This is a genomic window from Ensifer sp. Root127 (assembly GCF_001425225.1).
GTDB lineage: Bacteria > Pseudomonadota > Alphaproteobacteria > Rhizobiales > Rhizobiaceae > Ensifer > Ensifer canadensis.
The window spans coordinates 342,909-398,859 of sequence record NZ_LMDX01000001.1 but is presented as its reverse complement, the minus strand read 5'-3'; the positions used below and the strand labels follow the sequence as shown (position 1 = coordinate 398,859).

Here is a 55,951-nt window from a genome sequence, read left to right as displayed (position 1 = left end):
ATTGGTCTTCCCGCTCGGTCGCCATGCGGTCGTTGACGTCGATCTCGAAATCGCCATCGACAAGTTCACTGCCAAAAACGGAGAGCGTGGCGCCGTTATCGTTGGCATGAAAGCTGACACCGTCGCCATTGTCGGCTTCACCTTGCACTTCGAAGCCCGGCGGAATGTCGAGAATATAGCCGAAGCGGGGATTGGCGTAGGCGTGCCAGTCATTGTCTGCCGCGGCCGGGCAAGCAGCCGAGAACAGAAGAACGAATGCAGCCAGAATGCGACGCATGCGGACCTCCTTCCGGCTTGCTTCGACGGTTTCACTATCAATAGCACATCCGTGCACGAACAGCTGTTTCTATTGGAACAGCGCTGAGCTTGCGAATGCTTCCGTCTGTTTGCGTCAATCCTCGGTAAACGTCATCGCGTGACCATTGAGACAGTAGCGCAGACCGGTCGGCGGCGGGCCGTCGGGAAAGACGTGTCCGAGATGGGCATCGCAGTCGGCGCAGCGGATTTCTGTGCGCACCATGAAGTGCGAACGGTCCTCGATCTCGCGGATCGCCTCGTCGTCGATCGCCGCGAAATAGCTCGGCCAGCCGCAACCGGAATCGAACTTGGTATCGGAGCGGAACAGCGCCCGGCCGCAGCAGACGCATTCATAGGTGCCCGCCTTCTTGTTGGCGAGGAACGGGCCGGTGAAAGGGCGCTCGGTGCCGTGCTCGCGGGTGATGCGGTACTGTTCGGGCGACAACTGCGCGCGCCACTCCGCTTCGCTCTTGATCACTTTCGCCGCCCTTGCGTCTCTCATCGAAGATCTCCCTGTGATTTTCGCGACTATATAGGATCGGCGGTGACGCGCCGCAAATCACGCTCGCGTGCCGATATGGGTGCGCATCGGCGCCAACGAGGCTGCAGCCTATCTCGACAGCCTCGTCGTGTGACCGCGACCGTCAGTTTGGCCGATCAGCGTGCCTTCGCGCCGCAATCGCAACGGATTGATCGTGGACTGGCCGGGCGCCGTTTTCAATCGCCGCCGACGGCCGGCGGCACCTCGGGAATATCTCGTCGGATCACGGTTGGGCCGGCACCGTGAACACGTTTGCTGTCGTTGTAGAATGCGATGAACTCGGGCGCTGGTAGGGCCTTGGAATAGAGCCAGCCCTGGCCGTATTGCACGCCGCGCGCGAGCAGATAGTCCGCCTGCTCCTGTCGTTCGATGCCTTCGGCGACGATGTAGAGGTTCAGCGATTTGGCGATGTCGATGATGTGCGGAGTAACGGCGCTGGTCGCCGAGACGAGACCCACCGTATCGATAAACGACTTGTCGATCTTCAATGCGTCGAGCGGCAGGTCCTGGATATATTGCAGGCTGGAATAGCCGGTGCCGAAATCGTCGATCGCTACCGAATGGCCGAGCCGACGGGCTTCCTCGATCGTTGCGCGGGCGGATTTCACGTCCATGAAACCGCGTTCGGTCGCCTCGAGCCAGATCTGCTCGGTGAGGACGCCGGAGTTTGCAAGCGCCGCCTGGATAACCGGCAGGACGCGCCCGGACTTGATGTCGTCGGCCGACAGATTGATGGCGATGTGTAGCGAGCGGTCGGCGACAAGGACCGGCCCGAGATCCTTGATAACCCCGCCGATGACCTGATCGGTAATGGCCTGGATCAGGCCGCTTTCCTCTGCGAGCGGGATAAAGGTATCGGGCCTGACCAGCGAACCGTCGGGTCTGCGCCAACGGACCAGCGCTTCCGCGCCGACGCAGATGCCGGTCTTCATCTCGATGAGCGGCTGGTAGTGCACGATGAATTCGCGGCGTTGCACGGCGATCGAGAGTTCGCCGAGCGGCGACAGACGCCGCCGCGACAGCCAGAAGACGAGGCCGACCATTAGCGCAGCGACGATCGCGCCGAGCGGCAGGAGCAGTAGCCGTTCGCGGCCGAGATCTTTCAGCAGCAACGCCCGTGACGATGTTGCAATGGCAATCCAGCCGGAGCCGGTCGCGGTGGCAAACAGATTGTCCGCATCGGTGCCGGTCTGCGTATGCTCGATCAGCCGCTTGATCAACGATGCATCCGGGTTGTTCAATTCGCTGACGAGGGTGCCGGTATCGCTGGCGATCGCAAGGCGCGTATCCGGGGTGGCGAGCACGTCGACGAGCCGAGCCGGATCGGTCAGCACGCTGTAGGATCGGTACCGGAATCCCAGCATCGCCCGACCGTTGCTGATCGTCGGATGAACCCGGGCCGACACGCCGATGCCGCTGGCTGTGGTGAAGTCGACTTGCCCGCGGCCGACGCTCGTTTCCGGCTTGCCCCAGGAGGAGCATTTGAGCGCATCGCCCTCGAAGTAACCGATATCCTCGACGGAGCGCGTGTTGACAACCAGAGCGCGCATCGCCGCGATATGTTGCTGGGAGCAGGGCGTGAAGCTGAATTGGTCGGCAGACTTGAGCGCGGATGTTGCTTCGCCGAACGCCGTATTGGTACGCATGATCGCATATTCGGCAAGGCGGCTGAGGCGGGTCTCCTCTCTGCTGGTGGCGACTGACCAGGAGAGATAGAACGCGGCGACGATCGGAAGGATGGCGCCCAGCGCCGCAAGTACACTGGTCACCGCCACAATGTGAGACCGTTCCAAGCCAGACCTCGCAGGTTCAAGAGAAACGCCGTGCAATTCGGTGCATCAGTCAATCAGCGATAACGAACGATCTACAGCGCCGCGCGTCTTGTTAGACGCGCAAAGGTCGCTGTAGCACTTTGAATTACAGCATGCCACGCCCGGCGGGAAGCATGAAATGGCGCTGAAGCCCCTGAAAATTCAAATGCTTGCCTATCTTCAACTTATCGAGGAAAGGGCGTTGGCCTTCGGTCGAAGTCGGCATCTGTGCCGCTGCGTATCTTATATCGGAGATACCATCCAATCGCGACGAATTACCAGATACAGCGCGTTTCATGCCATCGATACCACTGGATGTTGCTAACAACACTTTAATCGCATGCGCAGGCCGATCGGCGGCGATGACCGGTGTTGTGCGGACGTGTATGCCAAGGCGATGTCGCATCGGATGATTTTGCCTTGTCGGTCAAACGTGACCACCAATCTCACGAGAAAACTGGAGATTTTCCGGGCATTTGCCGGACTTAACAGCGCATAACGTCGATTTTACCCGATTTACCCTTGAGGCGCCTTTACCCTTCTTTTATGTCGGGTGTTCGTTCGTTCGTCGATCAATCAATCAAAGCGCAAAGGAGCTGGCCCGGACGATGGATGTTGCGGCCCTGACATTGCTGGCTCTTGCTCTCCCTTTCGTCGCGGCACTCGTCGCGCCGCTCCTGACCCGACTCCTTGGGCATAACGCGGCCTGGATCCTGGCGCTTTTTCCTGCCGCGATCGTCCTGCACTTCATGGGCTTTTGGCCGGAAGTCTCTCGTGGCGAAGTCGTCACCGGCGGCTATGAGTGGATTCCGTCGTTCAATGTCAGTTTCTCCTGGCTGATCGATGGCCTGTCCCTGACCTTCGTGCTTTTGATTGCCGGTATCGGCGCGTTGATCGTGCTCTATTCCGGGGGCTACCTGAAGGGCCACCCCCAGCAGGGGCGGTTCTTCTCGTTCATCCTGATGTTCATGGGATCGATGCTCGGGCTCGTCGTGTCCGACAGTTTCCTGATGCTCTTCGTTTTCTGGGAGCTGACCTCGATCACCTCGTTCCTGCTGATCGGCTTCGACCATTCGCGCGAAGCCGCCCGGCGCGCCGCCCTGCAGGCGTTGGTGGTCACCGGGGGAGGCGGGCTGTTTCTGCTCGCGGGCCTGTTGATCATCTGGAATGTCACCGGTGTCACCCAGCTTTCGTTGTTGACGTCTTTCGGTCCGGAGATGCGCGAGAGCCCGTTCTATCTCGCCGCGTTGCTGTTGGTGCTCGGTGGCGCCTTTACCAAGTCTGCCCAGTTTCCGTTCCATTTCTGGCTGCCCAACGCGATGGAAGCGCCGACACCCGTTTCGGCCTATCTGCATTCCGCAACGATGGTTAAGGCCGGTGTCTATCTGTTGATGCGCCTCAACCCGGTGCTCGGCGGAACGCCGGAATGGCAGATGCTGTTGCCGCTCTTCGGCGGCACCACGCTCATCATCGGCGCGGTTCTCGCTTGTCGCCAGACTGACCTGAAGCTGATGCTCGCCTACACCACCATGGCATCTCTCGGCCTGCTCGTGATGCTGACCGGTCTCGGTTTTCCGCATGCCATCGAGGCGGCGGCGCTCTATCTGGTGGCGCATTCGCTGTTCAAGGGCGCGCTGTTCATGGTCGCCGGCATTATCGACCACGAAACCGGCACGCGCGATGTCACAAAGCTCGGCGGACTGCGCTCCGCCATGCTGCTGACGTTCGTGATCGCACTTGCCGCAGCACTTTCCATGGGCGGCCTGCCGCCGTTTTTCGGTTTCCTCGCCAAGGAGGAGATCTACTACGCGCTGCCTAGTTTTGACCGGCGCGCGATGGTTTTCGCTTCACTTGCCATCCTCGGCAATGCGCTGATGTTTGCCGTCGCTTTCGCCGTCGCGCTCAAGCCCTTCATCGGCGCAAAGATCGAAACGCCGAAGTCGCCGCATGAGGCGCCGCTGCTTCTCTGGCTCGGGCCTGCACTCCTGGCTGCCAAGGGACTGTCGGCTGCCCTGTTGTCCAACCTCACCCACGAGCTTGTGTCGACACCGATGGCGACGGCGATTGCCGGCGAGCCCAGGCAGATCACGATCTCGGCGATCCCCGATATCGGCATGCCGCTGGTGTTGTCCTTTGCCACCATCGCTCTGGGCATTGTCTGCTATCTCAACCTCGCCCGCTTGCGTGCCTTCATCGCGACCATCCTGAGTGACATCGGCTGGGGGCCGGATCGCGGTTTCGATCAGTTCATGCGAAACCTCGTGCGCTTTTCCGTCGCGCTGACCCGCCGGCTGCAGTCAGGTCGCCTTGAAGTCTATATGACGGCGACCTTCGTGCTGGTGGCCGCCGTGCTCCTGGGCGCGCCGATCTACTATGGCGAATTGCCGCGCGCACCGTTCTTTGCGGGCGACGTGCCGCTGCATGAGCTCGCGATCATGGCGATCGCCGTCATCGGGCTCTTCGCTGTCGTTCTCGCCGCCGACCGGCTGACCGCGATCGTCTCGCTCGGCATTCAGGGCTTTGCAGTCGCCGTCATCTTCCTGCTTTACGGTGCGCCGGATCTCGCCTTTACCCAGTTCATGATCGAGACCCTTTCGGTCGTGGTGCTTGCGCTGGTGATGACGCGGTTGAGGCTCTCGCCCTCCGATCATCGGCCGCTCGGCCAGAGACTTCCTGATTTCACCATCGCGCTCGCCTGCGGCATCGGTTTCGGGCTTATGCTGCTGAAGGTGACCGGCGTGCCCTTCGATGCCTCGTTGACCGATTTCTTCAATCTCTATTCGAAGACGGTTGCGCATGGCGCCAATGTCGTCAACGTCATCATCGTCGATTTCCGCGGCACTGATACGCTCGGCGAGATTGCCGTCGTCATGGTGACGGGTCTCGCCATCCTGTCTCTCGTTCGCCTCAGGGCCGGCTCGCTGCGGCGCATCGCCGATAATGACCCGGACGCGGAGGACGGCGCATGAGATCGGTGATCTTCCGTGCCGTTGCGCCGTTTCTGACCAGCCTGATGGTGCTGTTTTCGATCTTCGTCCTGTTGCGCGGCCACAACGAGCCGGGTGGCGGCTTCATCGGCGGGCTGATCGCCGTGTCGGCGCTGGCGATCTACGGTATCGCCTGCGGCGTGGAGACGGTACGTCGCGCCATTTATTTCCATCCGATGGCGATTGCCGGCGCCGGCCTCTTCGCTGCCACCATCGCCGGCCTGATCTCGATGGCTGCGCGCGTGCCGTTCATGACCGGGCTTTGGATCTATCCTTCCTTGCTTGGCGTGGAGGTGCCGCTGTCGACGGTGATGCTGTTCGATGGTGGCGTCTATCTCGTCGTCGTCGGCGCCATCAGCTCGATCGCCCTGTCGCTCGAAGAGCGGGGAGGTGAATGATGGAGGCATGGTTCGCGCTGCTCGTCGGCATCTTCTTTACCGTTGCCATCTACCTGTTGCTGTCGAAATACATCATTCGCGTTCTTTTGGGCGTGGCGGTCCTCGGCAATGCCGTCAACCTTTTGATCTTCACCGGTGGCCGGTTGACGCGCGGCGTGCCGCCCGTCATTCCGGAGGGCGCCGATACGCTCGCAGGGCCGGCGGCGAATGCGCTGCCGCAGGCTCTCATCCTGACGGCGATCGTCATCTCCTTCTCTTTCTTTGCTTTCCTGCTGGTCCTGGCCTGGCGCGCCTACGAGGATCTTTCGACCGACAACACCGACGAGATGCGCGTCGCCGAGCCGGAAGAAGAGCCGGCTCCGCCGCTTGGATACTGACCGACCCATGGCCGTTTCGACTTCACCTCCCGCCGATCTCTCCGCTGCCCTCGTTCTCGAGCCGGTTGCGGCTGCCGACTGGCTGGTGATCCTTCCGGTTGCCTGGTGCCTGGCGATCGGCGCGCTGCTGGTCATGCTGCGCCGTCCGATCGGCCTGCACCCGTTCGTCGCGGTGGCCGGGCTTGCCGGTCTGGTGGTGATCGACGGGCTGCTGCTTCAACACGTGATCGCCAGCGGCCCGGTGACGATGGTCATGGGGCGCTGGCTGCCGCCTTTCGGGATAGCCTTTACCGTCGATCTGACCGGCGCGCTCTTTGCGCTTGCGGCCTCCATCGTCGCGCTTGCCGGCGGCATCTACTCGCTTGCCGATATCAACGACAGCGGCCGGCGATACGGCTTCTATCCCTTCCTGATGCTGTTGATGGCGGGCGTCTCCGGTGCATTTCTGACCGGCGACGTCTTCAATCTCTATGTCTGGTTCGAGGTGCTGCTGATCTCGTCCTTCGGCCTGATCGTGCTCGGCTCCGAGCGCGAGCAGATCGACGGCGCGGTGAAATACGGTTTCCTCAACCTCGTCGCGACGACGCTTTTCCTGATCACCACCGGTTATCTCTACGCAAGCTTCGGCACGCTCAACATGGCCGATATTGCCCGCAAGGCGGAGGGCCTGCGCGGCACCGCGCCGCTGATGACGCTGACGGCCTTGTTCCTTTTGGCCTTCGGCATGAAGGCTGCGGCATTCCCCGTCAATTTCTGGCTCCCGGCGTCCTATCATACGCCGCGTGTCGTCGTGTCCGCGCTCTTTGCTGGTCTGCTGACCAAGGTCGGGATCTACGCTCTGATCCGTGTGACGGTGATGCTGTTGCCGTTGGAACGGGAAGAACTCAGTTTCGTCATCGCGGCGGTCGGCGCCCTGACGATGCTGGTCGGTGTGTTCGGGGCGCTGGCGCAGTCGGATTTCCGTCGCATGCTCGGTTATCTCGTGATCTCCGGCATCGGCTCGATCCTCGCCGGCATCGCCGTTGGCGGGCCGGGTGGCATCGGCGGCGCGATCTTCTATGCGCTGCATTCGATGCTTGTGATGACGGCGCTTTACTTTGCTTCCGGCGTGGCAGCGAAACTCGGCGGCAGCTTCTCGTTGTCCTCGCTTGCCGGTCTTTACCGCCGCCATGTCGGTTTCGCTGCGATCAGCCTGATGCTTGCCTTTGCCGTGTCCGGCCTGCCGCCGTTCTCGGGCTTCTGGCCGAAGGTCATGCTGGTCAAGGCCGCACTCGACATTGGCGCCTGGTGGCTTGCCGCAGTGCTGCTCGTCACCGGTTTCCTCACGACGATCGCCACCGGTCGTTTCTTCCTGCTTGCCTATTGGCGGGACACGGCAGACGGGCAGGCGGCAACGGCCGAGACGCAGATCCCGGCCGCCATTCTTCTGCCGCTTGCGGCGCTGACGATGCTGACGCTCGCGATCGGCCTTTATCCCGAGCCGCTGCTTGCAACGATCCAGAATGCTGCCGCCGGGCTTTCGGAACCGTCGAGCTATCTGAACTCGGTCTTCCCGGGAGCCGCCCGATGATCAAGTTCCTTTGGATCAATCTGATCTTCACTGCGATCTGGGCTGCAATCAGCGGCAGTCTCAGCGTGCCGAACCTGTTGCTCGGCTTTGCAGTCGGCGCGCTATCCCTGTGGCTGATCCGGCGCGAATTGCAGCCTGTTGCCTATCCGGTTCGACCGCTGAAGATCCTGCTGCTGACCGCATTGTTCTTCAAAGAGCTGGCAGTCTCGGCGACCAAGGTCGCTCTCTTGGTCGTTCAGCCGAAAATGCGGCTGAAGCCGGGCATCTTCTCCTACCCGCTGACGATCAAGAGCGACTTCGAGATTGCGTTGCTTGCCAACCTGATCACGCTGACGCCCGGCACGCTTTCGGTCGACGTCTCCGAGGATCGCAAGACCCTCTATGTGCACGCGCTTGATTGTGCGGACCCCGGTGGCCTCAGGCGCGATCTTGCCAACGGCTTCGAGCGTCGGATCAAGGAGGCCTTCGAATGACGATGCCGGAGCAGATACTCAGCGGCGCCACCGTCTTCGCGCTCGCGCTCTTGTCACTGGCGCTGCTGGTGACCGTGTGGCGCATCATCCGCGGCCCAACACTGCCCGATCGGGTCCTGGGCCTCGATATGCTCGTGGCGATCGCCATAGGCCTGATTGCGGTCGTTGCCATCCGCACCGGCTTCAATCTCTATATCGATATCGCCATCGCCCTTGGACTGGTCGGCTTTCTCGCAACCGTCGCCTTTGCCCGCTTTGTTCTGGCGCGCGGTCTCTCGCCGGAGAAGGCGAGCCCGGAGCAGGCTGCGGCCGGTGCCGGAAAGCGAGGTCGGACGCCGCAGGCGAAAGTTGCCCGACGCAAACGCAAAGGGGGACGCTGATAGAACCGATGTTTGAGGCCATCATTACGCTTTCTGTTGCTGTCCTGCTTGTCGGCGGCGCCACCTTTTCCCTGCTGGCGGCAATCGGCATCGTGCGCTTTCCCGACCTCTACACCCGCATGCATGCGGCCTCCAAGGCGGGCACCGTCGGTTCGGGCCTGCTGCTTCTGGCCGCGGGACTGCACTCGCTCGACGTGGCAATATTGTTTCGGGCGCTGGCGGGCTTCTTCTTCTTCGTACTGACCGCTCCGATTTCTGCCCATCTCTTGGCAAAGGCTGCTCATCAGGCGGGTTACAGGCTGGCGAAACAGTCGGTCATAGATCAGCTTCCGCAAAAGGAAGAGCCGCGCCGGCATTGAACGGCAACGTTTCTGATTTTGTATTTCAGAACATTCCGATAGAGCGCCGCCGCGTCAGCAATTTCGAAATAAAGTTGCTAGCGGCGGGCAAATTTATGTTTGGAATTTTCGCTGATCAATGTTAATCGAGTAAATGTAAAGTGTCGTTGTGAAAAATACTTAGAGCTGAAATTCCAGCTTGAGTTGTGAATATTGGCTGTTGCTTTGAGAGGTTGGTTGTTCCAGCGACTCGGCAATAGGTTTCGTGATCAAAATTCCAACTCTTGATATTGCGGCAAGAATTTGTCCTTGCTGTACGATTGATGGTCTATCCCAAGGCAGCGAAGGCTTCCCGACGGCATTTGCACGTATTCCTCTCCCTGAAACATGTTTCGGGCTTGTGCTGTATTCCGATAGGAGAAAGAAATGACTGAAACAACGCTTGGCGCGAGCCATGAACTTCTGGTTGAGCTGACGGCTGAGATCGTGTCCGCTTACGTCAGCAACCATGTCGTTCCGGCTGCCGAGCTCTCCACGCTGATCGCCGACGTCCATTTGGCTCTCAACAACACGGCGGCACCTACGCCGGTCGTGGTCCCCGTTGAAAAACCGAAGCCGGCCGTATCGGTCCGCAAATCCGTGCAGGACGATCAGATCACCTGCCTGGAATGCGGCGGTACCTTCAAGTCGCTGAAGCGCCACCTGATGACGCATCACAGCCTGTCGCCGGAAGAATATCGCGAGAAGTGGGATCTGCCGACCGACTACCCGATGGTTGCTCCTGCCTATGCCGAAGCACGTTCGCGGCTCGCCAAGGAAATGGGTCTCGGCCAGCGTCGCAAGCGTCGCGGCAAGTAAGCTGACCTGCCGCCCATCGCCACGACCGCGCCCTGCGCCGGTCTGGTTCGAGGGGCGGAGCGTAACTGAACACACAAAGGCCGGGCTGTCGCCCGGCCTTTGTGTTTTTCAGCTTGGGAAAATGTGCCTATTCGCGACGCTACAGCGCCGCGCGTCTTATTAGACGCGCAAAGGTCGCTGTGGCACTTTGAATTGCTGCATGTTCTTATCCTTGAATCGGATACGATTTAAGGAAACATGCAGTAGGCTGTAGCTGCAACTGGACGCAAAAGGGGCGGGAAAGTGTGCAAAAAATTTCCTTATTCCCCTCCCGAGAAATGGATATATGAATTAATTCCTATTGAAGGGGTTTTCATATGTCCTTTATCGAAGCCGACGGCCGAAACGAATTTTCATCCGGGACGGTCCATCATCTCAAGACGGCCGCGTTGACGGCAGGGCAGGTTGCTGCAGTGAAGCGCGGGCAGGGCGGCGCGCGTGAGATGTCGACGCGGTTGACCTGCCGCCTCGTGCAAAATCTGACGGCCGAAGCGGTGCATCTTGCCGCAGACCGGATACCGCTTCTTCGTGATAGGAGACGCGCCAAATGCCATGTGCGCCAGATCGCCATGTATGTCTGCCATGTCGTCCTGCAAATATCGCAAGGCGATATCGCCAACGCTTTCGAGCGAGACCGGACGACCGTCCGGCATGCCTGCTCCGTCATCGAGGATCGACGGGATGCTGCCGATTTCGATGCGTTCATAGAGACGATCGAGCGCCTGGTGTCATCTGCGTTCACCGCACAAGCGGAGCGGGGTGAATAGCTGTTCGCCAGGCATTCGGCCGGTAGCGATTGGCCGGCACGGATCCTCAGGCATTGTCAGCGTCAAAATGGCTGCGTCGCGCAACGCTTGTGGTGCCGGGCGACGCTCACATTCGCGCAAGTTCGGCGATTGTGTGAATGCATGGGGACGGCCGCGATCTCAGGCGGCGAGGCGGGTCTCGGCTTCGTTCTTGATCCGCCGGATCATCGAGCGCAGGCCGTTCGCCCGTTGCGTCGACAGATGTTCGATCAGGCCGATCTTGCTGAAAGTAACGATGGCATCCAGCCTGGAAATCTCGGAGGCACGCTTGCCGGAATAGATCGTAAGCACAATGGCGACCAGTCCGCGCACGATGTGGGCGTCGGACTCGCCTTCGAAGAGCAATACCGGATCTTCCGGGTCGCCGGTCGCCTGGGTGGCGAGCCAGACCTGGCTGGCGCAGCCTTGCACCTTGTTCTCACTGGTGCGCTTGGCGTCCGGCATCTCGGGCAGGGCCTTGCCGAGTTCGATCACATAGCGGTAGCGATCCTCCCATTCGTCCAGGAAGGCGAAGTCGTCGATGATCTGGTCAAGCGTGGTCATGGTCCGGTCCGTTTGTCGACACCGTCAGGCGGCGCGCTTGTCCGCCCGAGGTCAGTGCCTCTGCTCCGATCCCCAGCAGTCCTTACGGTGCCGGGATCGTTGTGACCCTCATATAGGTGATGGTAGCACAGATGAGAACCGCGAATTGCCAACTCGGACGCATCAGAGTTCGATTCGGGCGAGGATCTACAGCGCCGCGCGTCTTATTAGACGCGCAAAGGTCGCTGTAGCACTTTGAATTGCTGCCTGTTGTTATCCTCAAATCGAATGGGATTTAAGGAAACATGCAGTAGCGCTAGATCGAAACGCTTGTAGGAATTGCGATGGCACCGGCAGCCGCGCCGACTGTTGAATCCAGAGATGCAATCGAGGTGGTGAGGGAGGCGCTTGCTTTCCTGGCGTCGTCCGCGTCGCTGCCAGCGCCCTCAGCGCGCAGATCCTGCTCCGCTTTCCTCAGCAATTGCTTGAGCTGTTCGGCAAGTGCCTTGAACTCTGCAACCGTCCTCGCATCGGAGTTTTCCTCCGAACTCCCGGAGCTGAATTCGCGGTAGGCGCGTTCGGCAAGGGACGATGGCTCTGTCTTGTCGGCGCTGTTGCCTTCTTCGCCGCCGGCATTCGCCATCTCGTCGGCATTCACTTCCATCGCCGCCGATGCAACCGTTGTTGCTGCGGATGCGGCACCGGCCGCCGTGTCGCCACCGGCCAGGCCGGACGAGCCGCCACCGGCGAATTGCTGTGCGGCCGCGCCAAGCTGCTGGGCCAACTGTTTTGCAAGCCTTGCAAGCGTCTCCGGGTCCGAGGCCCAGAACCGCAGCATCTGCATCTGCTCCTTCAACTCGTCCAATTTCTTCTTGGCAATGGCCTTGCGGTTGGCGGCGGTCTCATCGTCCGTACGCAAAAGATTCAGAAGGGAAGATCTGCTCTTTTGCTCCAGCGGCGCCACGTCGGTGCCCGCTTGCGATCCGGCCGCGGGGACACGCGTTGCGCTCGCATTTGAAAAGAACCCGTATATCTGCATCGGGGCAGTCTCCGCTGAATGTGCGGGGACCTAAACAGCCATGTCTTGTGCGGACCTGTTGCTGGACCGCCCCTCGGTTGCAAACCGAAAAAAGAAAACGCCGCGAGGGGATGGGATCCTCGCGGCGGCCGCAAGAAGGCGGCAAGTCAGGCAGTGTCAAAGGATGGCTCGGCGGCGGTCGCGCGGACCTGCTGCCACGGCAAGAAATGTTTACTTGGCGAGGGACGCCTTCGGGTCGAGGCGCTTTTCCGGAACCGGCGTACGCTTGAACACCGGAGCCGTCTCCGCAGCGGTCTGTTCGACCGGCGCCACCAGCGTGGCGGCAGCCTCGGTCGCCTGACCGACAGTGCCGGTCGTTACCTTGGCATCGGGCTTGATCGCATCGGTTTCGGCAAACTGGGTGTCAAGGAATTCATAGGCGATGCGGGCGCCTTCCCGGGCCCGATGGCCAAGTGCGACGAAGGTTTCAGCACCCTTCTCGCAGACCTCCGGCTTCTGGATGCAGATGGCGCTGATATACTGGAATGCCTCATTGGCGGCCGAGAAGGTATCGCCGAGCTCGACCTTCGGTCCGTGCTCCAGCTTCTGCGCGCTCGACGGATCGAGGAACGGCAGCAGCACCAGCACCATCGAAAACCAGAATGTCGCCTTGATGAGAAACCACATGTTCTGCCCATCCTATATTCGGCTGCCGCGCCCGCCGGTCTTCTAGCCGGTTTTACTGCTTTCGGCATCCTGGAGCGCCGCAGTATCCCCTGATACCCGTTCACGCCCGCCGTCGTTTGCATGAGGACCGCCGTCTTTCGTCGCCCGGCCCTTTGTTGAGACTGACATTAGGCAGGGAATCACAAGACCGCTTTTCAAAAACCCGCAGCATTTGTTTCGAATTTTAATGAAATTCCCGATTTTGAGGATTTGCCGGGCATTTGTGTCGCATTTTAGCTTTCGCCGTTAAGGTTCATGGCGGCGGGCCGCCGGCAAAGGCCGAAAGCGTGGGCAACGGCACCGGGGCGCCCTGCCCAAATCCTTAACGTGAGGCGGAAAATGCACGGAAATCCGTTGCTTACGCCCCGTTAACCACAAGAAATGAAGGTCGCCCGAATTGCCTCAAAACGGGATTTTTCAGGCATTTGGCGCCGTTCCGGGACAGTCCCGTTTATTCTTTCATTAAGCCGGGGATGCGAGATTCCGACATGTCACGAGGCAGTTCGAATGGCGGCCCGCATGAAGCGGAAATCGGTCACGCTCAGTCTCGCAAGAACAACAAATGTGGCAGGGTAAGGCGTGAGCGTATTGCGTGACATGGCTGGCAGATGGACGTCCCGCGTGGACGAGGCCGCTGCCCTGTGGTTGCCCCGCCGCGAGGCTGGCTCCGCCATTGGCCGTCGGGACCTCAAGCGTCTGCGTACGGTCGCTGCCGTCTCCCTGACAGCACTTCCGGCAGTACCGCTGGCGCTTGCGCTCGCCATGCCCGTTTCCTCCGCATTGCCGCTTGGGACCGCTCTTTGGGCGTCCGCCTCGCTGCTGGCCGCTGCTACCGCCATTGCTCGTGGACGCGGCAACCAGGCCTCGGAAACGCTCGAGCCGGCTGTACCAGATCTTCCGGATCTTTCGGCCGCCTACGACCTTTTTGCCGGTCTTGTCACCGTGCACGATCTGCGCGGCAATGTTCTCTCCATTCACGGCCGTGACTCGGCCGAGCATCTGACCCTGATGCGCGACCCGGGCGGCCGCGGCTTCATCGAGCAGATCCACGTCTCCGATCGCATCACCTTCCTGAGCGCGATCGATATTCTGCGCCAGGGCGGCGAGCGGGCGACCGTCAACATTCGCATCGAGCGCCGGTCGCTGCCGGCTGAAGGCGAACAATTCGTCCATATGTGCTGCGAACTCGCACCGCTTCTCGACCGCAACGGCGGTCTGACGGCGATCCTGGCACAGTCGCGCGATGTATCGCAGGAAGCACGGCTGCGCGTCGAAGCTGCGGCGAGAACCGCAGAAGCGGAATCGGCCAACGATGCCAAGACCCGTTTCCTTGCCGCCGTCAGCCATGAACTGCGCACGCCGCTCAACGCCATCCTCGGCTTCTCCGACGTGCTGACGGGCGAGTATTTCGGCAAGCTCGAAAACGACCGCCAGCGCGAATATGTCAGCCTGATCCACAAGTCGGGCGAGCACCTTCTGTCGGTCGTCAATACGATGCTCGACATGAGCAAGATCGAAGCGGGCCGCTACGAGCTGGTTCCCGAGCCCTTCCGCGTGGCCGAGGCGGTCGCGGCCTGCGAAGCGATGCTGTCGCATCAGGCCCAGGAAAAGGGCGTCAAGCTGGCGAGCCGCGTGACCCGCAGTGTCGGCGAGATCAATGCCGACCAACGCGCCTTCCAGCAGGTTCTGATCAACCTTGTCGGAAACGCCATCAAGTTCACCGACCACGGCGGCATGGTGACGATCGACGCCGAGCTTGACGGTCCGGCCTTGAAGCTGACCGTCAGCGACACCGGCATCGGCATCGCCGCCGACAAATTGCAGATGTTGGGGCAACCCTTCGTCCAGATCCAGAACGACTACACCCGCCGTTACGAGGGCACCGGTCTCGGTCTCTCGCTGGTCAAGGGCCTCGTGGCGCTTCACGGCGGCGAGGTCGCGATCCGCAGCCGCGAGCGCGAAGGCACAGTCATCACTGTTACGCTGCCCAGCGACGGGTCCGGCATCGTCGAGGCCAATCGCGAGGAACCGCGCTCGGCCGTGACCGTCGAATTTCCGCCGCGGCTGAGAGATAGTGACACGCAGGCGGTTGCCGATGGCGACCGATTCGAAAGGACGGGTTTGAACGAGGAACGGGGATATGGCGCCGCGCAAGCGAAAACAGCCTGATCGCAAGAAGGCGGCGCGTTCCGCGCCAGGCCTTGCCATGCGTGGGCTGGCTCTCGCCGGCCGCGGGGTTGCGCTTGCTGGACGGCTGGCGGCCCGGCACCCGTTGAGTGCCGGCGGTTCGGCTGCCTTTGTTGTGGTCTTCTCCTTCGTTGCTGCAAACGCCATGTGGTACCAGCATGGCGCCCATCCATCGCCGTTGCTTCGCACCCGCGTGCCGCTTGTCAGTCCAGAGACCGCCGAGCGCATCGCCGTCGCCAAGGGCGCCGAGATCGAGCCGCGCAACGTCACCACCTTCGTCATCAAGCGCGAGGACGACAAGGCGACGGAAAACGTCGAGGAGGTGATCGCGGCGGTCCCGTCTGAGGCGCCTGCCGAAAAGCCGTCGCCCGAACGTGTCGCCTCGGTGCCGGAGACGTCCGCGTCACCACTGGTCGCCGATATCCAGAAGGAACTGAACCGCATCGGCCTTTATGATGGCGTGCCGGATGGACGCACAGGCCCGCGCACGTCAGCCGCAATCCTGCGATTTGAGAAGCAGGCCGGACGCACCGAGACAGGCGCCGTGAGCGCCGAACTGCTGCGCGCCCTGCGCACGACATCTGGCCAGAAGATGGCCGCGGCACTGCCGGCAAGCCGGCCCTACGCCGATCCGAAACGTGCAGTTGCCGATGTCGACCCTGTCGCCGCAGCCATCCGCTCGGCCGAGACCGACAAGATGCTGATTCCGCGTGCCGAGATCCCGGTGTCGAGCGAGCTGGTCCTGGACATCCAGAAGGGCTTAAGCAACCTCGCCTATGCCGACATCGTCGTCGACGGCGTTGCGGGGGACCAGACGCGTGCAGCGATTCGCCATTTCGAGAAGCACTACCGGTTGCCGCAGACCGGTGAGCCCAATGCCAAAGTGCTGAAGAAGCTCAAGGAGATCGGCGCGCTTTGAGGGACCTTCTCACGGGCGCGTCTCCCATCCGTTGAACACATTCTTGTCGCGGCAGCCAATTTGCATGCCTGGCTCCGCCCGTGTACAGGCATGTCCATGCGTCTCAAATCCCACATTTTCGTCTCCGCGTTGCTGCGCCGCGCCTTTGCGCTCGGTGGGTACGCAGCTATCCTGCGCAAGGGGGCGGAGGACGCTGGCGCGATCTTTATTCGTCAACGCACGCGGATGGGTACCGAAACGCTGTTTGCACCGGCGCCGCAGAACTTCTTCGATGACGACGCCAATATCGGTCGCAAGTTCGAGATCCGCTTGAAGGATCGCGATGGCGACGCCGTGGATGATGCACTCTCCCGTGAAATCCGTTTCGATCCGGATTGCTGGATCGTCGAGATCGAGCTGGACGATCGCGCCGACCTGTTCGATGTCGTGCCGGAAGACGGCGCAAACCACTCTTGAACCATATGTGAGAGCTGGGCCGGCTCGGTCGTGACCAGGACTAGAGCATTTCCAGGAAAAGTGCGAAGCGGTTTTCCGTCAGGAAATGCGTAAAAACAAAGAGATAGAGCGTTTGTTCGGTTCCGTCTAAATCGGAAACGCTCTAACGGCGGCCGAACACCCGTTGCGGCTTGGCGCCGCCGGCGGCCCCGGCTACCTTGCGGACGGTCAGCTGGCACGCATCATTGGCATGGTCATCCGCAAGATAGGGCTGGTGCCGTGCCGCGGGCGCGTCCCGTTCCTCGGATTGCAGCCAGGCGTCAAGCTGTTCGCGGCTCGATGTCGGGTCCATGGCGCCGGTCAAGGCTTCAGCGCGCGTGGTGCCGCCGATGCGTTCGGCGAGGTGCGGATAAAGCGACTGCAGCACGAAGGTGAGATCGTCGGTCGGCAGCGATAGGGCGATCAGGCTCGTCGCCAGCTGTTGGCCGGAAACGTCGAGAAGAATGCGCTCGACCAGGTGCCCTCCGGCATCGAGCGCCGTCGCCAGCGCACGCGAAAACAGGATGATCTCGCCGCTGCGGGCAAAGCGCACCAGGAGGGCGCTTAGCGTAGTGCTGATCGGTATAATGGTAGATGCGGCGGCAGCCGCCTCGTGCGCCGCGACACGGGCAAGTGTCTTGATTTCGGTGCGCAAGGTTTCCTCGCGCGCGGCCCTTGCAGCATCGACATCCGGCTCGGCCAGCGTTGAAGGCGCAGCGACTGTCTGTTGCCGCACGTCCGGGCGGGCGGAAAGGCCGGCGGGGTTGTGGTGCTCGACCAGGGCATCGATCACGGAAGGCGACAGAGCGGTGCGGCGGGCGATTGCACCGGCGTGGGCCGCTCCCTGCTGGCGGATGATGCCGATAAGCGTTCGATCCGACAGGGCCTGCGAACGGGTCAGGAAAATGGCGGCGATCGAGATCGGCATGCTGCCGATCAGGGCTGCGACCGGCTCCGGAACATGGGGGCACTGCGACAGCGCGGCGGCGGCCTGACGGCGCGCTTCGCTGCTGGAGCCGAGGAACAGCGGCTCGAACAATTCGGAAAATTGCTTCATGTCGGACTTGCGAGGGATCCGCAGGCTTTCGAAACCGCTGACGGTTGCCATCAGGACGACGTCCTTCAAGCGGCCCGTCTGTGGCCTTTCCAACTCACGAAAGCGATCCGTCACGATAAATCCTTGCACGCAAAACATGATCGCCATTGCCGGCGATCCGGAACGGCACACGTCACTAAAAATAAAAGAAAAGCGTTAGCGTACTGTTAACTATGGACGTTGGGGCTTTATTCAGGCTTGCGGCGTGCGAGCGGCTGGTGATTTTGTGCGCTTTCTATCGCAAAGCCCTGCTTCCTGTGGGCTCGATCGTTTCCAGCCTTAAAAAATCCACAAGCGGCTTTAAGTGATCGCGGTGACGGTGAAGGGTTCCGGACGCCCGCCGACGCAAGAGGGCTTAGTGAAGAGGGGCCTTCCGATGGGAGAAAGCTTACTGTGAAGAAAATAGTGTTGCGCGCAGCGGCCATATGCGCGCTTTTCCTGGCGCCGGCGATTGCCGAGGCGGCAGAGGGGTTTGCAACCGCCAACGTCAATATGCGGTCCGGTCCGAGCACGCGCTATCCGGCAGTGTCGTTGATCCCGGCCGGAGAAGCCGTCGAAATCCACGGCTGTCTTGCCGATCTGCCCTGGTGTGACGTTTCCTTCTTTGGCGGCCGCGGCTGGGTCGCCGGACGCTATGTGCAGGCGGATTATCGTCGCAACAGGGTCTATGTCGAACCGCAATATTACCGCCCGCTCGGTATCCCGACGGTGGTCTTCCAATTCGATCGCTACTGGGACCGCAACTATCGCGGCCGTGACTTCTATCGCGACCGTGACCGGTGGCGTCGTGGGCCGGATTGGGTCGACGACAACCGTCGCCCGCGGGACTGGGAACGTCAGCGTGACCGCGATCGCCGCGAGTGGGAACGCGACCGCACCCGGCAGGACTGGGAGCGTAACCGCAGAGACGGCGAGCGCTGGGACGATCAGGCAGGCGGCGATGACCGCCGCGACTGGGAACGTCAACGGGACCGCGATGGCACCCGCGTGCGCGAGGACTTCGAAGATGGTTACGGCGGCGCTCGCCCGGTTCCATTGATTCGATGCCAGGCGATGGACCCATCCTGCGTGGAGTGATGCGAGTGGTGGGCGATGCGCCCAGCTTTCGGACGGGCGGCCCAAGGGCCGCCCGTTTTTCGTTGGCGTTCGGATTTTCGCTGCTCTCGGTCGGAACCATTGCCGTTGCGATGCGTTGAAAGCGGGCAAGAGAAGGAGCGTTGCAATGGTAGAAAAGAAACTGCAGGCGGTGCGTGACACGGTCGAGAGTGAAGTCGAAGCATCGGCTGCTCGCGTCGAGTTGGAAGCGCAGATTGCCGAGTTGCGCGCCGAGATTGCCCGGCTGACCGATAGCGTGTCGGCGATCGGGTCCGGTGCAAAAGCGGTTGTTCAGAGCGAAGCGGAGTTGATGACCGAGCGGGTGCGAGAGCGCGTCCGTGAAGAGCCGATTTCGACGCTTCTGACCGTTGCCGGCGTTTCCTTCCTGTTTGGACTGTTGTCCAGGCGCTAGCCATTCCCGTTCCGCCCGAAGCTGTTACCCCGGATACAGTGTTTTGTTTTTCCGGGGAACATACTCCCACAGGTTAGGGGTGCAGATGCGGCGTTAACCATCTGTTAACCAGCCTATGGCTCAATCGAAGCGGACCGTCTATGATTGGTCTGTACCACTTGAGCAAGCAGCAACCTCCGGGCGACCGGAAGAAGGAGAAGATGAGAAAAGCGCGCCTGTCCGGGCACTGCCCGGGAAAATGCGCTGGCCCCGAAAGGGCAGGGTGAAATCTGTACGGTAGTTCATCCGTCTCAAGCCTATATGGAGACGAGCATGGCAGACGTGATCAGAATGCAGGACCACAAGGTCCAAATGCCACCACGCAGACCTCCGGCCATATCGGGCGGAGCAAAAGTGCTTCTGTTTACCGGAATCCGCTACGAGCGTCTCGATGGCCGCGATCCGCAGCCAACCGCGCCCGACGGACGTCGGATCAAGAAGCAGTAGTTATATCCACCGCCCATGTGTCGGCTGCATCGGCCGGCCTGCGCACGGCTTTGCTTGTGCCAACAACGCTCCGCCCCTTGCGGTCGCGTTCATCTTCTCCACGACATCGAGATAGGAACGGCAAGGCTGAAGGCCGCGTACCCTGTCCGAGGGACTGCGCTGACTAACGACGGAACGGCTCGCAGCTTGATTCCGCCAGGAAGTTCCGGACCTGATCCTCGAAGCTGTCGAGCGGCGCCATGGCGCGCAGCACCGCATAGCCATCCTCTTCCTTCATCTCCACCATGATCGATTGTGCCAGAGCTTCCGGCGGCGTCTTGCGCAGTTCCACCAGCTGGATCGGCGTCGCAACCACGAGGTCGAGCCTGCCGTTGACGGCGGTGTGGTCGTTCATGCTGAAGACCTCATTCGATGCGCTGTCGAAAACCGCAAGCGACCAGAAAGGTACCGCACCTCTGGCGAGGAACCGCGCCGGACCGTCGGTGATCGAAAAGCTGCAGACGGCCGTGCGGAGATAAGGGTCGTCGTTGCTGAGGCCGGTCGGTCCAGGGGTACTCGTCAAAGAAAAGAAGCTGTCCATCTCGAGAAGACCGAGAACGCGCGTATAGGCGTCGCGACCGGTAAATTGCGGCAGCACCAGCACGATGATGATATGCAGCAGTGCTGCGCCCACGAGACCAAGGATGGAAGCGAACAGAACACTACGCATCGCCGCATCCCGTTTTCACGATTTTCGGCATGGCGAGATCGATAAGGCCGGAGGAACCTGCCGTCGGGGTATCGAGCAGCGTCAGGACCAGCCGGAAGGTTCCGGAATGCCGTAACGCTACCCAGTTGTCCGGCTTGGCGTTCGGCGAGACATGGATGGTGAAGGAACTGTCTTCGGCGCGCAGCACCGTCCACGAGTTGATCGCCGAAGGCAGATCCGAGCCGGGGCGCAGCGGCACGCCATCGGCATTCGCTGCATAGAGCGTCCAGAATCGCGCCTGCGGCGTCAGCCCCGAGACATCGTAGGAGCAGGCGGCCGACAGCTTCTCGCCCCTGTCGTCGACCTGTGCCATGAACATCAGCCCTTCGGCGCCGCCATAGAGCAGTTCGCCGGCCCGGGCGCGATGTGCCTTGGCATAGGGGTCGGCATTCTCGGTCTGTGCTTCGGGGAAGGCGACCCACGGGCCGATCGAGATCGAGCCGAAACCGACCGTCGCCTTCAGCGCCCAGACGGCTGAAGCGATGCCGCCGCCGAAGGCGATGGCAAGGGCAAGGGCGACGAGGAGGGGAATTCGGAACAAGGGCGGCTCTATCGAATATGGTTATGCATAGGCGCAATGCGCCGCGCAGCCCATGTCTCGCCCAAACGGGCGCGCGACGCAACGGCGATCATCGCGCCGACCTGGCAACCGGTATCGATCCGGCCGTTCAATTCAAGGTTTCGAGCGCGTTCAATTGCTGGCGGCATTCGGGAGAGCCTGTTGGGAGGACCCGCCGTCGGCGGCGCCGAGTACGGCGACTTTGCCGCCGCTCCTTTCCGGCGCCTTCAAGGCGGGGGCCTTTTCGAAGGTATCGCCCACCGAACGCAGGAGCCGTGTCACGTCTGCCGATAGCGACCGCGGCCGCACCAGCGGCGGCAGGGCATTTTCATCCGGCTTGGCATTGGCGACCTCCGGTTGCTTGCTCGGTGCAGGCGCCGGGGACGTTATCCCCGGTATCTGGCGGTGCTCGATGCCCTGTTCGGCATAATCCATCAGCCGCTTGAAGGTCATTGCCGGCAGCGAACCGCCGGTCATGTTGTTGGTCGAAGTATAGTCGTCGTTTCCGAACCAGACCGCCGTCGTGTAGTCACCGGTAAAACCGACGAACCAGGCGTCGCGATAGGCCTGGGTGGTGCCGGTCTTGCCGCCGGTAACGATGCCGTTGTCGAGGGCCGCCTTGCGTGCCGTGCCGATCACCGGGATCTGCGTCAGCATCGAATTCATCGATGCGTTGGCCTGCTCGGAAAGGATGCGTCTGGCCGGCGGTTCGTCGCGGGAAAAGTCGTAGAGGATGTCGCCGTCATAATTCAGGATCTGGCTGATGCCGTGGCGGCGTGATTGTAGGCCGCCGGCTGGGAACACGGCATAGGCCGTCGCCTGGTCGAGTACCGTCACTTCGGAGGTGCCGAGCGGCATCGTCTTGTCGGTGCGCAGTGGCGTTTCGATGCCCATGTTCTTGGCGGTCTGCGCGATCAGCTCCGTGCCGAGCTTGTCCTTGGCGAGGCGCACCGGGATCGAGTTGATCGACCTAGCGATCGCCGTCAGGATGGTGATGCGGCCGGCATAGCTGCGGCCGTAATTCTGCGGTGACCATCCGCGCCAGGTGATCGGTGCGTCGACGACGATGGTCTCCGGCGTCATGCCTTTTTCCATGGCCGCCGCGTAGGTGTAGACCTTGAAGGAAGACCCCGGTTGGCGCAGCGCCCGCGTGGCGCGGTTGAACTGGCTCTCGCCATAGTCGCGGCCGCCGACCATCGCCCTGACAGGACCTCCGTTTTCGACCATCACCAGTGCGCCCTGCTTCACATGGAAGCTCTCGCCATATTGCCGAAGGCTGGACTCGACCGAATCCTCGGCCGCATTCTGCAGCCCCATGTCGATGGTGGTGCGCACGATGAGTGAATGCTGGGCAAATGGCCGGGCGATGCGCTGCACTTCGTCAAACGCCCAGTCGAGGAAGAAGTCGGGCGCCTTCACCTGGGCGCGATCGATGACGGTTGCCGGGTTGAGACGTGCCGCAATCACTTGGCCCTCAGTCATCAGCCCGCCCTGGACGAGGTTTGTCAAAACCTCGTTGGCGCGGCCGCGGGCGGCCGGCAGGTTGACGTGCGGGGCGTAGCGCGCCGGTGCCTTGAAGAGGCCGGCGAGCATGGCGGATTCCGCCAGGTTGACGTCGGTGATCGCCTTGCCGAAATAAAACTGCGCCGCTGCCGCAGCACCAAACGTCCCGCCGCCCATATAGGCGCGGTCGAGGTAGAGCCGCAGGATCTCTTTCTTCGAAAGGTTGGATTCGAGCCAGATGGCCAGAAACGCTTCCTTGATCTTGCGCTCGATCGTGCGCTCGTTCGACAGGAACAGGTTCTTGGCGAGCTGCTGCGTCAGCGTCGAGCCGCCCTGGACGACACCGCCGGCGCGTGCATTCTCGGTCATGGCGCGGGCGAGCCCGAGAAAATCGATGCCGTAGTGGTCGAAGAAGCGCCGGTCTTCCGTTGCGAGCACAGCCTTGATCAGATGATCCGGCAATTCGTCGATCGGCACGGAATCTTCGTGAATGATGCCGCGATGGCCGATTTCGTTGCCGTAGCGGTCAAGGAAGGTGACGGCGAAATCGCTTTGCGCCCGCCAGTTGCCCTTGGTCTCCTCGAAGGCCGGAAGAGCGAGAGCCAGCATCAGCACCGAGCCGGCCGTTCCCCAGGTCATACCTTCACCGAGGACCTCGAAGACCGCCTTCTTCCAGCCCGTGACGCGGAAGCGGCGGAAGAAAATAGTGGTATCTTCCCACCATTGTGAGAGTTTGAACCCGGCATTCCAGACCGTCGAATCGATCCAGGAATCGATTCTCAGAAAGATGTGCCGCTTTTTCGGCCGGTTATCGTCTTTCCTCGGTTCCCGCACGGTCTCAACGTCCTGAAGGCTTTTGGCATCATGCCGGTGCCGCGCGATATTTGCACGGCGTCAAATTCCAATCTACTTGCATATCGCGCCGGTGGCCTTAAAAAACCGGCAATTTTCTGCGAAATTTCTCTCCTGCATGTTTCCTTTGGTCGTCGCCGATTAAAGGACAAACCTGCAGCAACTCAAATCGCTACTGTGACCTTTGCACGTCTGATAAGACGTGCCGCGCAGTAGCGCGACCGATTTGACGAAAGTGTGATGGCGATGGGCGAAATGCCTTTCTGGAAGGCGAAGAGCCTTGACGAGATGAATGACGCGGAGTGGGAAAGCCTCTGCGACGGCTGCGGGCTCTGTTGCCTCAACAAGCTCGAGGATTGGGAAACGGCAGAGATCGCCTGGACCTCGATCCGCTGCACGCTGCTCGACGGCGAGAGCTGTCGGTGCAAGGACTATCCGAACCGTCAGGCAACGGTGCCGGATTGCATTCAGCTGACGCCGGACGCGGTGCGCGAGATTACCTGGCTGCCGCCGACCTGCGGCTATCGGCTGGTGGCGGAAGGCCGCGACCTCTATTGGTGGCATCCGCTGCTCTCGGGCGATGCCGAGACGGTGCACACCGCCGGCATTTCCGTGCGTGGCCGCACCGTTGCGGAAGACGGCATCGACATCGAGGACTACGAGGATTACCTCGTGACCTGGCCGCTGGAAGTCGGCGAGAAAAGTTTGGGTTAACAGCCTGTTAGCTGCCCTTGCGGAATCGGTTTTGGAACGGGGCGCCATTGCAGGCACTGCGGAGAGCAGCTAGAGATCGGTGGTATTCCATCGTTCTCAGGCATTCCGATGATCAGCACCGACCGCCTCATTCTCCGCAGACCGCAGCTGGAGGATTTCGAGCCCTATCAGCAGATGTGGTCGGATCCAGAGATCCTTCGTCATATCGCACCGGCCCCCTTTTCCGGCGAACAGATGTGGACGCGGTTTTTGCGTCAGGAGGGCGGCTGGCAGTTCTTTGGCTTCGGTTATTTCGTGATCGTAGAGAGAAGCTCCGGGCGCTTCGTCGGGCAGGTCGGCTTTCAGGAACTGCGCCGCGAGATTTCTCCCGCCCTGACCGGGACGATGGAGACCGGCTGGACGATCGCGCCTGAGGCGCAGGGACGCGGTTATGCCAGCGAAGCTGCGCATGCGGCTTTCGGCTGGGCGCGGGAACATCACGCCGGACGCCGCGTAACCGCTATCGTCAGCCCGGCCAATGCGGCATCGATCAGAATCGTGGAGAAACTCGGCATGCGGCCGTTCGCGCAGACGGAGTATCACGACAAGCCGGTCACGCTTTTCGACTATGTTCTCTGAGACGATTGCCTGCGGATAGAAGGTCGTCTGCAGACGGCTTTCGAAACGTCGATGCCGGCCGCGTCAATGACGGCCGTTCTTCTTCACCAGGCTTTTGGGGGCAACATTGCGCCACGCGGTTTCCATCGACTGGCGAACGAGATCCTCGTCGGCCTCGACAAAGTAGAGCGAGGTCCAGCCCTTGTTGCCCCAGCCACCGGGGACCGCAGCGCAGACGCCGGGTTCCATTTCCAGCAGCATGCGCTGCTGATCCGGTGTGAACTTGAAAACCGCCCGCCCTGCCTCGGGCAGAGACATGAAGATGCGCTTGCCCACACGGAAGTCCCGCGTGCCGAAATGGGCATTTTCTTCCGTTCCCGGCAGGCTCAGCGCCAGTTTTTCAATCTCGTCGGTCAGCATGGAAAAAGAGTAACACGGTTTTTCCGATTGGCCAAAAGGCAGGAAATCGCCACACGGCTGGCCATACGCGCGGCTCGATACGCCACCGCGGGAGGCGGGATTCACAGCGTTGTCAGCTTCTTTTGGGGCTGCGCGGGCGGGGGGAATACCAGCTGGATGCGACCGATCACCCCCGAGAACGAGAAGGCTCTTCAAGACACAAGGCGCTTTTAGAGCTGCATTAAGCCAAAAAGCGAAAGCCGCTCGCGGCGTTGACCGCGGGCGGCTTTAAGGTCGATGGGCATAGTCGTGTCGACAAGCCTATTCTCGCGCGCTAGCGCAGGCTTATTCAGCCGGCTGAACGGGCTTCGGTGTTGTCTGGGTGGCTGAGCGCATTTCGCGCCATTCGCTTTCGAAACGGTCCAGCAGCGACTGCGGTACCTTGGACTGCTGAGATGCCGGCTGGTTGTTTACGAGCGTCTGCATCCGATCCTCCCGGGCCTGTTGCAAATTCATGACTAGTTGACGGGCGGACAATTTCACATCGTAAACGCTTTGTAAATCAGTGGCTTAAATCATTTAAACGATTGAAAAATCTTTAAATCGATTAATTTTTCAATGATCCACAGTTGCATTCAGCCGACCGGGGACAGCGGGCCAATTTGGCGCTCGGTGAGTCGGGAGGGCGGTCTTTTGAGCAAGCGGCTTTGGCGATCAGGCGCTGTAGTGGGTTGATAGCGCGCGTGCGCGACGTCACCGCAAAGCGAGCAAGTTCAGTTGCGAACGGCGTTTCGATAATCGCGATCTGGCTGTGAGATGAGAGTATTTGACCCCATGAGGCGGCCTGAAGGCCCGACGTGCGCGCGGCAACACCAAACAATGCAGAGGCTTAGATGAGGGGTCGGACTCTTCGCCGGATCGCGCTCATTCAACCCCGCAAGAGCCGGACTCAACTTTGGAAGATGTGCGGCCAAGAGATTCAAAGGACTCGGGATTTCGAGCCCACTTCAAGTCTTGCCGTAAGCCGAGCGACGGAGGCTGCGGCCATCTGGTTCTCGACCGAGTACCCAACGATAGCAGGAAGGGCTTAACAAATGGCTGATCGTCAAGCCGGCGGCTCCGTCGCGGAATGCGCCTCGTTGATTGGCGGCTGGCACGGCGCTGCAGCGGATCGATGTTCGGCACGGACCGCTGTCAGGCGGAGGTTTTCTTCCGTCGAGTTTCACCGTCGAAGGAATCGTTGCAATCTGCGGTCGGGTCACTGTGGATACAGCCATTCACAGGTGGCTGTTCGCCCGGCTGGGCGGCCGACATTCATTTGCCATTCAGCCTCTATCGGTTATTGCTTTTGCCATGATGCTTCCCAAGTCGAAAGTGCGTTCATGTCTTCACCAGTGATCATAGCCGCGCTTGCCGCAGGCCTTGCGGGCTTTGCTCCGCCTGAGGTCAACGTGCCCACGGACTTTGTCGTCCGCGTGGCCGGCGATTGCAGCGCGGCTGCTCAGCAAGTCGTTTCGGAAACCGGCGGCGAACTGCTGTCGGCACAGCCGACGTCCGATGGCCAGTGCGTGATCACGGTGCTTGTGCCGGGCAATGGCGGGCGACCGAAAAAGGTGACCGTAAGGGTGCCGATGTAATTCGCCCGTGACGACGGTGCGAAAGAGGAAAAGTGGGTACGAATGCGCATTCTGATAGTCGAGGACGACGTCAACCTGAACCGGCAGCTCGCCGAAGTGCTGAAGGAGGCCGGCTACGTCGTCGATCAGGCCTATGACGGCGAAGAGGGTCACTATCTCGGCGATGCCGAGCCCTATGACGCCGTGATCCTCGATATCGGCCTGCCCGAGATGGACGGCATCACCGTTCTTGAAAAATGGCGCGGCGGCGGCAAGAGCATGCCGGTGCTGATCCTGACGGCGCGTGATCGCTGGAGCGACAAGGTGGCCGGCATCGATGCCGGTGCCGACGATTATGTCGCCAAGCCGTTCCATGTCGAGGAGGTGCTTGCCCGCATCCGCGCGCTGATCCGCCGGGCGGCCGGCCACGCAAGCTCGGAAATTGTCTGCGGCCCGGTGCGGCTCGACACAAAGGGGTCGAAGGCAACCGTCGACGGAACGGCGCTGAAGCTGACGTCGCACGAGTTCCGGCTGCTCTCCTACCTCATGCACCACATGGGCCAGGTCGTATCCCGGACGGAACTGGTCGAACACATGTACGATCAGGACTTCGACCGCGATTCCAACACGATCGAAGTTTTTGTCGGCCGTCTTCGCAAGAAGATCGGCAACGACCTGATCGAGACGGTGCGCGGCCTCGGATACCGCATGCAAGCGCCCGGCAATGGCAATTAGATCCCTTACGGCCCGCGTATTGGCGGTTTCGACCGTCTGGGCCGTCGTTGCCCTGGTGGTGATCGGGGTTGTCATCTCAGCCCTCTACCGGCAAGGATCGGAACGCGGCTTCAAGGACCTGCTGCGTGCCCAGCTTTTCAACGTCGTCAACTCGATTTCGGTCAATGAGAAGACGGTGCTTGCCGGCAGTCCCCAGCTCGGCGACCTGCGCTTCTCCCAGCCGCAGACCGGCTGGTACTGGATCGTCGATCCGATCGGCGAGTTCGACACGCCGCCGCTGATTTCTACCTCGCTCGGCAACGCGAAGCTGCCGATCGCGAGCGTCGACGAAGTCCCCTTCGATACCGGTTACGTCCGTTTCTACACCACCAAGGACCCGTTCGGAAACGAGGTCGAAGTGGCCGAGACCGAAGTCGTTCTCGACATTCAGGGCCACACCGCCCGTTTCCGCGTTGCCGGCAATCGTGACGTTCTAGAGGCGGACATCAACCGCTTTACCCGCAATCTGACCATCGCGCTCTCGATCTTCGGCCTCGGCGGGCTCGGCATGAACGCGCTGACCATTCTCTTCGGTCTCAGACCGCTCGACCAGGTCCGCCGCTCGCTGGAGAAGATCCGGGCCGGCGAAAGCGAAAGGCTCGATGGTGCCTTTCCGCGCGAGATCCAGCCACTTGCAAACGAAGTGAATGCGCTGATTGACAGCAACCGCCGCATCGTCGAGCGGGCGCGCATGCAGGTCGGCAACCTCGCGCACTCGTTGAAGACGCCGATCGCGGTCCTCCTCAACGAGGCCCGCGTGCTTGAGGCGTCGCATGGCGAACTCGTCAGAAACCAGGTCGATGCGATGCAGATGCAGGTTCAATCCTATCTGAGCCGCGCGCGGATCGCCGCCCAGCGCGAATCCATTCTCGCCCGCACAGAAGCGCAGCCGGCGCTGGAGCGGCTTGTGCGCGTGATGCGCAAGCTCAATCCGGAAAAAGAGGTTCATCTGTCGATCAACCCGCCGGGCCTGGTGCTAGCGATGGAGCTGCAGGATGTCGAGGAGACTGTCGGTAACCTGCTCGAAAACGCCGCTCGCCACGCCAAGGGCGAGGTCTGGCTGAATGTTCGTCCGGCTACAAACGAAGAGCACGCAAAGGAAACCGGTCGGCAATGGATCGTTCTCGACGTCGACGACGACGGAGCTGGCCTCGACCCGGATCAGATCGCGCTGGCGATGAAGCGCGGCAAGCGGCTGGATGAGAGCAAGCCGGGAACGGGCCTCGGTCTGTCGATCGTCAGTGAAATCGTACGGGAATATCAGGGCACGCTGACGCTGTCGCGCCGGGAAGAGGGCGGGCTGCGCGCCGAGCTCGTGCTGCCGGCTGCGGTTTAGGTGTCACACTGGCGCGCGAAAGTATCGCGTCGACTGCCCTTCCAGTTGCCTCTGCCAACAGGGAATGCCAAAAGAAAATCAAAGGGAAGTCTCCGCTCGGCCCCGCCGGTCGGCGCAGGCGGAGCCCCGCGTTAGAAAGTACATGTCGCGGATCATGAGGAACCAGGCAGAAATGACACGAACTATTGTCGTCAGCGGCAGGATCGCGTTGATCGCGTCGGCGGTGGCTCTTGCCGGCTGCAGCACCACCTCGGGCGGACAGACCGCGGCGGCCGGGTTGGGCACGACCGCGACCCGCAGCGTGTCTTCGACGACCTACATCACGGCCCTGCAGGGCGGCGTTATCGGCCGGCTCAGCAATCTCGATATCGGAACGTCGGACCGCCAGCGTGCGCTCGAGGCCGAGTACCGCGCCCTGGAGGCTGCTCCGGGCGGTCAGCCGGTCAACTGGCAGGGGCGTAGCGTCACCGGTTCGGTCGTCGCCGCCGCACCTTATCAGGTCGGTTCGCAGAACTGCCGCCAGTACAGCCACACCGTGACCGTCAAGGGACAACCGACGACGGCGCGTGGTGCGGCCTGCCGGAATTCCGACGGAAGCTGGACGCCGCTCAGCTGACCGGATTTCCGGTTGCGGCGAAACGCCTCAAATCTCTGTCATTGCAGGTTTTCGAGTTGGAATGGCATGGGTGCCATAGTATTGAGCATCCATGTTGTTCTGGATCCTCGTCGCCACGTTGACGGCGGCTGTAGCTGTCGTACTCATCCTCCCGCTCTTGCGGGCGGCAGCGCCCGCATCGTCTCCCCATAGTCATGATATCGAAGTTTATCGCGATCAGCTCGATGAACTGACGCGTGACCAGGAGAGCGGCCTGATCAGCGGCGACGATGCCGAACTCGCCCGCGCCGAGGTCGCCCGCCGGCTGCTTGCGGCTGGCGAGATCGACAATGCCGCCGAGCCGGCCGCAGCCACGCGCCGCGGCGTCAACATCGTGGCGCAGGCCTTCGTGCTTCTCTGTCTTCCCGCAATTGGGCTCTGTCTCTACATGTTCACTGGCAGCCCAGGGGTTCCGGCGCAGCCTTTGGCGGCGCGCCTTGCCGATCCCGGTGCCGATATCAACATTCTGATTGCGCGGGCGGAAAATCACCTGGCGCAGAACCCGAACGACGGTGCCGGCTGGGACGTGCTGGCGCCAATCTACATGCGCAACGGTCGCGTCGAGGAGGCGGTCGCCGCCTATGACAGCGCCGTGCGCCTGCTGGGGCCGACGCCGGCGCGGCTGGGTGGCTATGCCGAGGCGGTGATCACGCTGTCCGGCGGACTTGTGACCACCGAAGCGCAGTCGGCTCTCCGCAGATCCCTCGCCATCGACCCGAACGACCCGCGTTCCGAATTCTATCTTGCCCTTGGCCTGAAGCAGGAAGGCAAGAAGGACGAGGCGCTTGCAGCCTTCAACAGGCTGATCGCCAGTTCCCCGGCGGATGCGCCCTGGGTGCCGCTCGTCAAGCAGCACGTGGCCGAGCTTTCAGGTGGCGCTGCCGGCAATGTTGCGGGCGCTGCACCGGGAAATCCGAGCGCGGACGATATCGCCGCCGCACAGGACATGAACGCCGGCGACCGCCAGGAGATGATCCGCGGCATGGTCGAAAGCCTGGCGAGCCGGCTTAAGGAAGACCCCGCCAACGCCGAAGGCTGGGCGCGGCTGATCCGTTCGCATGTTGTGCTTGATCAAAGAGACCAGGCGGCGGCCGCCCTAAAGGAAAGCCTGAAAACCTTCCCGGCGGACGGCGAACAGGGAAAACAGCTGCTTGCGCTGGCCCGTGAACTCGGGATCAAGACGGACGGAGAGACGCAATGACGCGAAAACAGAAGCGACTGGCGATCATCGGCGGTGGCGTCGGCTTTCTGACGCTTGCCGTCCTCCTCGTAATGTTCGCCTTCAGCCAGGCGATCGCCTATTTCTACGTGCCGAGCGATCTCGCCAAGACCGACGTGCCGCCGGGAACCCGCATCCGTCTAGGCGGGCTGGTCGAGGCCGGTTCGGTCAAGCGCGGCGACGGCAAGACCGTGACCTTCACCGTTACCGATACGCTCGGCCAGGTGCCGGTGACCTATACCGGCATCCTGCCGGACCTGTTCCGTGAGGGGCAAGGCGTGGTCACCGAGGGCACGTTCGTTGCCGGCAGCTCGGTCTTCGTTGCAGACTCCGTGCTCGCCAAGCATGATGAGACCTATATGCCGAAGGATGTCGCCGACCGCTTGAAGGCGCAGGGTGTCGAACTCAGCGGGAAGGAAACCGTTCGATGATTATCGAACTTGGACATTATGCGCTGGTTCTGGCGCTTGCGACCGCCTTCGTGCAAGCGGCTTTGCCGATCCTTGGCGCCAGGCTCAACGATCGCGCCCTGATGGAGCTCGCCTCCAGCGCGGCGATTGCCTGTTTCCTGCTCGTCGCCTTCTCCTTCGCCGTGCTGACCTTCGCCTATGTCACGTCGGATTTTTCGGTCCGCAACGTCTGGGAGAACTCGCATTCGCTGAAGCCGCTGATCTACAAGATTTCCGGCGTCTGGGGGAACCATGAAGGATCAATGCTGCTCTGGCTCTTGATCCTGGTGTTCTTTTCGGCGCTGGTCGCCACATTTGGTCGTAATCTGCCGGAAACGCTGAAGGCGAATGTGCTCGCGGTGCAGGCCTGGATTGCCGTGGCTTTCACGCTGTTCATCCTGCTGACATCCAACCCTTTCGCCCGCCTTATCCCGGCACCGGGCGAAGGCAAGGACCTGAACCCGATCCTGCAGGACGTCGGTCTCGCCATTCACCCGCCCTTACTTTATCTGGGCTATGTCGGCTTTTCCGTCTGCTTCTCCTTTGCCATCGCCGCCCTGATCGAAGGGCGTATCGACGCTGCCTGGGCGCGCTGGGTGCGTCCCTGGACCCTTGCTGCCTGGACGTTCCTGACGGCCGGCATTTCGATGGGCTCCTATTGGGCCTATTACGAGCTTGGCTGGGGTGGCTGGTGGTTCTGGGATCCGGTCGAAAACGCCTCGTTCATGCCGTGGCTTGCCGGCACCGCGCTGCTGCATTCCGCTCTGGTCATGGAGAAGCGCGAAGCGCTGAAGATCTGGACCGTGCTGCTGGCGATCATGACCTTCTCGCTGTCGCTGCTTGGCACCTTCCTCGTTCGCTCTGGCGTGCTGACTTCGGTTCATGCCTTCGCGACCGACCCGACCCGCGGCATCTTCATCCTCGCCATCCTCGTTTTTTTCATCGGCGGCGCCTTTTCGCTGTTTGCCTACCGCGCATCGCGGCTGAAAGCCGGCGGCATCTTCGCGCCGGTTTCGAAGGAAGGCGCTCTTGTCTTCAACAACCTCATCCTGACGACCGCGGCCGCGACCGTGCTGACCGGCACGCTCTACCCTCTGGTGCTTGAAGCGCTGACCGGCGACAAGATTTCGGTCGGGCCGCCCTTCTTCAACATGACCTTCGGGCTGTTGATGCTGCCACTCCTGTTTGCGGTGCCCTTCGGTCCCCTGCTGGCCTGGAAGCGCGGAGATCTCATGGGCGTTGCCCAGCGGCTGTTTGCAGCGGTTGCCGTCGGCCTCGTCGTCGGCTGCGTCTATTACTACGCCATGAACGGCGGACCGATCCTCGCTTTGTTCGGCATTGCGCTGGGCGTCTATCTGATCGCCGGTTCGGTGACGGATCTGGCGCTGCGCTCGGGGCTCGGCAAGGTCGCGGGCAACGTCGCCTGGCGGCGGTTCTCCGGCCTGCCGCGCTCGGCCTTCGGCACCGCACTTGCGCATATCGGCCTCGGCGTCACGCTGATCGGCATCGTCGCCGTCACCGCCTTCGAAACCGAGACCGTCGTCGAGATGAAGCCGGGTATGACCGTGGACGCGGGAGGCTACACCCTGCGGTTCGACGGCATGCGCAACGGTAGCGGTCCGAATTATTCCGAGGAATCCGGCCATTTCACCATCAGCAGCGGTGGCGTCGTCGTCACCGACATCTGGTCGTCGAAGCGGCTCTATCAGGCGCGGCGCATGCCGACCACCGAAGCCGGTATCCGTACCTTCGGCCTGAGCCAGCTCTACGTTTCGCTCGGTGACCAGATCAGCGAAGGCGGCATCGTCGTGCGCATCTGGTGGAAGCCGATGATCCTGTGCATCTGGGGCGGCACGCTGTTGATGATGGCGGGAGGTTTCGTCTCGCTCAGCGATCGCCGCCTGCGCGTTGGCGCGCCGACGCGCGCCAAGCGGCCGAAGACGATCCCGGTGGGAGCGGCCGAATGAACCGATTGCTGCTGGCGTTCTTTCTGTTTCTGGCGTCGCTCGGCCCGACCTTCGCGGTCAATCCGGATGAGGTCTTGTCCGATCCGGCACTCGAAGCACGGGCGCGGGCGATCTCGGCCGAGCTCCGCTGCATGGTCTGCCAGAACCAGTCGATCGACGATTCCAACGCAGAGCTTGCCAAGGATCTCAGGGTTCTGGTGCGCGAGAGGTTGGCAAATGGCGACAGCGACGAGGCGGTGATCGACTATGTCGTCTCGCGCTATGGCGAGTTCGTGTTGCTGAAGCCGCGGTTCGAAACCAAGACGATGATCCTGTGGGGCATGCCGATCCTGCTTTTGCTGGTCGGCGCCGCGACGTTGCTGGTGGCGGCACTCAAACGCGGCCGGCAATCGCGCGGCACGCCGCTTTCCGACGACGAGAAGGAAAAGCTGAAGAAGCTGCTTCAGCCGTAGAGCATTTCCAGGAAAAGTGCGAAGCGGCTTTCCGCCAGGAAATGCGTAAAACAGAGAGATAGCGCGTTTCTGCGACTCCGCCTAAGGCGGAAACGCTCTCGATCCCACGGGCAATGCGCCGTTGCAGACGCCCGCCACCAACATTACCAAAAATTCATCCTCCGGACAGAACTCAGTAAGGTCCAATCCGTTACATCTTTCGTCATCGGCTGTTCCTCCAGTCAGCCAAGAGCGAAATCGCTACCCCCGCGGCGATCCTCGAAATCAAGATGCCGAAGCTGCTTCCAGCGGCTTCAAGGAAGAGAAAAGGCAAAACGGATGATTACGACCAAACTCCTGCGTCCCTCCCTCAAGACTGTTCTGAAGACCTCGACCGTTGCGGGTCTTGCGGCCGTCATGCTGACCTCCGGCCTGCCGGCCACGATTGCCCAGTCCTTCGCCGAACCCGTCAAGGTCGATGCGCCCCAGGTGCCGAGCTTTGCCAATGTCGTCGACGCGGTTTCCCCGGCCGTAGTCTCCGTCCGCGTCCAGTCGCGTGCTAATCCCGTTTCCGACGAGGGCAATGGCTTCACCTTCGATTTTGGCGGTCGCGGTCTGGATGAGCTTCCCGACGATCACCCGCTGAAGCGTTTCTTCAAGGAATTCGGCGGCCCGCGCGGCGATGACCGTGCCGAACGCGGCCCCGGCCGTCGTGGCCCGCACGGCGAAGGTCGCCTGCGCCCGACTTCGCAAGGCTCCGGCTTCTTCATCTCCGAAGACGGTTACCTCGTCACCAACAATCACGTCGTTTCCGATGGCTCTGCGTTCACGGTCATCCTCAATGACGGCACCGAGCTTGACGCCAAGTTGATCGGCAAGGACAGCCGCACCGATCTCGCCGTGCTCAAGGTCGATGACAAGCGCAAGTTCACCTATGTCAGCTGGGCCGACGACAACAAGGTCCGCGTCGGCGACTGGGTCGTTGCCGTCGGCAACCCCTTCGGTCTCGGCGGCACGGTAACCTCCGGCATCATCTCGGCCCGTGGCCGCGATATCGGTTCGGGTCCCTATGACGACTATCTGCAGGTCGACGCAGCGGTGAACCGCGGCAACTCGGGTGGTCCGACCTTCAACCTTTCGGGCGAAGTGGTCGGCATCAACACCGCGATCTTCTCGCCGTCGGGCGGCAATGTCGGCATCGCCTTCGCCATTCCGGCATCCGTCGCCAAGGACGTCGTTGCCGACCTGATGAAGGACGGCTCGGTATCGCGCGGTTGGCTCGGTGTTCAGATCCAGCCGGTGAGCAAGGATATCGCCGAATCGCTCGGTCTGTCTGAGGCAGCCGGCGCACTCGTCGTCGAGCCGCAGGCCGGCTCGCCGGGCGACAAGGCCGGCATCAAGAAGGGCGACGTGGTCACTGCGCTCAACGGCGACACGATCAAGGATCCGCGCGATCTTGCCCGCAAGGTAGCCGGCATGCGCCCGGGCACCACGGTCGACGTTGCACTGTGGCGCAACGGCAAGTCGGAAACCGTCAAGCTCGAGATCGGCACGCTGCCGAAGGACGACAAGGAAGCGGCCACGGATCAGGGCAACCAGTCCGAGGAAACCCAGCCGTCGAGCGAGCAGGCCCTGGCCGACCTTGGCATGACGGTGACGCCGTCGGATGACGGCAAGGGCGTGACGATTGCCTCGGTGGACGAGGACTCGGACGCCAGCGACCGTGGCCTGAAGCAGGGCGAGAAGATCGTTTCCGTCAACAATCAGGAAGTGAAGTCGGCGGACGATATCCTCAAGGTGATCAACATCGCCAAGAAGGACGGTCGCAGCAAGGCGCTCTTCCAGATCGAGGCCGAGAACGGCAGCCGCTTCGTGGCGCTTCCCATCGATCAGGGTTGATCGCGGCTGCGAATGAATGACCAGGGCGCCGCGATATCCAAGCGATTTCGCGGCGCCGGCCGTTTGGGGCGAAGTGATCGCCATGCCGGTTGTCGGAAGAACCGAAACCGGTTGAGACAGACAGGGGTCCGGGACTATGGTCACGCGTATGAAGATTCTTATTATTGAAGACGATATCGAGGCAGCCGCCTATCTGGCAAAGGCGTTCCGGGAAGCCGGCATCGTCTGTGATCACGCGAGCGACGGCGAAAGCGGCCTCTTCATGGCCAGCGAAAACAGCTACGACGTTCTCGTGGTCGACCGCATGTTGCCGCGCCGCGATGGCCTGTCGGTGATTTCGGAGCTGCGTCGCAAGGAAGTCCATACGCCGGTGCTCATTCTGTCGGCGCTCGGCCAGGTCGATGATCGGGTGACGGGTCTGCGCGCCGGCGGCGACGACTACCTGCCGAAACCCTATGCCTTCAACGAGCTTCTCGCCCGCGTTGAAGTGCTCGGCCGCCGCAAGGGTACGCCGGAACAGGATATGGTCTACCGGGTCGGAGATCTCGAGCTCGACCGCCTGTCGCACTCGGTTCGCCGCCAGGGCAAGGAAATCCCGCTGCAGCCGCGCGAGTTCCGGCTGCTCGAGTACCTGATGAAAAATGCCGGCCAGGTCGTGACCCGCACGATGCTGCTCGAAAACGTCTGGGACTATCACTTCGATCCGCAGACCAATGTCATCGACGTGCACGTGTCGCGACTGCGTTCCAAGATCGAGAAGGACTTCGATCTGCCGCTGCTCCGAACCGTGCGCGGCGCCGGCTATATGATCAAGGATGACCGGACCGCCAGCGCATGAGCAAACTCGGCGTCCTGTTGAGGACAACCGCCGTCCGGTTGTCCGCGCTCTATCTGATCCTCTTCTCGCTCTGCGCCGCCTTTCTCGTCTTCTATGTCACCGGCATGTCCGAGCGTCTGCTACAGCAGCAGACGCGCGACGCAGTGACCGCAGAGGTGACCCAGATCGAGCAGGTCTATACCCGTGCGGGGATCAATGGGCTGCTGCGCTCATTGGAACGGCGCGCGCGCCAGCCTGGCGCCAATCTCTATGTGATCGCCGGGCCAAGCGGTGAAATCCTTGCTGGCAATGTGGCGAGCCTGGAGCCGGGCCTTCTCGATCGCGAAGGCTGGACGGAGAAACCCTTTGCCTACCAGCGCTATACCGACGAGACCCGCCAGGACAGCCATGTGGCACTTGCCCATGTGCTGATGCTCGACAACGGCCTGCGCATCCTTGTTGGCCGTGACCTGCAGGAGCCGCAGAAGTTTCGTGCGCTGGTGCGCCAGGCGCTGATGGTCGCCCTCGGCATCATGGGCCTCGGTGCGCTGATCATCTGGTTTGCCATCGGCCGCAATGCGCTGAAGCGCATCGACCGCATGTCCGAGGCGAGCACCAAGATCATGGCGGGCGACCTGTCGCAGCGTCTGCCGACCAGCGGTTCCGGCGACGAATTCGACCGGCTTTCCGAATCGCTGAACGCGATGCTCGGCCGCATCGAGAAGCTGAACGAGGGGCTGCGCCAGGTCTCCGACAACATCGCCCACGACCTGAAGACACCGTTGACGCGGCTGCGCAACAAGGCGGAAGCCGCACTTGCGCGCAAGGGTACAAGTCAGCGCGGCGCGCTGGAGGAAATCATCGGCGAGTCGGATCAGCTGATCCGCACCTTCAATGCGCTCCTGATGATTTCGCGCGTCGAAGCGGGTTCGGCTGCTGCCGAGATGAGCGAGATCGACCTTTCGCAGATTGTGTCGGATTGCGTCGAACTCTATGAACCAGTCGCCGAAGATGTCGGCCTGCGGCTGGAGGCGGATGTGGCGCCAGGCATGGTGATTTCGGGCAATCGCGAGCTTGTCGGCCAGGCGCTCGGCAATCTACTCGACAATGCGATCAAATATGCCGAAGGCGCCGCCGATCCGCTGATCAAGGTTTCGCTCGGCAGGCGCGACGGCAAAGTCGTTCTTTCGGTTGCCGACCACGGGCCGGGTGTTCCTAGGGAAAAGCGCGACGAAGTCGTCAAGCGCTTCGTTCGGCTGGATGAGAGCCGCTCCAAGCCCGGCACGGGTCTCGGCCTGTCGCTCGTCGAGGCAGTGATGGAGATGCATCATGGTGTGCTGGATCTGGCTGCAACCGATGCTGATGGCGCTGACAACTGCAAGGGACTGACGGTACACATGGTTTTCCCGGCGTCCGCGACCTGATAGACCGGTTTGCGGAGAACACGGGGGAACGGTATGCAGGACACGATGGCAGGGCACTGGTGGGGCATGGAGACGGCGCCGATCAAACCGGCAAGCCAGGCTGACGCCAAATCCGCGCTGTCGGTGCTGAAGGATATGGCCAAGGGCCATGACCAGATCAGCCGTCTGCTGGCATCCGAAACGCCGTTCAAGGCGTTCATCGTCGCTGCCTTTGCCCTGTCGCCATTCCTGCGCGACACCGGCGGCAGCCAGCCCGGCATACTCGAACAGCTCCTGTCGGAGCCGCTGCAGGAATTTCTCACCGAAAGGGTCCGGCGGGCGCGGGATGCCTGGGTATCGGCAGAGCCCGGCGTGGCACTGCCAGATACCGAGATCATGACGCGGCTTCGAAAGGCCAAGCGCGAGCTAGCCTTCGCCGTTGCGCTTGCGGACCTCTCACGACATTTCGACGGTCGCGAGACGACGCGCTGGCTGAGCGAATTTGCCGGCGCTGCCGTTTCGGCAACGATCGATCATCTGCTGCTGAGCGGTCACCAGGGCGGCAAGCTCGCGCTCAAGGACGTGACGGCCCCGAGCCGGGGGTCTGGCGTTGTCGTGCTCGGCATGGGCAAGCTCGGCGCCTTCGAGCTCAATTACTCCTCCGACATCGATCTCGTGGTCTTCTACGATCCGCAGTCCGGCATCATCATCGATCGCGACGATGCATCCGAGACCTTCGGCCGGCTTCTGCGCCGCCTCATCCGCATTCTCCAGGAGCGCAGCGGCGACGGCTACGTCTTTCGCACCGACTTGCGGCTGCGCCCGGATCCCGGCTCGACGCCACTCGCAATCCCCGTCGAGGCGGCGATGCTCTATTACGAGAGCAGGGGGCAGAACTGGGAGCGCGCAGCTTTCATCAAGGCGCGGCCCGTTGCCGGCGACATAGCTGCGGGCGATGCCTTCTTGAAGGAATTGACGCCGTTCGTCTTCCGCAAGTATCTCGACTATGCGGCAATCGCCGACATCCATTCGATCAAGCGGCAGATTCACGCCCACAAGGGCCATGGCGAGATTGCGGTCAAGGGACACAATATCAAGCTCGGCCGCGGCGGCATTCGTGAGATCGAGTTCTTCGTTCAGACCCAGCAGCTGATCGCCGGTGGACGCATGCCCGAACTGCGGCTGAAGGCGACGGAGCCGATGCTGCATGCGCTGGTAACGGCCGGCTGGATCGACGAGACGACCGCGGCCGAACTGGTCGAGGCCTACTGGTTCCTTCGCGATGTCGAGCACCGCATTCAGATGGTGCGTGACGAACAGACCCATGTGCTGCCGGAGACCGAGGCAGAGCTGAAGCGGATCGCCTTCATGCTCGGCTTCGAGGATACGGCTTCCTTCTCCAAGGCGCTGTCGAAGGTGCTGCGCACCGTCGAGCGCCGTTATGCCCAGCTCTTCGAGCAGGAGGCGAAGCTTTCGAGCGAGACGGGCAATCTGGTTTTCACCGGCCAGCGCGACGATCCCGATACGCTCGAGACCCTAAGAAAGCTCGGCTTCCAGCGGCCGTCGGACATCTCGCACACGATCCGCACCTGGCATTACGGCCGCTACCGCGCGACGCAGTCGGTCGAGGCGCGCGAGCGGCTGACGGAGCTGACGCCGCAGCTCCTGCGCGTCTTCGGCGAAAGCCGGCGCGCCGACGAGGCGCTCCTGCGTTTCGACCATTTCATCTCGGGCCTGCCGGCCGGCATCCAGCTGTTTTCGCTGCTCGGCAACAATCCGCGGCTCTTGTCATTGATCGTCAACATCATGTCCTCGGCACCAAGGCTGGCCGAGATCATCGCGGCGCGGCCGCATGTGTTCGACGGCATGCTCGACCCGGGCCTTCTGGCGGAGCTGCCGACCCGGGATTATCTGGCGCCGCGCATCGCCAACTTCGTTGCCGGCGCCCGCCACTATGAAGAGGTGCTCGACCGGCTGCGCATCATCGCCGCCGAACAGCGGTTCCTGATCGGCATCCGCCTGTTGACCGGCTCGATTTCGGGCGCGCAGGCCGGTCGCGCCTTTACCGATCTCGCCGACCTGATCATCGCTGCCGCAGTGGACGCGGTGCTCGCCGAGGTCCGTTCGGTCCATGGCGATTTTCCGGGTGGGCGCATTGTCGTCGTCGGCATGGGCAAGCTCGGCAGCCACGAGTTGACGGCGGGCTCCGACGTCGACCTGATCCTGCTCTACGACTATGACGACGCGGCCCCGGAATCGGATGGCGGCAAGCCGCTCGATCCGATGCGCTATTTTACCCGGTTGACGCAGAGGTTGATTGCAGCGCTCTCAGCGCCCACAGCCGAGGGCGTACTCTATGAGGTCGACATGCGGCTGCGGCCGTCCGGCAACAAGGGCCCGGTCGCCACCCGCATCAACGCCTTTGCCAAGTACCAGCGGGAAGAGGCCTGGACCTGGGAGCATCTGGCCCTGACGCGGGCGCGCTGCATCTGCGGCGACGACAGTCTGAAGGCGCAAGCCGATGCCATCTTCGCCGAAGTGCTCGGCCACACGCGTGATGTCGCCAAGGTCAGCACTGACGTGATCTCGATGCGCGAGATGATCGACAGCGAGAAGCCGCCAAGCGACATCTGGGATTTCAAGCTGATCCCCGGCGGCCTGGTCGATATCGAGTTCATTGCGCAGTACCTGGCGCTGATCGCTCCCGCCAAGGGCGTGCCGCCGCTTGAGGCCGGCGCCCACACGGCCGACGCCTTGAAGGTCCTCGGCGGTGCGATGATGAACCCCAATGATCTCGACACGACGATGGAGGCGCTGAGCCTCTTTACCGAGCTGTCGCAGATCGTGCGCCTGTGCATCGAAGGCGAGTTCGACCCGAAGGAGGCGCCTGCCGGTCTTGTCGATCTCGTCTGCCGGGCAGGGGACTATCCCGACCTGAAAACGCTGGAGGCGGATATCAGGCGGCTGTCGAAGGCCGTCCGGCGTATTTTTCAGTCGGTGGTTTCGGGATAGGGCTGCGGGTCGCTGTCGCGATCGGGCATGCGCAATGAAATGATGGTGCCGACATTTTCGGCGGAATGGATCTTCATCGTTCCGCCGTGAAGGCGCGTCAGCGACCGGGAGATGGCAAGCCCGAGGCCGGAGCCGCCCTTGCTCTTGGCATACTGGCTCTGCACCTGCTCGAAGGGCTGGCCGATCTTCTGCAGGGCATCACGCGGGATGCCGATGCCGGAGTCGGCGATCGTCAATGTCACAGCGCCCGTGACCTTGCGGGCGCGCAGCGAAATGCGCCCGCCTTCATTGGTGAACTTGACCGCGTTCGACAAGAGATTGAGCAGCACCTGCTTCATCGCCCGCCGATCCGCGACCACGGTCAGGCCCGAGGCGATTTGCTGCACCACATGGATGTTCTTCTGCTGCGCCGGGATCGTGGTGAAACGCAGCGTCTCCTCGATCAGCGGCGCGAGATCGATGGTCTCGCGGCTGATGCGCATATGGCCTGCTTCGATCTTCGACATGTCCAGGATGTCGTTGATGACGTTCAGCAGGTGTTTGCCGCTGTCGTGAATGTCGCGCGAGTATTCATCGTATTTCTCCGAGCCGAGCGGCCCGAACATCTGGGTCTGCAGGATCTCCGAAAAACCGAGAATGGCGTTGAGCGGTGTCCTCAGCTCATGGGACATATTGGCCAGGAATTCCGACTTGGCGTGGTTCGCCGCCTCGGCCCGTTCTTTTTCCGCCTGGTAGTTGGCGTTGGCGATCGACAGCTCGGTCTTCTGCCGCTCCAGGGTCATGCGCGAAGCCGAGAGATCGCCGATGGTCGCCATCAGCCGGCGCTCGGATTCGCGCAGCCGCACCTGGTGACGCTTGAGCAGCGTGATGTCGGTACCAACAGAAACGAGGCCGCCGTCGCGCGTGCGCCGCTCATTGATCTGCAGCCAACGCTCGTCGGCGAGCTGCACTTCGGTGGTCTGCGAATGGTTGCTACGGTCAGGATCCGCAATGCGGCGTTCCACTACCGGGCGTGCCGCAGCGGCGTGTACGGCGATGCGTTCGGTGCCTGGCACCAGAACGTGATCCGGCAGCTTGTAGGCTTCCTGGTAGTGCGTGTTGCACATGACCAAGCGGTCCTGCTTGTCCCAGAGGACGAAGGCCTCGGACGTACATTCGATGGCATCGGCCAGACGCTGATCAGCTTCGGCATAGCGCTGGGCGAGGCGGTGCTGCTCGGTGACATCCATGGCGATGCCGATGAGATGGGCGCGGCCTGAAACGGTGCGGATGATCTCGGCGCGGGCGCGCAGCCAGACATAATGGCCGTCCGCATGCCGCATGCGGAACACCTGGTCGATCTGTCGCGCATCGCCGCGGGCAATTGTCCGCGCCACGCCATAGATACCGCGATCGTCCGGATGCATCAGCCGTGCGGCGTCGCCGAAGGAAAGCACGCTGCTTTCGCCGGGCATGCCCAACATCTCATACATCGACCGCGACCAGAACAGCCGTCGGTTGGCAAGATCGAAATCCCAGAGGCCGCAGCGGCCGCGCGACAGGGCGGTTTCGACCCGCAGGTTCGATTCCGCAAACACCCCGTCGGCGTCGCGGGCGCGTTTGGCCTGGATGTAATAAGCGTAAAGCACCACCAGCAGGATCGCCGAGATGCCGGCAAACAGCGTCACATTCAGCGAAACCTCGTCGCGCCAGGCCGTTTCGAGCTGGGTCACCGGCGTTGCCGCCAGGACGACGCCGGCCGCTTCCGGCAACTGCGCCAAAGCGACGATATGGTCGACGCCGTTGATGGCCGTCTTCATGACGCTGGAATGTTCGCCGTAATACTGCAGCGTGGCGATATCGGGTGCAACCGAGGCAAGCGTCCGGCCGATCAGCGGCACACCATCAGGTGTGCTGGCGAAGATCCGTCCATCCTTGCGCACGGTCAAAAGAAACATGCCCGCGTCGAGCATGGTGTTGGGCAGGTATTGGGTCAGCCGCTGTTCGGCATCCCAACGCCGGCCCTCTTCGAACAGCGTCATGCCGTCAGCCTGGAACGCCGCGACCGCCGTTGCCGCGGCAAGCCCGACCGTCTGGCGCGAGTTGTCTTCCATCCGGGCGTGCTCGCCCATGATGCCGGACATGCGCGAAACGGCGACTATGATCAGGAATGCGATGATGAGGATGGGGATAGAGCGCTTGAGAATAGGTTCCGCGCTCGCAAGACGCTGCGACGTCGGCTCGGCGAAAATCTTCGCCTGCGAGATGAACTCGCGTTCCAGGCCGGAAAAGCCCGAAAACTTGAGTCGCAACCGCCCGTCGGCTGCGCTCGCTGGTCGCGCGTCCGCCATCTTACCCAATGTGAAACCCTCTGATGATTCGGCGCGCCGCTCGCCCGAATCTGACTCAATGAATCACAGGGCGATTCGCCTTGTCCAGAGGTAATGGTAAAGATTTCTTAACCATTTCTAATCGTTGGGAAATAATAGGCCGGGTCGAGCGAGCGACCCGGCCCTTGAAAAATGCCTGCATTCCCGGCCTTTTCAGGCCTTGAGCATGCGCTCGACGATGTCGCTGACATCGGCCGAAAGCTTGGTCGCGCCAGCGATTTCCTTCAGCGCATTGCGGGCATGATCGGCGCGCGTGTCTTCAAGCGAGCGCCAGGAGCGCATCGAAGTCAGGATGCGTGCCGCGAGCTGCGGATTGCGCGGATCGATATCGAGGATCTGCTTCGCGAGGAAACGGTAGCCCTCGCCATCGGCGCGGTTGAAGCCTGTCGGGTTGGCGAAGGCATAGCTGCCGACCAGAGACCGGACACGGTTCGGATTATTGCCATTGAATAGCGGCTCGGTCATCAGCGCCTTGACGCGATTGAGCGTCCCGGCCCCGGGGATTGTCGCCTGCACCGCGAACCACTTGTCGATGACGAGCGCGTTGTCGGCAAACCGTTTCCGGAAGGTTGCCAGTGCCTGAGCCGTCTCTGGCGCATCCGGGAACCGGTGCGCGAGCAATGCCAGTGCATGGCTGAGGTCGGTCATGTTGTCGGCGGCTGCGAAGACTTCTGCTGCCCGTTTCGGATCATCCTCGCCATGGACGAGATAGGTGAGTGCGGCGTTGCGCAGGGCTCGACGTCCCGCACTTTCCGCATCCGGACTGAAGGAACTCGTCGACGCCATTTCGTCGGCAAGCCGAAGGAAGGTTCCGCGGCCGGAAACCGCAATCGCCTTGAGGATCTGCTGCCGGGCGGTATGGATGGCATCGGGGTCGTTGTCGGCGCCGATCTCGCGGGCGATGTCGGCTTCGCTCGGCAGCGACAGCGCCTGCGACCGGAAAGCCGGCTCCAGTCCGTCGTCAGCCGCCGCGGCGACAAGGCCGTCGAGCAGCGCCTTTTCGCAGGTCACGGATTTGCCCGCACGGGCGTTGGCCGTCGCGGATACCAGATTGGCAAGTGCAATGGCGTTGAGTGCCTGCCAGCGTGCGAAGAGATCGCTTTCGTGCCGCGCGATCAGCGCCAGGTCGTCGTCGGTCTGCTCGATATGCAGGTTGATCGGAGCGGAAAAGCCGCGGTTGAATGAAGGCACCGGGCGCGAAGTAATGCCGGAGAAAACCACCGTCTGCTTGCGTTGGGTGAGGTGCAGCACGTCGCCGGTGATATCTGCGCCCGCCACGCTCGAAAGGTCGGCTTCCGCGCCGTTTCCAAGGAGCAGGCCCATGCGCAGCGGAATGTACATCGGCTCCTTGGCGCTTTGGCCCGGCGTCGGCGGCACGGTCTGTTCGAGCGACAGGGTGAAGGTCTGCTTGCCTGCGTCATAGGCGCCGGAGGCTGTCACCAGCGGCGTTCCCGCCTGATGGTACCAGAGCGAAAACTGGCTGAGATTGCGGCCGCTGACATCGGCGAAGCAGGCGACGAAATCCTCGATCGTCACAGCCTGGCCGTCGTGGCGTTCGAAGTAGAGATCCATGCCCTTCTTGAACAGGTCGCGGCCGAGAAGGGTCGCGATCATCCGGGTGACTTCGGAGCCCTTCTCATAGACCGTGGTCGTGTAGAAGTTGTTGATTTCACGGTATTTCGTCGGCCGGACCGGATGGGCAAGGGGGCCTGCATCCTCTGGGAACTGTTCTGATTTCAGGTGCCGGACTTCGGCGATGCGCTTGACGGCGCGCGAGCGCATGTCGGCGGAAAACTCGTGGTCGCGATAAACCGTCAGGCCTTCCTTGAGGCAGAGCTGGAACCAGTCGCGGCAGGTGATGCGGTTGCCGGTCCAGTTGTGGAAGTATTCGTGCGCGATGATCGCTTCGATATTGGCGTAGTCGGCGTCGGTGGCCGTTTCCGGATCGGCCAGCACGTACTTGTCGTTGAAGACATTGAGCCCCTTGTTCTCCATGGCGCCCATGTTGAAGTCGGAGACGGCGACGATCATGAAGATATCCAGATCGTATTCGCGGCCGAACGTCTCTTCGTCCCACTTCATCGAGCGCTTCAGCGCGTCCATGGCGTAGGCTGCGCGCGGCTCCTTGCCGTGTTCGACATAGATCTTCAGCGCGACCTCGCGGCCGGACATGGTGGTGAACGTGTCTTCGACCACGCCGAGATCGCCGGCAACCAGCGCGAAGAGATAGCTGGGCTTCAGGTGCGGATCGAACCAGGCGGCGAAATGCCGGCCATCGCCCATGTCGGCGCCGCCGAGATAGTTGCCGTTGGACAGCAGCAGCGGAGCGGATTTCTTGTCGGCGATGATGTTGACCGTATAGACGGCAAGTACATCAGGACGATCAGGGAAGTAGGTAATGCGGCGGAAGCCTTCCGCCTCGCACTGCGTGCAATAGACGCTGTTGGTGCGGTAGAGACCCATCAGCTTGGTGTTCGTCTCGGGCGAGAGCATCGTGGTGATGGTGACTTCGAACGGGGCGGTCTCGGGCAGGCCACGGATCGTCAGCGTGTCGTCGGTCACGTCGTAGAGCGCGGCTGCAAGCTCTTCCTGGTCGAGCAGCAGGCCGGTCATGACCAGCTCGTCGCCGTCAAGCACCAGCGGGGCCGATGCGTCCACGCCTTCCCGCCGATGCAGGATCAACCGCGCTTCGACCTTGGTTTCCTTCGGGTCAAGCTCGAAGGTCAGATCCACTCTTTCAAGTACGAAGTCGGTCGGCCGGTAGTCTTCCAGATGAATGATCTGGCCAGTATTTGTCCGCATGGTCAGTCCCGCTCGCGCCTTGCTACTGGTGGATTTGTAGAGGGCGCTTGTGATGGTGAAAAGGCCAAAGGGCGAAAAGCCGGATATGCCACACGATTGTGATGCCGGCGACCGCACTTCCGGCAGAAAAGACATGGTGTCCGGTATTCTTCCCGCTCCCTTATCGCCTTGACGTGTATCGAAGTGGCACTAACAAGAAATAAACCGGAAAGGTTTTTTTCGACCCCGCTAAAGAATTCTCGGCGATTGTCTTTGCTGCGATGAACTCATCAAGAAAAAAGTCGGTTCATCAAGAAGATTGATCCGACTTTCGCGGCCGGCGCAGCTAGAGTGACATCGTTCTCCGGTGAGCCTCTCACCCAAATCTCCCAAACTGTCGCCGCCGCGGTCCTCCGCTAAGGCTCGAAAAGCGTTTTCCATGGATGCCGAAGTCGAAAACCCGATGAAGGGGATCCTGCTCAAGGTCCTTTCGGTCGTCATCTTCGTTTGCATGTCGACCTTGATCAAGGCGGCCGGGAGCGAGATCGCCACCGGCCAGATCACCTTCTACCGCTCCGCCTTCGCCATGGTGCCGATCCTCGGCTATCTCGCCCTTCGCGGACAGTTGCGCGACGCTTTCAAGACGAAGGATATCGGCGCTCACATCGCACGCGGCTTCGTCGGCATCCTGGCGATGAGCTTCGGCTTTTACGGCCTCGTGCACTTGCCGCTCCCCGAAGCGATCGCCATTGGCTATGCGATGCCGTTGATCGCCGTTGCCTTTGCCGCGATTTTTCTCGGCGAAACCGTTCGGCTTTATCGCTGGTCGGCCGTCGTCATCGGTCTGGTCGGCGTCATGATCATCACCTGGCCGCGGCTGACGCTGTTTCGCGAAGGCGGTCTCGGGTCGTCCGAGGCGCTCGGGGCGGCGGCGGTCTTGCTGTCGGCGGCGCTCGGCGCGATCGCCATGGTGTTGGTGCGCAAGCTGGTGAGGGCCGAGCGCACCCACACGATCGTGCTCTATTTCTCGCTCTCGGCCTCGGTCTTTTCGCTCGCGACCCTGCCGTTCGGCTGGCCGAGCATCTCGCAGAAAGCCTTCCTGTTGCTGATGATCGCCGGCTTCTGCGGCGGCGTCGCGCAGCTCCTCTTGACCGAAAGCTACCGTCACGCCGACATGTCGACGATCGCACCGTTCGAATACACCTCGATCGTGCTGGGCCTGATCATCGGCTATTTTCTGTTCGAGGACATCCCGACGAGCACCATGCTGATCGGCACCGCCATCGTTGTCGGCGCCGGTATTTTCATCATCTTCCGCGAGCATCGGCTTGGATTGGAGCGCAGGGGTGCGCGCAAGCACGTCACGCCACAGGGCTGACGGCCCCTGTTTCATTCATTCCGGCTGTCGTTCCCAAGCAGGCACCGTGTCGTCCTCGATCAGGCCGTCCTGCGACGCCTGCTGGGCGGTCGGGCTGGTAACGTCGGGTCCGGGTGTCGGCAGCACCGTGGTCGCCTGGAAGTCGGTCTTGGCGACGAGACCCTCGTGCTGCTCCCGCCGCAGGATGCGCCAGGCGGCGTAGCCTGCATAGAGTGCGAAATAGACGGCAAGCACGATGAACAGCGCCGCCGGCCCGAACCGATCCATGACCGGGCCGACCATCAACGGGCCGGAGATCGTGCCAAGCCCGTAGGTGATCATCAGGCCCGAGGAGATCTCGACATATTCGTCCGGCTTGGCGAGGTCGTTGGCATGGGCGACGTTCAGCGCATAGATCGGGAACAGGACCGAGCCGACGAGGGCGGCGACGATATAGAGCACCGTCGGGCTGCTGCCGATCGACGCGGACATGACCAGGCAGGAGATCACGCCGACAATGCCGCAGCCGACCATGACGATACGCCGGTCGATGCGGTCGGAGGCGCGGCCGATCGGGATCTGCGAGAGGGCGCTGCCGGTCAGGAGCGATGCGAGCAATGTTGCGCCTTCGCCGGTCGACAGGCCGATCTTCTGCGTGAACACGCCGCCGAGGTTCAGCCAGGCGCCCGAGAGCGCGCCTGCGAGAAAGCCGCCGACCACGGCAACCGGAGAGCGGCGAAACAGGCCTGGAATGTCGAATCGCGCCTGCGCCGGCGGTGCCGGCATCGGCGAGGAAGAAAGCGCCGTGGGCAGTAGTGCCAGCGAAAACAGCACGCCGCAAAGGATGAAGAGCGATGTGTTGGTCGGGTCTCCCAGCGGCACCATGTATTGCCCGCCGATGGTGCCGACCATCGTGGTGATGAGGTAGAGCGAGAACAGCATGCCGCGGTTCTCGTTGGTCACCCGTTCGTTGAGCCAGCTCTCGATGACGAGATAACTGCCGGAGATCGCGAAACCGGATATGGCGCGAAAGGCGATCCAGGCACGCCAGTCGACGACCAGCCCGCAAAGCAGGATGGCGATCGAAAGCAGGGTTATGAGTGCGGTGAAGACGCGGACATGGCCAACGCGCAACACGAATTTCGGCGTGATGATGCAGGAGAGGGTGAAGCCGACCGTGTAGCCGGTGGCAATGACCGAGACCGTCAGCGTCGACCAGTTCTCGGCGACGGAGCGAACCGGGATGACGTAGCTCTGAAGCCCGAAGGCCACCATCATCAACAAAGTGGACAGCATCAGGCTGAGGACGGAAGCGAGACTGGCCAGCATCGGCGCTCCTGAAAACAAAGACGCGCCGACTTGACCAACCGGGTGGCTGGCAACGAAGGCGCGATGCGGAGCGAGGGCAGTCAGACGGGGTTGCCGGAGTGACCGATCGCTTCGAACTCGAAATGAGTGTGGCTCTATCCAGTTTTCGAGGCGCTGTCGATTGCGACAGCCGATAGCAAAAAGACGGTAACGGTCCGTCCTCGGGCGCTATCAGTTCGGCAGCAGTGGTCTGATCGCCGAGCGATGGGCGCGGCGGGCGTCCTTGGTGGTGCTGAGCGCGGTGTATTCGCGCGAGGCACGTACGGCAGTGCCGATATCGGCGATCGAATCGAACAGGACCTTGAGGCTTGCAATGGGCTTGGTCATGATCTTGTTCCTTGTCTTACGTCGTCTCTTTCGCGCGACACGCCTTTTGGCGCATCGCGTGGGGATCAGCGCTGGATGAAGTCGGCGAAGAGCTGCGACGGACGGGTGGTCCGGGCAAGGCCGATTGCAGTCATCTGCTCGTTGGCTGCCGAGCCGAAGCGGTTGAACGGCGTCCGCCGGGCAGCGTCCGTATGACGGAGCGTCTCAAAGCTGCTGTGGATCGGGCGAAAGCGGGCAGTCATGGTTCTTGTTCCTTATTCCATTCCTCCCGTGTTGATATATTGCGCTGCAACATGGATTTTGCAATGCACTAGAACGCTGCGCAGATATGCGCAAACCGCATGGCTTTCTTCACACTTTGTTCATGAAACGGGCAGGCGGCCGTCAGCCGTTGATGCGGGCCTTGAAGGCAAGCATATCCTGCCAGGCAAAGCGCTTGTTGATCGGCGCTGTCACCAGGTCCTGCGGGTGCAGGGTCGCAAGGGTCTGGACGCTGTGTCCGCCCATCTGAAGGTCACGCCATTCGCCGCGCAGCTGGTGGATTGTGTCGCTGCCGCCGAAGAAGAAGCGCGCCGTAAAATTGCCGAGCAACAACAGGTGCTTGGGCTCGGCCAAAGCGACCTGGCGCTCGATGAAGGGGCGGCAGATATCGGCCTCGCGGGCGGTCGGCACGCGGTTGCCCGGCGGGCGCCACGGCACGACATTGCTGAGCAGAACGCCCTCGCGCGATAGTCCGATGCCGGCGAGCATGCGGTTGAGCATGTCGCCCAGCCTGCCCGAGAAAGGCTGCCCGTCGCGATCGTCATCCGCATAGGGCATCGGGCCGACGATCATGATGCCGTTTGACGGATCGCCTTCGGCAAAGACCAGATTGCGGGCGCTGTTTCTGAGATTGCAACCGACGAAGCCTTCCATTGCCAACCGCAGCTCGGCGAGCGACCGCGCCGATTCGGCGGCAAACTGCGCCTCCTTGACGGCCTGGGCGTCGGGGATGGCCACAGCAGGGGCGTTGACGGCAGGTGCTGGCGCGCGCGTTTCGCGAGCTTGGCCACCGGCCGAGCTGGCCGGCTGCCGCGTAGCAGGCGAGGCCTCCGGGCGCGCAACCGGCTGGCTTGCGCTCGTCTGTGGGCGCGAATCGGCCTGTTGGCGCACGTCGGAACGCGCCGCCTTCATCGCTTCGAACTCGGCGAGGCGATCGACAGGCTCCTCCTCCATCAGCCACTCGACACCCGCATCCGCGTGGAATGCGAGCAGGGCGGCGAGTTGGCCGGGGGAGAGGTTGTCGGCAGAAGTCATGGGCGCCAACCTAGCACGTCAGAAAATGTGGTCCAATGGCTTCATGCGGCATTCGCGGTCCAGTGGCCGATATCCTCATGTTCTCCGATCAGCGCCAGGCCGTGGGCGATGGACAGCAGTTCGCCGCCGCTTTCGATCCGGTCCTTTTCGAAGCGCCGCTCGAACAGGTTGCGCACCGCCGGCACGAACGAGGTGCCGCCGGTGAGGAAGACCTTGTCGATGCTTTCGGGCGGCGTTTCCGTTGTCTGTAACACCTCGTCGAGCGCGTCTTCGATGCGCGCAAGTTCAGGCGCAATCCAGCTTTCGAAGTCGGCGCGGCGCACCGTGCGGCGCGACATCTCGCCAAGCGGCGAGAAGTAGAACTCGGTTTCCTCCTCCTGCGACAGGCGCATCTTCGTCGCCGAGATCGCCTGGTAGAGCGGATAACCCTCGTCATGCTCGATCAGGTCGACGAAGGCCTCGAGCTTTTCCGGCTCCAGGCTCTGGCGCACCAGCTTCTTCAGATCCGTGAAATCTTTCAACGTCTTGAAGATCGAAAGCTGATTCCAGCGGCCGAAATTCGCATAGTAGTTCGACGGGACTTCAAGCAGCTTGTCGAAGCTCTTGAACAGACTCCCCTTTCCGATGAGGGGCGAGATCACATTGTCGATGATGCGGAAGTCGAAATGGTCGCCGGCGATGCCGACGCCCGAATGGCCGATTGGCGTTGCCGTCAGACGTCCCGCCTTGGTCTCAAAACGGATCAGCGAATAGTCGGTGGTGCCGCCGCCGAAGTCGGCGACCAGCACCGTGGCGTCGCGCTTGAGGTTCTGGGCAAAGTAGAATGCGGCCGCCACCGGCTCGTAGACATAGTGGATCTCGGGAAAGCCGAATTCGGAAAGGGCGGCGCTGTAGCGCTCGAGCGCCAGTGCCGGATCGGGGCTGGAGCCGGCAAAGCGAACGGGCCTTCCGACGACGATGCGGCTGTATTGGCTCGCCCAGTCGTCGCCGGCATAGTCCTTCAGCTTGGAGAGGAACACCCGCATCAGGTCTTCGAAACTATGGCGCTTGGCATAGATCTGCGTGCCCTGGAACAGCGGGCTTGCGGCGAAGGTCTTGATCGACTGCAGGAAACGACAGTCGCCGGGATTGTCGATGAACGAGCGGATTGCCGCCTGTCCGGCTTCCACCTTCAGGGCGGACGCGCCGAGGTTGGAATCCTTCATGAAGGAGAGTGCCGTGCGCATCGCATCGGTGCTGCCAGCCATGCTGTCGAAGTTCATCGAATGGGTGGTGTCGCCTGCCGAAACCGCGAGGACCGAGTTGGTGGTGCCGAAATCGAAGCCCAGTGCTCTGGCCATATGATGTCTCCTGACGCCTGTGTTTTGGTGTCGCTTCGCGACGCGCCCTTCCGGGGCTTGCGAAGGCGACACGGCTCTGTTCCGCACGCCGCCATCTGGGCCGGTGCCGGGAAGGTCGGCGGAGCCCGGAATGAAGCGAAAGGCATGCCGTTCCGGCGCCGTAGGGCGCCTTGCCGAATGCTGGTTGCGGATGGGATTGCCGGCGTCTTCCGCCGGAAAATGAATGCCCGGCCTCCTGACATGGCTATTCGGCAAAAGCAAGGCTGCAAGGCGGCGGCCCACAAGGACATGGGTGAAATCACGTATTTACGTTTACGTTCACGTCATATAGACATTTGTGCTAAACTCATGACCTCATGCGCAAAAGCGGGCATCGACTGTCGCATCCCGGCTCGACAAGCCAAACTGCATTTGCCATGACGAGATGATATGGCCTGGGAACTGAGCTGGCAGAAGACCGGCGAGACTGGAGAGACGGTATGAGCGAGGCGATGGATCTACCCGARCGCGAGAGTATGGAGTTCGACGTGGTGATCGTCGGCGCGGGGCCTGCGGGGCTTTCGGCTGCGATCCGGTTGAAGCAGGTCAATCCCGAGCTTTCGGTGGTGGTGCTGGAAAARGGCGCCGAAGTCGGCGCGCATATCCTGTCGGGYGCCGTCGYCGACCCCATCGGYATCGACCGGTTGCTGCCGGGYTGGCGCGACGAGGCCGACCATCCGTTCAAGACCGAGGTTTGCTCGGTCCCGCCGGCTCGATCCGCCTGCCGAACTTCGCCATGCCGCCGTTGATGAACAATCACGGCAACTACATCGTCTCACTCGGCAATGTCTGYCGCTGGCTTGCCGGCCATGCCGAAGCGCTCGGYGTCGAGATCTATCCGGGCTTTGCCGCAACCGARGTGCTCTATAACGACGAAGGCGCCGTCATCGGTGTCGCCACCGGCGACATGGGCATCGAGCGCAAYGGCGAGCCGGGSCCGAACTTTGCCCGCGGCATGGAACTGCTCGGCAAGTACGTGCTGATCGGCGAGGGCGTGCGCGGCTCGCTCGCCAAAGAGCTGATTTCAAAATTCGATCTCTCTAGGGATCGCGACGTCCARAAATTCGGCATCGGTCTCAAGGAACTGTGGCAGGTCAAGCCCGAGAACCACAGGCCCGGTCTGGTGCAGCACTCGTTCGGCTGGCCGCTCGGCATGAAGACCGGCGGCGGTTCGTTCCTCTACCACCTCGAAGACAACATGGTCGCCGTCGGCTTCGTCGTGCACCTCAACTACAAGAACCCCTATCTCTTCCCGTTCGAGGAGTTCCAGCGGTTCAAGACCCATCCGGCCATTCGCGGCACCTTCGAGGGCGGCAAGCGGCTGTCCTATGGCGCCCGGGCGATCACCGAAGGCGGCTACCAGTCGGTGCCGAAACTGTCGTTCCCCGGCGGCGCGCTGATCGGCTGTTCGGCCGGTTTCGTCAACGTGCCGCGCATCAAGGGCAGCCACAATGCGGTGCTGTCGGGCATTCTGGCGGCNTTCCCCGGCGGCGCGCTGATCGGCTGTTCGGCCGGTTTCGTCAACGTGCCGCGCATCAAGGGCAGCCACAATGCGGTGCTGTCGGGCATTCTGGCGGCTGAGAAGCTGGCGGCGGCAATCGCCAGCGGTCGCGCCAATGACGAGCCGATCGAAATCGAGCGTGGTTGGCGCGACAGCGCCATCGGCCAGGACCTGAAGCGGGTCAGGAACGTCAAGCCGCTGTGGTCGAAGTTCGGCACGGCGGTCGGCGTAGCGCTCGGCGGTCTCGACATGTGGACCAACCAGCTGTTCGGCTTCTCGTTCTTCGGCACGCTGAAACACGGCAAGACCGACGCGNNNGCCTCGAACCGGCCGCCCAGCACAAAAAGATCGACTATCCCAAGCCCGACGGTGTTTTGACCTTCGATCGGCTGTCCTCGGTGTTCCTGTCGAACACCAACCACGAGGAAGACCAGCCGATCCACCTGCAGGTGAAGAATCCGGAGCTGCAGCGCACGTCGGAGCTCGACGTCTTTGCCGGTCCGTCGACGCGCTACTGTCCCGCCGGGGTCTATGAATGGGTGGAAAAGGACGGCCAGCCGGTCTTCGTCATCAACGCGCAGAACTGCGTGCACTGCAAGACCTGCGACATCAAGGACCCGAACCAGAACATCAACTGGGTGCCGCCGCAGGGCGGCGAGGGCCCAGCCGATCCACCTGCAGGTGAAGAATCCGGAGCTGCAGCGCACGTCGGAACTGGACGCCTTTGCCGGTCCGTCGACGCGCTACTGTCCCGCCGGGGTCTATGAATGGGTGGAAAAGGACGGCCAGCCGGTCTTCGTCATCAACGCGCAGAACTGCGTGCACTGCAAGACCTGCGACATCAAGGACCCGAACCAGAACATCAACTGGGTGCCGCCGCAGGGCGGCGAGGGACCGGTCTATCCCAACATGTGAGGGCGGGTTTTCGCGCGACCGCGCAAAAGGAAACATTTGGAGGCGTCGAGCTCTGGCTCGGCGCCTCTTTCATTTCAAGCACACGACCGGACCCGTGTGCGGCGCGCTTTTCTCGGCGCAACGTCATCCTGCTCAGCGGTGAGCCCACATCTCCGGCGCCCCGACAAATGCGGGAGCATTGGGAAAGGCAATCGTTGACGCAAATGGGAAAGTCCTTGCCGGAAAGACCCTATAGCCTTGAGGGTGCCGTTGTCGCGCCAAGCGCGCCGACGGACCTGCAGGCCGTTCGGTCCCTGTTGTTCTTGAGTAGGGCCCAAGCCTGTTGACACGCGACCGATCACTGCGGTGAGATCGGTCGTCCGACGGGACGTACCGCCAGAACAGAGGGAACAGAAATGAACAAGCTTCTAGCAACGACTTGCCTGGCCGCCGGCCTTCTTGGCCTTGCCGGCACGGCCTCGGCGGCCGAATGCGGCGACGTGACGATCGCCAACATGAACTGGCAAAGCGCCGAGGTTCTGGCGAATGTCGACAAGATCATTCTGACGGAAGGCTATGGCTGCAACGCCGAGCTCGTCGTCGGCGATACCGTGCCGACGATCACCTCGATGATCGAAAAGGGCCAGCCCGATATTGCGCCGGAAGGCTGGGTGGACCTTCTGCCCGACGTCGTCAATCGCGGCCTTGAAGAAGGCAAGCTGGTCGGCGCCGCCGTCGCGCTTTCCGACGGCGCCGTCCAGGGTTGGTGGGTGCCGAAATATATCGTCGACGCCAATCCCGACATCAAGACGATCGACGATGTGCTGAAGCACAAGGAACTGTTCCCGGATCCGGAAGATGCCAGCAAGGGCGCCGTCTTCAACGGCCCGCAGGGTTGGGGCGGCACGGTTGTTACGACCCAGCTCTACAAGGCTTATGGCGGCGAGGCAGCCGGCTTCACGCTTGTTGATACCGGCTCGGCCGCCGGCCTCGATGGCTCGATTGCCAAGGCCTATGAACGCAAGCAGGGATGGGTCGGCTACTACTGGGCGCCGACGGCACTTCTCGGCAAATACGAGATGGTGAAGCTCGGCCACGGCGTCGAGGCGGATGCAGCGGAGTGGAAGCGGTGCAACACGGTTGCCGATTGCCCGGACCCGAAGAAGAACGACTGGCCGAAGGACAAGGTCCAGACGCTCCTGACCAAGACGTTCGCCGATCGCGCCGGCCCGGCTTTGGACTACCTGAACAAGCGTGCCTGGACCAACGACACCGTCAACAAGCTGATGGCCTGGATGACCGACAACCAGGCCAGCGGCGAGGAAGGTGCAAAGCACTTCCTCCAGGAAAACCCTGACATCTGGACCACCTGGGTCTCGTCTGATGTCGCGGAGAAGGTGAAGTCGGCGCTTTGATGGCCATCGACTGACGCAATTGGGCGGCGCACCGTTCAGTGCGCCGCCTGCTAAAGCATTTCCTGGAAAAGTGCGAAGCGATTTTCCGCAAGGAAATTTGTGAAAACAAGGAGATAGAGCGTTTCCGAATCTTCGCTTGATCCGGAAACGCTCTAGGTGATTGTCGGCGGACAAAAACAAACAAACGGGGCCGCCGTCGGGGAGCAGTGAAGGGCAATTTGATGGAATGGCTGACCCAGTTTCCGCATATGGATGACGACCGCCTGCGGGCGTTGAAAAAGGCGATCGACGAGGGTTTTCGCACCTTCACGCGCGCTTATGGCGACGGTATCGAAGCGTTCTTCGAGCCGTTGCAATTCTTTCTGATCCAGTCGGAGCGCTTCATGACGCGCACGCCCTGGCCGATCATCATCCTGCTGATCGCGGTTCTCGCCTGGTTTGCGAGCCGGAACTGGAAGATCGTCGCCGGCTGTATCGGCACGCTGTTGCTCATCGGCTATTTCG

54 protein-coding genes and 3 pseudogenes (2 of these 57 only partly in view) are annotated in these 55,951 nt (G+C 61.9%); 37 read left to right on the top strand and 20 right to left on the bottom strand.

What is annotated here, in order from left to right; genetic code table 11:
- The 4 genes from ASD03_RS01850 to ASD03_RS38625 all read right to left on the bottom strand — a co-directional run.
- Positions 1-277, bottom strand: the 5' portion of a protein-coding gene (locus ASD03_RS01850; RefSeq protein ID WP_025426312.1) for a hypothetical protein. It extends 248 nt beyond the left edge of the window; only the first 277 of its 525 coding nucleotides appear in the window; it begins with the start codon at positions 275-277; the stop codon falls past the left edge of the window.
- Positions 278-391: 114 nt separating this feature from the next.
- The gene (msrB, locus tag ASD03_RS01845) at positions 392-799 is read right to left on the bottom strand and encodes a peptide-methionine (R)-S-oxide reductase MsrB (RefSeq protein ID WP_025426313.1); all 408 of its coding nucleotides are present in this window, start codon (positions 797-799) and stop codon (positions 392-394) included.
- A 215-nt stretch (positions 800-1,014) separates the two neighbouring features.
- On the bottom strand, positions 1,015-2,631 hold the full coding sequence (locus ASD03_RS01840) for an EAL domain-containing protein (protein WP_025426314.1): 1,617 nt from the start codon (positions 2,629-2,631) through the stop codon (positions 1,015-1,017).
- A gap of 124 nt (positions 2,632-2,755) precedes the next feature.
- Positions 2,756-3,055, bottom strand: a complete 300-nt coding sequence (locus tag ASD03_RS38625) for a hypothetical protein (protein ID WP_057221497.1) — start codon at positions 3,053-3,055, stop codon at positions 2,756-2,758.
- Between the two features lie 202 nt (positions 3,056-3,257).
- Between ASD03_RS38625 and ASD03_RS01835 the strand changes: the two genes are divergently transcribed.
- From ASD03_RS01835 to ASD03_RS01795, 9 genes are all read left to right on the top strand, one after another.
- Positions 3,258-5,618 carry a putative monovalent cation/H+ antiporter subunit A gene (locus ASD03_RS01835; protein ID WP_025426315.1) on the top strand — a complete coding sequence of 787 codons (2,361 nt, stop codon included), beginning with the start codon at positions 3,258-3,260 and terminating at the stop codon, positions 5,616-5,618.
- Entirely contained in the window at positions 5,615-6,034 is a 420-nt protein-coding gene (locus tag ASD03_RS01830) for a Na(+)/H(+) antiporter subunit B (protein ID WP_025426316.1), read from the top strand. The genes ASD03_RS01835 and ASD03_RS01830 overlap by 4 nt, the downstream gene beginning before the upstream one ends.
- Positions 6,034-6,411: a Na+/H+ antiporter subunit C gene (locus ASD03_RS01825; protein ID WP_025426317.1), complete on the top strand. Its 378-nt coding sequence runs from the start codon at positions 6,034-6,036 to the stop codon at positions 6,409-6,411. The genes ASD03_RS01830 and ASD03_RS01825 overlap by 1 nt, the downstream gene beginning before the upstream one ends.
- 7 nt (positions 6,412-6,418) lie before the next feature.
- Complete coding sequence (locus ASD03_RS01820; protein WP_025426318.1) at positions 6,419-7,981, top strand: Na+/H+ antiporter subunit D; 1,563 nt, start codon at positions 6,419-6,421, stop codon at positions 7,979-7,981.
- A complete protein-coding gene (locus tag ASD03_RS01815) occupies positions 7,981-8,454 on the top strand; it encodes a Na+/H+ antiporter subunit E (RefSeq protein WP_025426319.1) in 474 nt (157 codons plus the stop codon). Before ASD03_RS01820 ends, ASD03_RS01815 begins: the two co-directional genes overlap by 1 nt.
- Positions 8,451-8,834, top strand: a complete 384-nt coding sequence (locus tag ASD03_RS01810; RefSeq protein WP_025426320.1) for a cation:proton antiporter — start codon at positions 8,451-8,453, stop codon at positions 8,832-8,834. The genes ASD03_RS01815 and ASD03_RS01810 overlap by 4 nt, the downstream gene beginning before the upstream one ends.
- Before the next feature lie 8 nt (positions 8,835-8,842).
- On the top strand, positions 8,843-9,193 hold the full coding sequence (gene mnhG, locus ASD03_RS01805) for a monovalent cation/H(+) antiporter subunit G (protein WP_025426321.1): 351 nt from the start codon (positions 8,843-8,845) through the stop codon (positions 9,191-9,193).
- Positions 9,194-9,598: 405 nt separating this feature from the next.
- On the top strand, positions 9,599-10,030 hold the full coding sequence (locus ASD03_RS01800) for a MucR family transcriptional regulator (RefSeq protein ID WP_025426322.1): 432 nt from the start codon (positions 9,599-9,601) through the stop codon (positions 10,028-10,030).
- 356 nt (positions 10,031-10,386) lie between these two features.
- Positions 10,387-10,836: a helix-turn-helix domain-containing protein gene (locus ASD03_RS01795; protein WP_025426323.1), complete on the top strand. Its 450-nt coding sequence runs from the start codon at positions 10,387-10,389 to the stop codon at positions 10,834-10,836.
- A 159-nt stretch (positions 10,837-10,995) separates the two neighbouring features.
- Here ASD03_RS01795 and ASD03_RS01790 read toward each other — a convergent pair whose 3' ends face one another.
- From ASD03_RS01790 to ASD03_RS01780, 3 genes are all read right to left on the bottom strand, one after another.
- A complete protein-coding gene (locus ASD03_RS01790) occupies positions 10,996-11,418 on the bottom strand; it encodes a SufE family protein (protein ID WP_025426324.1) in 423 nt (140 codons plus the stop codon).
- Between the two features lie 295 nt (positions 11,419-11,713).
- The gene (locus tag ASD03_RS01785) at positions 11,714-12,436 is read right to left on the bottom strand and encodes a hypothetical protein (protein ID WP_025426325.1); all 723 of its coding nucleotides are present in this window, start codon (positions 12,434-12,436) and stop codon (positions 11,714-11,716) included.
- Positions 12,437-12,646: 210 nt separating this feature from the next.
- Complete coding sequence (locus ASD03_RS01780; protein WP_025426326.1) at positions 12,647-13,102, bottom strand: DUF5330 domain-containing protein; 456 nt, start codon at positions 13,100-13,102, stop codon at positions 12,647-12,649.
- 636 nt (positions 13,103-13,738) lie between these two features.
- Between ASD03_RS01780 and ASD03_RS01775 the strand changes: the two genes are divergently transcribed.
- From ASD03_RS01775 to ASD03_RS01765, 3 genes are all read left to right on the top strand, one after another.
- A complete protein-coding gene (locus tag ASD03_RS01775; RefSeq protein WP_057211476.1) occupies positions 13,739-15,310 on the top strand; it encodes a HAMP domain-containing sensor histidine kinase in 1,572 nt (523 codons plus the stop codon).
- Positions 15,282-16,247 carry a peptidoglycan-binding protein gene (locus tag ASD03_RS01770; RefSeq protein WP_025426328.1) on the top strand — a complete coding sequence of 322 codons (966 nt, stop codon included), beginning with the start codon at positions 15,282-15,284 and terminating at the stop codon, positions 16,245-16,247. Before ASD03_RS01775 ends, ASD03_RS01770 begins: the two co-directional genes overlap by 29 nt.
- A gap of 96 nt (positions 16,248-16,343) precedes the next feature.
- Positions 16,344-16,703 carry a DUF1491 family protein gene (locus ASD03_RS01765; protein WP_025426329.1) on the top strand — a complete coding sequence of 120 codons (360 nt, stop codon included), beginning with the start codon at positions 16,344-16,346 and terminating at the stop codon, positions 16,701-16,703.
- A 142-nt stretch (positions 16,704-16,845) separates the two neighbouring features.
- Here the strand turns inward: ASD03_RS01765 and ASD03_RS01760 are convergent, their stop codons facing one another.
- Entirely contained in the window at positions 16,846-17,916 is a 1,071-nt protein-coding gene (locus ASD03_RS01760) for a DUF2336 domain-containing protein (RefSeq protein ID WP_025426330.1), read from the bottom strand.
- Between the two features lie 294 nt (positions 17,917-18,210).
- Between ASD03_RS01760 and ASD03_RS01755 the strand changes: the two genes are divergently transcribed.
- From ASD03_RS01755 to ASD03_RS39860, 3 genes are all read left to right on the top strand, one after another.
- Positions 18,211-18,894 carry an SH3 domain-containing protein gene (locus tag ASD03_RS01755; protein WP_025426331.1) on the top strand — a complete coding sequence of 228 codons (684 nt, stop codon included), beginning with the start codon at positions 18,211-18,213 and terminating at the stop codon, positions 18,892-18,894.
- Between the two features lie 145 nt (positions 18,895-19,039).
- Positions 19,040-19,324 (top strand): hypothetical protein, encoded by a 285-nt coding sequence (locus ASD03_RS01750; RefSeq protein WP_025426332.1) that lies wholly within the window; start codon positions 19,040-19,042, stop codon positions 19,322-19,324.
- A gap of 312 nt (positions 19,325-19,636) precedes the next feature.
- A complete protein-coding gene (locus ASD03_RS39860) occupies positions 19,637-19,810 on the top strand; it encodes a hypothetical protein (protein ID WP_164474925.1) in 174 nt (57 codons plus the stop codon).
- A 163-nt stretch (positions 19,811-19,973) separates the two neighbouring features.
- Here the strand turns inward: ASD03_RS39860 and ASD03_RS01745 are convergent, their stop codons facing one another.
- The 3 genes from ASD03_RS01745 to ASD03_RS01735 form a co-directional block, all read right to left on the bottom strand.
- On the bottom strand, positions 19,974-20,519 hold the full coding sequence (locus ASD03_RS01745; protein WP_025426333.1) for a membrane protein: 546 nt from the start codon (positions 20,517-20,519) through the stop codon (positions 19,974-19,976).
- Positions 20,512-21,099: a DUF1214 domain-containing protein gene (locus ASD03_RS01740; RefSeq protein ID WP_025426334.1), complete on the bottom strand. Its 588-nt coding sequence runs from the start codon at positions 21,097-21,099 to the stop codon at positions 20,512-20,514. The genes ASD03_RS01745 and ASD03_RS01740 overlap by 8 nt, the downstream gene beginning before the upstream one ends.
- Before the next feature lie 150 nt (positions 21,100-21,249).
- On the bottom strand, positions 21,250-23,454 hold the full coding sequence (locus ASD03_RS01735; RefSeq protein ID WP_025426335.1) for a transglycosylase domain-containing protein: 2,205 nt from the start codon (positions 23,452-23,454) through the stop codon (positions 21,250-21,252).
- A 264-nt stretch (positions 23,455-23,718) separates the two neighbouring features.
- Between ASD03_RS01735 and ASD03_RS01730 the strand changes: the two genes are divergently transcribed.
- Together ASD03_RS01730 and ASD03_RS01725 are read left to right on the top strand one after the other, a co-directional pair.
- The gene (locus ASD03_RS01730) at positions 23,719-24,186 is read left to right on the top strand and encodes a YcgN family cysteine cluster protein (protein ID WP_025426336.1); all 468 of its coding nucleotides are present in this window, start codon (positions 23,719-23,721) and stop codon (positions 24,184-24,186) included.
- A gap of 108 nt (positions 24,187-24,294) precedes the next feature.
- On the top strand, positions 24,295-24,804 hold the full coding sequence (locus tag ASD03_RS01725) for a GNAT family N-acetyltransferase (protein WP_025426337.1): 510 nt from the start codon (positions 24,295-24,297) through the stop codon (positions 24,802-24,804).
- 63 nt (positions 24,805-24,867) lie between these two features.
- Here the strand turns inward: ASD03_RS01725 and ASD03_RS01720 are convergent, their stop codons facing one another.
- Together ASD03_RS01720 and ASD03_RS39855 are read right to left on the bottom strand one after the other, a co-directional pair.
- Positions 24,868-25,203: an MmcQ/YjbR family DNA-binding protein gene (locus ASD03_RS01720; RefSeq protein WP_025426338.1), complete on the bottom strand. Its 336-nt coding sequence runs from the start codon at positions 25,201-25,203 to the stop codon at positions 24,868-24,870.
- A gap of 324 nt (positions 25,204-25,527) precedes the next feature.
- Positions 25,528-25,668, bottom strand: coding sequence for a hypothetical protein (locus ASD03_RS39855; protein WP_164474924.1), 141 nt, complete (start codon positions 25,666-25,668; stop codon positions 25,528-25,530).
- Between the two features lie 896 nt (positions 25,669-26,564).
- Here ASD03_RS39855 and ASD03_RS01710 point away from each other — a divergent pair.
- From ASD03_RS01710 to ASD03_RS01655, 12 genes are all read left to right on the top strand, one after another.
- The gene (locus ASD03_RS01710; RefSeq protein ID WP_025426340.1) at positions 26,565-26,819 is read left to right on the top strand and encodes a hypothetical protein; all 255 of its coding nucleotides are present in this window, start codon (positions 26,565-26,567) and stop codon (positions 26,817-26,819) included.
- A gap of 42 nt (positions 26,820-26,861) precedes the next feature.
- Positions 26,862-27,533, top strand: a complete 672-nt coding sequence (gene feuP / locus ASD03_RS01705; RefSeq protein ID WP_025426341.1) for a two-component system response regulator FeuP — start codon at positions 26,862-26,864, stop codon at positions 27,531-27,533.
- The gene (locus ASD03_RS01700; RefSeq protein ID WP_025426342.1) at positions 27,523-28,908 is read left to right on the top strand and encodes a HAMP domain-containing sensor histidine kinase; all 1,386 of its coding nucleotides are present in this window, start codon (positions 27,523-27,525) and stop codon (positions 28,906-28,908) included. Before feuP ends, ASD03_RS01700 begins: the two co-directional genes overlap by 11 nt.
- 172 nt (positions 28,909-29,080) lie before the next feature.
- Complete coding sequence (locus tag ASD03_RS01695) at positions 29,081-29,524, top strand: membrane protein (RefSeq protein WP_025426343.1); 444 nt, start codon at positions 29,081-29,083, stop codon at positions 29,522-29,524.
- 91 nt (positions 29,525-29,615) lie between these two features.
- The gene (gene ccmI / locus ASD03_RS01690; protein ID WP_025426344.1) at positions 29,616-30,764 is read left to right on the top strand and encodes a c-type cytochrome biogenesis protein CcmI; all 1,149 of its coding nucleotides are present in this window, start codon (positions 29,616-29,618) and stop codon (positions 30,762-30,764) included.
- Positions 30,761-31,213 (top strand): cytochrome c maturation protein CcmE, encoded by a 453-nt coding sequence (ccmE, locus tag ASD03_RS01685; RefSeq protein WP_025426345.1) that lies wholly within the window; start codon positions 30,761-30,763, stop codon positions 31,211-31,213. Before ccmI ends, ccmE begins: the two co-directional genes overlap by 4 nt.
- Positions 31,210-33,198: a heme lyase CcmF/NrfE family subunit gene (locus ASD03_RS01680; protein ID WP_025426346.1), complete on the top strand. Its 1,989-nt coding sequence runs from the start codon at positions 31,210-31,212 to the stop codon at positions 33,196-33,198. Before ccmE ends, ASD03_RS01680 begins: the two co-directional genes overlap by 4 nt.
- Complete coding sequence (locus tag ASD03_RS01675) at positions 33,195-33,650, top strand: cytochrome c-type biogenesis protein (protein WP_025426347.1); 456 nt, start codon at positions 33,195-33,197, stop codon at positions 33,648-33,650. Before ASD03_RS01680 ends, ASD03_RS01675 begins: the two co-directional genes overlap by 4 nt.
- Before the next feature lie 318 nt (positions 33,651-33,968).
- Positions 33,969-35,528 (top strand): Do family serine endopeptidase, encoded by a 1,560-nt coding sequence (locus ASD03_RS01670; RefSeq protein WP_025426348.1) that lies wholly within the window; start codon positions 33,969-33,971, stop codon positions 35,526-35,528.
- A 136-nt stretch (positions 35,529-35,664) separates the two neighbouring features.
- Positions 35,665-36,366: a response regulator transcription factor gene (locus ASD03_RS01665; RefSeq protein ID WP_025426349.1), complete on the top strand. Its 702-nt coding sequence runs from the start codon at positions 35,665-35,667 to the stop codon at positions 36,364-36,366.
- Entirely contained in the window at positions 36,363-37,769 is a 1,407-nt protein-coding gene (locus tag ASD03_RS01660; RefSeq protein WP_025426350.1) for an ATP-binding protein, read from the top strand. Before ASD03_RS01665 ends, ASD03_RS01660 begins: the two co-directional genes overlap by 4 nt.
- Positions 37,770-37,802: 33 nt before the next feature.
- Entirely contained in the window at positions 37,803-40,760 is a 2,958-nt protein-coding gene (locus ASD03_RS01655; RefSeq protein WP_057211472.1) for a bifunctional [glutamine synthetase] adenylyltransferase/[glutamine synthetase]-adenylyl-L-tyrosine phosphorylase, read from the top strand.
- On the opposite strand, the gene ASD03_RS01650 is transcribed toward ASD03_RS01655, so the two are convergent.
- Together ASD03_RS01650 and pepN are read right to left on the bottom strand one after the other, a co-directional pair.
- On the bottom strand, positions 40,739-43,099 hold the full coding sequence (locus tag ASD03_RS01650) for an ATP-binding protein (RefSeq protein WP_025426352.1): 2,361 nt from the start codon (positions 43,097-43,099) through the stop codon (positions 40,739-40,741). The two genes, ASD03_RS01655 and ASD03_RS01650, sit on opposite strands and share 22 nt — an antisense overlap.
- A gap of 183 nt (positions 43,100-43,282) precedes the next feature.
- Positions 43,283-45,931, bottom strand: a complete 2,649-nt coding sequence (pepN, locus tag ASD03_RS01645) for an aminopeptidase N (RefSeq protein ID WP_025426353.1) — start codon at positions 45,929-45,931, stop codon at positions 43,283-43,285.
- 418 nt (positions 45,932-46,349) lie between these two features.
- Between pepN and ASD03_RS01640 the strand changes: the two genes are divergently transcribed.
- On the top strand, positions 46,350-47,288 hold the full coding sequence (locus ASD03_RS01640; RefSeq protein WP_025426354.1) for a DMT family transporter: 939 nt from the start codon (positions 46,350-46,352) through the stop codon (positions 47,286-47,288).
- A 15-nt stretch (positions 47,289-47,303) separates the two neighbouring features.
- Here the strand turns inward: ASD03_RS01640 and ASD03_RS01635 are convergent, their stop codons facing one another.
- From ASD03_RS01635 to ASD03_RS01625, 5 genes are all read right to left on the bottom strand, one after another.
- Positions 47,304-48,596 carry an MFS transporter gene (locus tag ASD03_RS01635; protein ID WP_025426355.1) on the bottom strand — a complete coding sequence of 431 codons (1,293 nt, stop codon included), beginning with the start codon at positions 48,594-48,596 and terminating at the stop codon, positions 47,304-47,306.
- Between the two features lie 210 nt (positions 48,597-48,806).
- Positions 48,807-48,962: a hypothetical protein gene (locus ASD03_RS39850; RefSeq protein WP_164474923.1), complete on the bottom strand. Its 156-nt coding sequence runs from the start codon at positions 48,960-48,962 to the stop codon at positions 48,807-48,809.
- Positions 48,963-49,027: 65 nt separating this feature from the next.
- Positions 49,028-49,204 carry a hypothetical protein gene (locus ASD03_RS39845; protein ID WP_107026881.1) on the bottom strand — a complete coding sequence of 59 codons (177 nt, stop codon included), beginning with the start codon at positions 49,202-49,204 and terminating at the stop codon, positions 49,028-49,030.
- A gap of 142 nt (positions 49,205-49,346) precedes the next feature.
- The gene (locus tag ASD03_RS01630; protein ID WP_025426356.1) at positions 49,347-50,258 is read right to left on the bottom strand and encodes a uracil-DNA glycosylase; all 912 of its coding nucleotides are present in this window, start codon (positions 50,256-50,258) and stop codon (positions 49,347-49,349) included.
- A 41-nt stretch (positions 50,259-50,299) separates the two neighbouring features.
- Positions 50,300-51,598, bottom strand: coding sequence for an Hsp70 family protein (locus tag ASD03_RS01625; RefSeq protein WP_025426357.1), 1,299 nt, complete (start codon positions 51,596-51,598; stop codon positions 50,300-50,302).
- A 177-nt stretch (positions 51,599-51,775) separates the two neighbouring features.
- On the opposite strand from ASD03_RS01625, the gene ASD03_RS38610 reads away from it, so the two are divergent.
- The 7 genes and pseudogenes from ASD03_RS38610 to ASD03_RS01610 all read left to right on the top strand — a co-directional run.
- A complete protein-coding gene (locus ASD03_RS38610) occupies positions 51,776-52,018 on the top strand; it encodes a hypothetical protein (RefSeq protein ID WP_128090422.1) in 243 nt (80 codons plus the stop codon).
- A 59-nt stretch (positions 52,019-52,077) separates the two neighbouring features.
- Positions 52,078-53,116, top strand: a pseudogene (locus ASD03_RS40265) (NAD(P)/FAD-dependent oxidoreductase); the annotation flags it as partial.
- A gap of 1 nt (position 53,117) precedes the next feature.
- Positions 53,118-53,453: pseudogene (locus ASD03_RS40260) on the top strand (electron transfer flavoprotein-ubiquinone oxidoreductase); the annotation flags it as partial.
- Between the two features lie 3 nt (positions 53,454-53,456).
- Positions 53,457-53,803: pseudogene (locus tag ASD03_RS40255) on the top strand (4Fe-4S dicluster domain-containing protein); the annotation flags it as partial.
- A gap of 16 nt (positions 53,804-53,819) precedes the next feature.
- Entirely contained in the window at positions 53,820-54,053 is a 234-nt protein-coding gene (locus tag ASD03_RS39630) for a 4Fe-4S dicluster domain-containing protein (RefSeq protein ID WP_162250492.1), read from the top strand.
- A 395-nt stretch (positions 54,054-54,448) separates the two neighbouring features.
- Positions 54,449-55,447, top strand: coding sequence for an ABC transporter substrate-binding protein (locus ASD03_RS01615; RefSeq protein ID WP_025426358.1), 999 nt, complete (start codon positions 54,449-54,451; stop codon positions 55,445-55,447).
- Positions 55,448-55,668: 221 nt separating this feature from the next.
- Positions 55,669-55,951, top strand: the 5' portion of a protein-coding gene (locus ASD03_RS01610) for a proline/glycine betaine ABC transporter permease (protein ID WP_025426359.1). It continues 605 nt past the right edge of the window; only the first 283 of its 888 coding nucleotides appear in the window; its start codon is at positions 55,669-55,671; its stop codon lies beyond the right edge, outside the window.

Bases quoted from the DNA above. Each gene is read 5' to 3' on its own strand.
- ASD03_RS01700 (WP_025426342.1), top strand. From the start codon at position 27,523: ATGGCAATTAGATCCCTTACGGCCCGCGTATTGGCGGTTTCGACCGTC.
- ASD03_RS38610 (WP_128090422.1), top strand. From the start codon at position 51,776: ATGCTGGTTGCGGATGGGATTGCCGGCGTCTTCCGCCGGAAAATGAAT.
- ASD03_RS39860 (WP_164474925.1), top strand. From the start codon at position 19,637: ATGGCAGACGTGATCAGAATGCAGGACCACAAGGTCCAAATGCCACCA.
- ASD03_RS01775 (WP_057211476.1), top strand. From the start codon at position 13,739: ATGGCTGGCAGATGGACGTCCCGCGTGGACGAGGCCGCTGCCCTGTGG.
- ASD03_RS38625 (WP_057221497.1), bottom strand. From the start codon at position 3,055: ATGCGACATCGCCTTGGCATACACGTCCGCACAACACCGGTCATCGCC.
- ASD03_RS01830 (WP_025426316.1), top strand. From the start codon at position 5,615: ATGAGATCGGTGATCTTCCGTGCCGTTGCGCCGTTTCTGACCAGCCTG.
- ASD03_RS01825 (WP_025426317.1), top strand. From the start codon at position 6,034: ATGGAGGCATGGTTCGCGCTGCTCGTCGGCATCTTCTTTACCGTTGCC.
- ASD03_RS01640 (WP_025426354.1), top strand. From the start codon at position 46,350: ATGGATGCCGAAGTCGAAAACCCGATGAAGGGGATCCTGCTCAAGGTC.
- ASD03_RS01725 (WP_025426337.1), top strand. From the start codon at position 24,295: ATGATCAGCACCGACCGCCTCATTCTCCGCAGACCGCAGCTGGAGGAT.
- ASD03_RS01665 (WP_025426349.1), top strand. From the start codon at position 35,665: ATGGTCACGCGTATGAAGATTCTTATTATTGAAGACGATATCGAGGCA.
- ASD03_RS01675 (WP_025426347.1), top strand. From the start codon at position 33,195: ATGAACCGATTGCTGCTGGCGTTCTTTCTGTTTCTGGCGTCGCTCGGC.
- ASD03_RS01680 (WP_025426346.1), top strand. From the start codon at position 31,210: ATGATTATCGAACTTGGACATTATGCGCTGGTTCTGGCGCTTGCGACC.
- ASD03_RS01745 (WP_025426333.1), bottom strand. From the start codon at position 20,519: ATGCGTAGTGTTCTGTTCGCTTCCATCCTTGGTCTCGTGGGCGCAGCA.
- ASD03_RS01820 (WP_025426318.1), top strand. From the start codon at position 6,419: ATGGCCGTTTCGACTTCACCTCCCGCCGATCTCTCCGCTGCCCTCGTT.
- ASD03_RS01695 (WP_025426343.1), top strand. From the start codon at position 29,081: ATGACACGAACTATTGTCGTCAGCGGCAGGATCGCGTTGATCGCGTCG.
- ASD03_RS01670 (WP_025426348.1), top strand. From the start codon at position 33,969: ATGATTACGACCAAACTCCTGCGTCCCTCCCTCAAGACTGTTCTGAAG.
- ASD03_RS01780 (WP_025426326.1), bottom strand. From the start codon at position 13,102: ATGTGGTTTCTCATCAAGGCGACATTCTGGTTTTCGATGGTGCTGGTG.
- ASD03_RS01635 (WP_025426355.1), bottom strand. From the start codon at position 48,596: ATGCTGGCCAGTCTCGCTTCCGTCCTCAGCCTGATGCTGTCCACTTTG.
- ccmI (WP_025426344.1), top strand. From the start codon at position 29,616: ATGTTGTTCTGGATCCTCGTCGCCACGTTGACGGCGGCTGTAGCTGTC.
- ASD03_RS01615 (WP_025426358.1), top strand. From the start codon at position 54,449: ATGAACAAGCTTCTAGCAACGACTTGCCTGGCCGCCGGCCTTCTTGGC.
- ASD03_RS01835 (WP_025426315.1), top strand. From the start codon at position 3,258: ATGGATGTTGCGGCCCTGACATTGCTGGCTCTTGCTCTCCCTTTCGTC.
- ASD03_RS01730 (WP_025426336.1), top strand. From the start codon at position 23,719: ATGGGCGAAATGCCTTTCTGGAAGGCGAAGAGCCTTGACGAGATGAAT.
- ASD03_RS01660 (WP_025426350.1), top strand. From the start codon at position 36,363: ATGAGCAAACTCGGCGTCCTGTTGAGGACAACCGCCGTCCGGTTGTCC.
- ASD03_RS01800 (WP_025426322.1), top strand. From the start codon at position 9,599: ATGACTGAAACAACGCTTGGCGCGAGCCATGAACTTCTGGTTGAGCTG.
- ASD03_RS01785 (WP_025426325.1), bottom strand. From the start codon at position 12,436: ATGCAGATATACGGGTTCTTTTCAAATGCGAGCGCAACGCGTGTCCCC.
- mnhG (WP_025426321.1), top strand. From the start codon at position 8,843: ATGTTTGAGGCCATCATTACGCTTTCTGTTGCTGTCCTGCTTGTCGGC.
- feuP (WP_025426341.1), top strand. From the start codon at position 26,862: ATGCGCATTCTGATAGTCGAGGACGACGTCAACCTGAACCGGCAGCTC.
- ASD03_RS01810 (WP_025426320.1), top strand. From the start codon at position 8,451: ATGACGATGCCGGAGCAGATACTCAGCGGCGCCACCGTCTTCGCGCTC.
- ASD03_RS01770 (WP_025426328.1), top strand. From the start codon at position 15,282: ATGGCGCCGCGCAAGCGAAAACAGCCTGATCGCAAGAAGGCGGCGCGT.
- ASD03_RS01655 (WP_057211472.1), top strand. From the start codon at position 37,803: ATGCAGGACACGATGGCAGGGCACTGGTGGGGCATGGAGACGGCGCCG.
- ASD03_RS39845 (WP_107026881.1), bottom strand. From the start codon at position 49,204: ATGACTGCCCGCTTTCGCCCGATCCACAGCAGCTTTGAGACGCTCCGT.
- ASD03_RS39850 (WP_164474923.1), bottom strand. From the start codon at position 48,962: ATGACCAAGCCCATTGCAAGCCTCAAGGTCCTGTTCGATTCGATCGCC.
- pepN (WP_025426353.1), bottom strand. From the start codon at position 45,931: ATGCGGACAAATACTGGCCAGATCATTCATCTGGAAGACTACCGGCCG.
- ccmE (WP_025426345.1), top strand. From the start codon at position 30,761: ATGACGCGAAAACAGAAGCGACTGGCGATCATCGGCGGTGGCGTCGGC.
- ASD03_RS01710 (WP_025426340.1), top strand. From the start codon at position 26,565: ATGTCTTCACCAGTGATCATAGCCGCGCTTGCCGCAGGCCTTGCGGGC.
- ASD03_RS01795 (WP_025426323.1), top strand. From the start codon at position 10,387: ATGTCCTTTATCGAAGCCGACGGCCGAAACGAATTTTCATCCGGGACG.
- ASD03_RS01720 (WP_025426338.1), bottom strand. From the start codon at position 25,203: ATGCTGACCGACGAGATTGAAAAACTGGCGCTGAGCCTGCCGGGAACG.
- ASD03_RS01630 (WP_025426356.1), bottom strand. From the start codon at position 50,258: ATGACTTCTGCCGACAACCTCTCCCCCGGCCAACTCGCCGCCCTGCTC.
- ASD03_RS01625 (WP_025426357.1), bottom strand. From the start codon at position 51,598: ATGGCCAGAGCACTGGGCTTCGATTTCGGCACCACCAACTCGGTCCTC.
- ASD03_RS01790 (WP_025426324.1), bottom strand. From the start codon at position 11,418: ATGACCACGCTTGACCAGATCATCGACGACTTCGCCTTCCTGGACGAA.
- ASD03_RS01750 (WP_025426332.1), top strand. From the start codon at position 19,040: ATGGTAGAAAAGAAACTGCAGGCGGTGCGTGACACGGTCGAGAGTGAA.
- ASD03_RS01760 (WP_025426330.1), bottom strand. From the start codon at position 17,916: ATGTTTTGCGTGCAAGGATTTATCGTGACGGATCGCTTTCGTGAGTTG.
- ASD03_RS01765 (WP_025426329.1), top strand. From the start codon at position 16,344: ATGCGTCTCAAATCCCACATTTTCGTCTCCGCGTTGCTGCGCCGCGCC.
- msrB (WP_025426313.1), bottom strand. From the start codon at position 799: ATGAGAGACGCAAGGGCGGCGAAAGTGATCAAGAGCGAAGCGGAGTGG.
- ASD03_RS39855 (WP_164474924.1), bottom strand. From the start codon at position 25,668: ATGCAGACGCTCGTAAACAACCAGCCGGCATCTCAGCAGTCCAAGGTA.